45 protein-coding genes and 1 riboswitch (2 of these 46 cut by a window edge) are annotated in these 57,671 nt (G+C 44.6%); of the genes, 35 read left to right on the top strand and 10 right to left on the bottom strand.

What is annotated here, in order from left to right:
• The 15 genes from ACQRCC_RS04725 to lgt all read left to right on the top strand — a co-directional run.
• Positions 1-1,492, top strand: the 3' portion of a protein-coding gene (locus ACQRCC_RS04725) for a Mur ligase family protein (protein WP_427849656.1). 29 nt of this gene lie to the left of the window's left edge; 1,492 of the gene's 1,521 nt are visible here — the last part of the coding sequence; the start codon falls outside the window, past its left edge; it ends in the stop codon at positions 1,490-1,492.
• 220 nt (positions 1,493-1,712) lie between these two features.
• Positions 1,713-3,224, top strand: coding sequence for a UDP-N-acetylmuramoyl-L-alanyl-D-glutamate--2,6-diaminopimelate ligase (locus tag ACQRCC_RS04720; protein ID WP_427849655.1), 1,512 nt, complete (start codon positions 1,713-1,715; stop codon positions 3,222-3,224).
• Positions 3,202-5,430 carry a replication restart helicase PriA gene (gene priA / locus ACQRCC_RS04715; RefSeq protein WP_427849654.1) on the top strand — a complete coding sequence of 743 codons (2,229 nt, stop codon included), beginning with the start codon at positions 3,202-3,204 and terminating at the stop codon, positions 5,428-5,430. The genes ACQRCC_RS04720 and priA overlap by 23 nt, the downstream gene beginning before the upstream one ends.
• A gap of 14 nt (positions 5,431-5,444) precedes the next feature.
• Positions 5,445-5,918 carry a peptide deformylase gene (gene def, locus ACQRCC_RS04710; RefSeq protein WP_427849653.1) on the top strand — a complete coding sequence of 158 codons (474 nt, stop codon included), beginning with the start codon at positions 5,445-5,447 and terminating at the stop codon, positions 5,916-5,918.
• The gene (gene fmt, locus ACQRCC_RS04705; protein WP_427849652.1) at positions 5,919-6,848 is read left to right on the top strand and encodes a methionyl-tRNA formyltransferase; all 930 of its coding nucleotides are present in this window, start codon (positions 5,919-5,921) and stop codon (positions 6,846-6,848) included.
• A gap of 84 nt (positions 6,849-6,932) precedes the next feature.
• Positions 6,933-7,649 (top strand): zinc metallopeptidase, encoded by a 717-nt coding sequence (locus tag ACQRCC_RS04700; protein ID WP_427849651.1) that lies wholly within the window; start codon positions 6,933-6,935, stop codon positions 7,647-7,649.
• Positions 7,642-8,964: a 16S rRNA (cytosine(967)-C(5))-methyltransferase RsmB gene (rsmB, locus tag ACQRCC_RS04695; RefSeq protein WP_427849650.1), complete on the top strand. Its 1,323-nt coding sequence runs from the start codon at positions 7,642-7,644 to the stop codon at positions 8,962-8,964. Before ACQRCC_RS04700 ends, rsmB begins: the two co-directional genes overlap by 8 nt.
• 11 nt (positions 8,965-8,975) lie before the next feature.
• Positions 8,976-10,052: a 23S rRNA (adenine(2503)-C(2))-methyltransferase RlmN gene (gene rlmN, locus ACQRCC_RS04690; RefSeq protein WP_427849649.1), complete on the top strand. Its 1,077-nt coding sequence runs from the start codon at positions 8,976-8,978 to the stop codon at positions 10,050-10,052.
• On the top strand, positions 10,030-10,773 hold the full coding sequence (locus ACQRCC_RS04685) for a Stp1/IreP family PP2C-type Ser/Thr phosphatase (protein ID WP_427849648.1): 744 nt from the start codon (positions 10,030-10,032) through the stop codon (positions 10,771-10,773). The genes rlmN and ACQRCC_RS04685 overlap by 23 nt, the downstream gene beginning before the upstream one ends.
• Positions 10,767-12,815, top strand: a complete 2,049-nt coding sequence (pknB, locus tag ACQRCC_RS04680; protein ID WP_427849647.1) for a Stk1 family PASTA domain-containing Ser/Thr kinase — start codon at positions 10,767-10,769, stop codon at positions 12,813-12,815. The genes ACQRCC_RS04685 and pknB overlap by 7 nt, the downstream gene beginning before the upstream one ends.
• 6 nt (positions 12,816-12,821) lie before the next feature.
• Complete coding sequence (gene rsgA, locus ACQRCC_RS04675) at positions 12,822-13,700, top strand: ribosome small subunit-dependent GTPase A (protein ID WP_427849646.1); 879 nt, start codon at positions 12,822-12,824, stop codon at positions 13,698-13,700.
• Between the two features lie 3 nt (positions 13,701-13,703).
• Positions 13,704-14,366 carry a ribulose-phosphate 3-epimerase gene (gene rpe, locus ACQRCC_RS04670; protein WP_427849645.1) on the top strand — a complete coding sequence of 221 codons (663 nt, stop codon included), beginning with the start codon at positions 13,704-13,706 and terminating at the stop codon, positions 14,364-14,366.
• On the top strand, positions 14,359-15,030 hold the full coding sequence (locus ACQRCC_RS04665; RefSeq protein WP_427849644.1) for a thiamine diphosphokinase: 672 nt from the start codon (positions 14,359-14,361) through the stop codon (positions 15,028-15,030). The genes rpe and ACQRCC_RS04665 overlap by 8 nt, the downstream gene beginning before the upstream one ends.
• A 46-nt stretch (positions 15,031-15,076) precedes the next feature.
• Positions 15,077-16,177 carry a redox-regulated ATPase YchF gene (gene ychF, locus ACQRCC_RS04660; protein ID WP_427849643.1) on the top strand — a complete coding sequence of 367 codons (1,101 nt, stop codon included), beginning with the start codon at positions 15,077-15,079 and terminating at the stop codon, positions 16,175-16,177.
• A 40-nt stretch (positions 16,178-16,217) separates the two neighbouring features.
• A complete protein-coding gene (gene lgt / locus ACQRCC_RS04655) occupies positions 16,218-17,078 on the top strand; it encodes a prolipoprotein diacylglyceryl transferase (RefSeq protein WP_427849642.1) in 861 nt (286 codons plus the stop codon).
• A gap of 76 nt (positions 17,079-17,154) precedes the next feature.
• On the opposite strand, the gene ACQRCC_RS04650 is transcribed toward lgt, so the two are convergent.
• Positions 17,155-18,531: a sodium-dependent transporter gene (locus ACQRCC_RS04650; protein WP_427849641.1), complete on the bottom strand. Its 1,377-nt coding sequence runs from the start codon at positions 18,529-18,531 to the stop codon at positions 17,155-17,157.
• A 334-nt stretch (positions 18,532-18,865) separates the two neighbouring features.
• On the opposite strand from ACQRCC_RS04650, the gene nifJ reads away from it, so the two are divergent.
• The 4 genes from nifJ to ACQRCC_RS04630 all read left to right on the top strand — a co-directional run bounded on the left by nifJ (position 18,866) and on the right by ACQRCC_RS04630 (position 25,603).
• A complete protein-coding gene (gene nifJ, locus ACQRCC_RS04645; protein ID WP_427849640.1) occupies positions 18,866-22,405 on the top strand; it encodes a pyruvate:ferredoxin (flavodoxin) oxidoreductase in 3,540 nt (1,179 codons plus the stop codon).
• A 140-nt stretch (positions 22,406-22,545) separates the two neighbouring features.
• Complete coding sequence (locus tag ACQRCC_RS04640) at positions 22,546-23,805, top strand: hypothetical protein (RefSeq protein WP_427849639.1); 1,260 nt, start codon at positions 22,546-22,548, stop codon at positions 23,803-23,805.
• Between the two features lies 1 nt (position 23,806).
• Positions 23,807-24,754, top strand: a complete 948-nt coding sequence (locus tag ACQRCC_RS04635; protein WP_427849638.1) for an AEC family transporter — start codon at positions 23,807-23,809, stop codon at positions 24,752-24,754.
• Between the two features lie 18 nt (positions 24,755-24,772).
• Positions 24,773-25,603 (top strand): HAD family hydrolase, encoded by an 831-nt coding sequence (locus ACQRCC_RS04630; RefSeq protein WP_427849637.1) that lies wholly within the window; start codon positions 24,773-24,775, stop codon positions 25,601-25,603.
• Here the strand turns inward: ACQRCC_RS04630 and folK are convergent.
• Genes folK through ACQRCC_RS04605 form a run of 5 tightly spaced genes read right to left on the bottom strand, consistent with a single transcriptional unit; the run spans position 25,600 to position 29,622 of the window.
• Entirely contained in the window at positions 25,600-26,418 is an 819-nt protein-coding gene (gene folK / locus ACQRCC_RS04625; RefSeq protein WP_427849636.1) for a 2-amino-4-hydroxy-6-hydroxymethyldihydropteridine diphosphokinase, read from the bottom strand. The genes ACQRCC_RS04630 and folK overlap by 4 nt on opposite strands.
• A gap of 13 nt (positions 26,419-26,431) precedes the next feature.
• Positions 26,432-27,247, bottom strand: a complete 816-nt coding sequence (folP, locus tag ACQRCC_RS04620; protein ID WP_427849635.1) for a dihydropteroate synthase — start codon at positions 27,245-27,247, stop codon at positions 26,432-26,434.
• Complete coding sequence (locus ACQRCC_RS04615; protein ID WP_427849634.1) at positions 27,244-27,750, bottom strand: HD domain-containing protein; 507 nt, start codon at positions 27,748-27,750, stop codon at positions 27,244-27,246. Before ACQRCC_RS04615 ends, folP begins: the two co-directional genes overlap by 4 nt.
• Before the next feature lie 14 nt (positions 27,751-27,764).
• Positions 27,765-28,322 carry a GTP cyclohydrolase I FolE gene (gene folE, locus ACQRCC_RS04610; protein ID WP_427849633.1) on the bottom strand — a complete coding sequence of 186 codons (558 nt, stop codon included), beginning with the start codon at positions 28,320-28,322 and terminating at the stop codon, positions 27,765-27,767.
• Complete coding sequence (locus tag ACQRCC_RS04605; protein WP_427849632.1) at positions 28,315-29,622, bottom strand: bifunctional folylpolyglutamate synthase/dihydrofolate synthase; 1,308 nt, start codon at positions 29,620-29,622, stop codon at positions 28,315-28,317. Before ACQRCC_RS04605 ends, folE begins: the two co-directional genes overlap by 8 nt.
• 198 nt (positions 29,623-29,820) lie before the next feature.
• Between ACQRCC_RS04605 and ACQRCC_RS04600 the strand changes: the two genes are divergently transcribed.
• The 8 genes from ACQRCC_RS04600 to ACQRCC_RS04565 all read left to right on the top strand — a co-directional run bounded on the left by ACQRCC_RS04600 (position 29,821) and on the right by ACQRCC_RS04565 (position 39,688).
• Complete coding sequence (locus tag ACQRCC_RS04600) at positions 29,821-30,579, top strand: SseB family protein (protein WP_427849631.1); 759 nt, start codon at positions 29,821-29,823, stop codon at positions 30,577-30,579.
• Between the two features lie 54 nt (positions 30,580-30,633).
• Positions 30,634-30,803, top strand: a riboswitch (Lysine riboswitch).
• Between the two features lie 159 nt (positions 30,804-30,962).
• On the top strand, positions 30,963-32,525 hold the full coding sequence (locus ACQRCC_RS04595; RefSeq protein ID WP_427849759.1) for a Na+/H+ antiporter NhaC family protein: 1,563 nt from the start codon (positions 30,963-30,965) through the stop codon (positions 32,523-32,525).
• Between the two features lie 144 nt (positions 32,526-32,669).
• Complete coding sequence (locus ACQRCC_RS04590) at positions 32,670-35,597, top strand: insulinase family protein (RefSeq protein ID WP_427849630.1); 2,928 nt, start codon at positions 32,670-32,672, stop codon at positions 35,595-35,597.
• 48 nt (positions 35,598-35,645) lie between these two features.
• On the top strand, positions 35,646-36,539 hold the full coding sequence (era, locus tag ACQRCC_RS04585; RefSeq protein WP_427849629.1) for a GTPase Era: 894 nt from the start codon (positions 35,646-35,648) through the stop codon (positions 36,537-36,539).
• Positions 36,540-36,593: 54 nt separating this feature from the next.
• Complete coding sequence (locus tag ACQRCC_RS04580) at positions 36,594-36,770, top strand: hypothetical protein (protein ID WP_427849628.1); 177 nt, start codon at positions 36,594-36,596, stop codon at positions 36,768-36,770.
• A complete protein-coding gene (gene recO, locus ACQRCC_RS04575) occupies positions 36,767-37,519 on the top strand; it encodes a DNA repair protein RecO (RefSeq protein WP_427849627.1) in 753 nt (250 codons plus the stop codon). The genes ACQRCC_RS04580 and recO overlap by 4 nt, the downstream gene beginning before the upstream one ends.
• Positions 37,520-37,630: 111 nt before the next feature.
• Complete coding sequence (locus ACQRCC_RS04570; protein ID WP_427849626.1) at positions 37,631-39,022, top strand: glycine--tRNA ligase; 1,392 nt, start codon at positions 37,631-37,633, stop codon at positions 39,020-39,022.
• 6 nt (positions 39,023-39,028) lie between these two features.
• Positions 39,029-39,688: an HAD family hydrolase gene (locus ACQRCC_RS04565; protein WP_427849625.1), complete on the top strand. Its 660-nt coding sequence runs from the start codon at positions 39,029-39,031 to the stop codon at positions 39,686-39,688.
• A 66-nt stretch (positions 39,689-39,754) separates the two neighbouring features.
• On the opposite strand, the gene ACQRCC_RS04560 is transcribed toward ACQRCC_RS04565, so the two are convergent.
• Positions 39,755-40,630 carry a LysR family transcriptional regulator gene (locus tag ACQRCC_RS04560; RefSeq protein WP_427849624.1) on the bottom strand — a complete coding sequence of 292 codons (876 nt, stop codon included), beginning with the start codon at positions 40,628-40,630 and terminating at the stop codon, positions 39,755-39,757.
• A 230-nt stretch (positions 40,631-40,860) separates the two neighbouring features.
• Here ACQRCC_RS04560 and ilvD point away from each other — a divergent pair, with 230 nt between their 5' ends.
• The 3 genes from ilvD to ACQRCC_RS04545 all read left to right on the top strand — a co-directional run bounded on the left by ilvD (position 40,861) and on the right by ACQRCC_RS04545 (position 46,491).
• Entirely contained in the window at positions 40,861-42,534 is a 1,674-nt protein-coding gene (gene ilvD / locus ACQRCC_RS04555) for a dihydroxy-acid dehydratase (protein WP_427849623.1), read from the top strand.
• Between the two features lie 40 nt (positions 42,535-42,574).
• Positions 42,575-43,561, top strand: coding sequence for an ornithine cyclodeaminase family protein (locus ACQRCC_RS04550; RefSeq protein WP_427849622.1), 987 nt, complete (start codon positions 42,575-42,577; stop codon positions 43,559-43,561).
• Positions 43,562-43,776: 215 nt separating this feature from the next.
• Positions 43,777-46,491: an ATP-binding protein gene (locus ACQRCC_RS04545; RefSeq protein WP_427849621.1), complete on the top strand. Its 2,715-nt coding sequence runs from the start codon at positions 43,777-43,779 to the stop codon at positions 46,489-46,491.
• A gap of 150 nt (positions 46,492-46,641) precedes the next feature.
• Here the strand turns inward: ACQRCC_RS04545 and sstT are convergent, their stop codons facing one another.
• Positions 46,642-47,871 carry a serine/threonine transporter SstT gene (gene sstT, locus ACQRCC_RS04540; RefSeq protein ID WP_427849620.1) on the bottom strand — a complete coding sequence of 410 codons (1,230 nt, stop codon included), beginning with the start codon at positions 47,869-47,871 and terminating at the stop codon, positions 46,642-46,644.
• 345 nt (positions 47,872-48,216) lie between these two features.
• On the opposite strand from sstT, the gene tdh reads away from it, so the two are divergent.
• The 4 genes from tdh to ACQRCC_RS04520 all read left to right on the top strand — a co-directional run bounded on the left by tdh (position 48,217) and on the right by ACQRCC_RS04520 (position 53,530).
• Positions 48,217-49,281: an L-threonine 3-dehydrogenase gene (gene tdh, locus ACQRCC_RS04535; protein ID WP_427849619.1), complete on the top strand. Its 1,065-nt coding sequence runs from the start codon at positions 48,217-48,219 to the stop codon at positions 49,279-49,281.
• A gap of 42 nt (positions 49,282-49,323) precedes the next feature.
• Positions 49,324-50,517 carry a glycine C-acetyltransferase gene (locus ACQRCC_RS04530; protein ID WP_427849618.1) on the top strand — a complete coding sequence of 398 codons (1,194 nt, stop codon included), beginning with the start codon at positions 49,324-49,326 and terminating at the stop codon, positions 50,515-50,517.
• 126 nt (positions 50,518-50,643) lie between these two features.
• Positions 50,644-52,356, top strand: a complete 1,713-nt coding sequence (locus ACQRCC_RS04525; protein WP_427849617.1) for a [Fe-Fe] hydrogenase large subunit C-terminal domain-containing protein — start codon at positions 50,644-50,646, stop codon at positions 52,354-52,356.
• A 1-nt stretch (position 52,357) separates the two neighbouring features.
• The gene (locus tag ACQRCC_RS04520; protein WP_427849616.1) at positions 52,358-53,530 is read left to right on the top strand and encodes a SpoIIE family protein phosphatase; all 1,173 of its coding nucleotides are present in this window, start codon (positions 52,358-52,360) and stop codon (positions 53,528-53,530) included.
• On the opposite strand, the gene aroA is transcribed toward ACQRCC_RS04520, so the two are convergent.
• Positions 53,527-54,816, bottom strand: coding sequence for a 3-phosphoshikimate 1-carboxyvinyltransferase (gene aroA, locus ACQRCC_RS04515; RefSeq protein ID WP_427849615.1), 1,290 nt, complete (start codon positions 54,814-54,816; stop codon positions 53,527-53,529). The genes ACQRCC_RS04520 and aroA overlap by 4 nt on opposite strands.
• Positions 54,817-54,852: 36 nt before the next feature.
• Positions 54,853-55,947, bottom strand: coding sequence for a prephenate dehydrogenase/arogenate dehydrogenase family protein (locus ACQRCC_RS04510; RefSeq protein ID WP_427849614.1), 1,095 nt, complete (start codon positions 55,945-55,947; stop codon positions 54,853-54,855).
• A gap of 223 nt (positions 55,948-56,170) precedes the next feature.
• On the opposite strand from ACQRCC_RS04510, the gene ACQRCC_RS04505 reads away from it, so the two are divergent.
• Positions 56,171-57,671: the 5' portion of an elongation factor G gene (locus ACQRCC_RS04505; protein WP_427849613.1), read on the top strand. It continues 575 nt past the right edge of the window; the window shows 1,501 of its 2,076 coding nt (coding positions 1-1,501); the start codon lies at positions 56,171-56,173; its stop codon lies beyond the right edge, outside the window.

The raw sequence follows: 57,671 nt of genomic DNA, 5'->3' as shown, positions 1-57,671 counted from the left end.
GGAGTATGTGGACGTGCTTCAGAAACGAGGCATGCTGACTGCATGTGAATTATATGGAAAAGAGGATACACAGATTCAGAATCTGACCTATAATTCCAAAGAAGTGACAGAAAAGACTATGTTTATCTGTAAAGGTGCTGCCTTTAAGCCGGTTTACCTGCGGGAATCCGTGGCAGCAGGTGCAGTCTGCTATATCAGTGAGAAGACCTTTGAGCTGGAGGAAGAAGTGCCGTATATTCTGGTTGCAGATATCCGTAAAGCCATGTCTGTTCTGGCAAATATGTTTTACAACAATCCATGGGAGGATCTGCATCTGGTAGGTGTGGGAGGAACCAAGGGAAAATCTACTTCCGTTTATTATATGAAGGCTATTGTGGATGATTATATGGAGGCTCTCGATAAAAAAGACAGTGCTGTGATTTCTTCTATCGATATTTATGATGGAAAATCCAAAGTGGAATCCCACATTACTACACCGGAGGCAGTGGAATTGCAGCAGCATCTGCGTAATGCGCTGGATTGCGGTATGGAATATGCACAGATGGAGGTGTCCTCGCAGGCATTGAAATATCACCGTGTGGATGACATGATGTTCGACGTGGCAATCTTCTTAAATATATCTGAGGATCACATCAGTCCGATTGAACATGCGGATTTTGAAGACTATTTTTCTTCCAAAATGCTGATGTTTGCCAAGACCAAAACTGCAGTTGTGAATCTGGATGCAGATTACATAGAGCGGATTTTGAAAGAGGCACAGGCGGCACAGGAGGTTCTGACCTTCAGTACGAAGGATCCGTCAGCAGATTTTTATGCTTATAATATCCGAAAAGACGGAGGAGATACCAGATTCTCTGTAAAATGCGAAGCTTTTGATGAAGAATTTGTGCTGACCATGCCGGGACTTTTTAATGTGGAGAATGCGCTTGGCGTCATAGCTGCGGCCGTGAAATTCGGTATTCCGAAGGAGTATATCCACTCCGGACTGCTCCGTGCCCGTTCCAGCGGAAGAATGGAGCTGTATGCGAGTAAGGACAGGAAAATTCTGGCAATTGTGGATTATGCCCACAATAAGCTGAGTTTTGAGAAATTATTTTCATCTATGAAAGAAGAATATCCGGACTATGCAATTATATCTATTTTCGGATGTCCGGGTAAGAAGGCTCTGATCCGACGCCGGGATCTGGGAACCGTTGCCGGGCAGTATTCTAAGAAGGTATATCTGGTGGCAGAGGATCCGGGATATGAACCGGTGGAGGATATTTCCAGAGATATTGCCCAGTACGTAGAGGCTCAGAACTGTCCGTATGAGATGATCGAAGATCGCGGTGAGGCTATCCGGGATGCCATTCAGACGGCAGAGGGAAAGACCCTTCTTCTGGTTACCGGAAAGGGTGGAGAGACCAGACAGAAGTATGGATGTGAGTATCTGGACTGCCCGTCTGATGTGGAATACGTAAAAAAATATCTGGCAGAGTATGATTCTAAATAACTCATTTTGAATGACAGGCGTACGCCGTGCATGACCTTTGGTTGTTATGCACGGCGTTATTTTCACTCTATGGGAAACTGCGTCTCCATAGAGTGAAAACCCTCCGTGGGGATGCGCTTTTGCATCGGGTTCAGGATCGAATTTTGGCAAAGAGAAACAGTTGACGGTTCCGGTCATTTGTGCAAAAATTAAAGGTAAAGCAAAATAAATTGGAGCCTATATGAAGCTTTCCGTTCTTCTTACACGACTTACTTATGAAGTGCTTCAGGGAACCAAAGAGGCTGAAATCAGCAAGGTTACCAATGATACCAGAGAAGTGGAGAAGGGAACGGCTTTCGTCTGTATCAGAGGATATCGGACGGACGGGCATAAGTACGTGAAAGAAGCGGTGGAAAAAGGCGCTGCAGCATTGATTGTGAAAGAAAATAATATCTTTCCTGAAAATGTAACGGTTATCAGAGTGCAGGATACCAGATATGCACTGGCTGTGATGTCGGCAGCATTTTACGGATATCCGGCAGGAAAACTGACGATGATCGGTGTTACCGGCACTAAGGGTAAGACTACGACTGCGTGTATGATCCAGCAGATGCTGGGGCTTGCCGGACATAAGGCAGGACTGATCGGAACTATTCGGACAGATACGGGGAGAAGGATACTGAAGAATCAGAATACGACTCCGGAGTCCTGCAGGATCCAGGAATATCTCGCAGAGATGGCAGAGGCCGGATGCGACGTTGCAGTGATGGAGGTCTCTTCTCAGGGACTGAAACTTGGCCGTACATCAGGGATAATCTTTGATGTGGGTGTATTTACCAATCTGGGAAGAGATCATATCGGAGAGGGAGAGCATAAGGATTTTGCAGAATATCTGCAGTGTAAGCATTTGCTGTTTGTACAGAGCAAGGTGGGAATCGGCAATGCGGATGATCCTTTTTATGAGGAAATATTTGACAGAACCGGATGCAGGAGAATCACCTATGGGATAAAATCACGGCGGGCAATGGATTATCTGGCTGATAATATACGGAATAAACGTGATAAAGATTATTTCGGTATTTCGTATAACCTGCGTTTTATCAATGAGGATGGAAGAGCGGAGAATTGTGAAATCTGTCTTCCAATGCCGGGAATTTTTAATATATACAATTCTCTGGCAGCCATAGCGACGGTGAGGTATCTGGGGATGACGGTTAAAGAGGCAGCTATGGCCATCCGAAAAGTGCGTGTTCCGGGCCGGATGGAAACTGCTGCATTATGGGAGGACGGGGCAGTATTTGTCGATTATGCCCATAATGCCATGAGTTTGGAAAATATACTGCGAATGTTGAGAGCATATACCTCCGGAAGGGTGGTTGTCGTCTTCGGGTGCGGAGGCGGCAGATCGAGGGAGAGAAGATATGAGATGGGAGAGACGGCAGGAAAATATGCGGATTTTTCCATTATTACCACCGATAATCCGCGCTATGAAGAGCCGGAGAAGATTATAGAAGATATAATAATTGGAATGAATAAAACGGAAGGCTCTTATGTGGTCATACCGGACCGGAGAACAGCTGTCCGTTATGCAATAGAGAAAAGAATCCCGGGCGACATGATTGTCATTGCGGGAAAGGGACACGAGACCTATCAGGAGATCCGGGGAGTCCGCTATCAGATGGATGACCGTCTGCTGGTAAGTGAGGCTGTCCGGGAGATCGGGAGAGAAGATGTACGCGAATATCATTATTGACATTACACATGAAAAACTGGATAAAATCTTTCAGTATCGTATTCCGAAAGAAATGGAGGGGAAACTGGAGATCGGAATGGAGGTTACAGTGCCTTTCGGAAAGGGCAACCGGGAGACCAGAGGTTATGTGGTAGGCTTCTGTGAGCAGCCGGACTATGATGCAGAGAAGGTGAAAACGATCCTTGCAGTTCCCGAGGACCGGGAGGCTATTGAGTCGAAGCTTGTGACGCTGGCGGTATGGATGAAAGAGTATTATGGCGGAACCATGATTCAGGCACTGAAGACAGTTCTGCCTATTAAGCGTAAAGAAAAGGCGCAGCAGAAGAAGACTCTTCGCCTGCTGGTCTCCGAGGCAGAAGGTCAGAAAAAACTGGAGTATTATCTGGCGAAGAACCAGAAGGCCAGAGCCAGACTTCTGGCAGCCCTTCTCGATGGGAAGGAACTGGATTACGCTCTTGTCACAAAGAAGCTTGGAATTACCCGACCGGTCATTCAGGCTCTGGAAGAGCAGGGGATTCTGAAGATAGAATCGGAGCAGGTGTTTCGAAATCCACAGGTTGCCCGGATGAAAAGACCGGAGATTTCTACCTATACAGAAGAACAGGAACGTGCCATTCAGACATTTCGGGAGGATTACAGGGCAGGTATTCGGAAGACCTATCTTGTATTCGGAGTTACCGGTAGCGGCAAGACCGAAGTCTATATGGAAATGATTTCCCGGGTAATCGAAGATGGGAAACAGGCAATTGTTCTGATTCCGGAAATAGCCCTTACCTATCAGACGGTAATGCGGTTCTGCCGGAGATTCGGGGACCGTGTATCGGTTATGAATTCCAGGATGTCTGCCGGGGAGCGTTATGATCAGATGCAAAGAGCCAGAACGGGAGACGTTGATGTGATGATTGGCCCCCGGTCGGCTCTTTTTACGCCATTTCCAAATCTGGGGCTGATCGTAGTAGATGAAGAACATGAGAATTCTTATAAAAGTGAACAGGTGCCCCGCTATCATGCCAGAGAGACGGCAATCCGCAGGGCTGAGATGGAAGGAGCCAGTGTGGTACTGGGTTCTGCAACTCCTTCTATGGAGGCATATTATCGGAGCCTGCGGGGAGAATACACTCTGCTGGAGCTTAAGAAACGGGTAGGGAATCAGACCCTTCCGCAGGTTGAGATTGTAGATATGAGGGCAGAACTGAAAAACGGGAACCGTTCTGTTTTCAGTGATGCCCTGCGCGTTAAGATGGAAGAACGCCTTCGGAAACATCAGCAGATGATGCTCTTCATCAACAGAAGAGGATATGCAGGGTTTCTCTCCTGCCGAAGCTGCGGATATGTGGTGAAATGCCCCCATTGTGATGTTTCACTTTCCCTTCACAAAAATGGAAAGATGGTTTGCCATTACTGCGGGTATGAGATGCCGGAAGTAAAGAACTGTCCGTCCTGCGGTTCTCCTCATGTGGGAGGATTTCGTGCGGGTACCCAGCAGGTGGAAGAGCTGGTGAAACGGGAATTTCCGGAAGCCAGAGTACTTCGAATGGATATGGATACCACACGTGGGAAAGAGGGATATGAAAACATACTGGGAGCATTTGCAGATGGAGAGGCAGATATTCTCGTTGGAACCCAGATGATTGTGAAAGGGCATGATTTTCCGGGAGTAACTCTGGTAGGAATTCTTGCGGCGGATATGTCGCTTTATGCGAATGACTACCGGGCGGGGGAACGGACCTTCCAGCTTTTGACGCAGGCTGCGGGTAGAGCCGGAAGAGGCCGGGAACCGGGAGAGGTGGTCATTCAGACCTACAGTCCGGATCATTACAGTATTGAAACAGCGTCCAGGCAGGATTATAAAGCATTTTATCAGGAGGAGATAGGGTATCGTGAGCTGATGGGCTATCCGCCGTCTGAGAATCTCCTGGCAGTTCTGATGACGGGGGAAGATGAGACGCTTCTGAATACGGCTGCCAAATATCTGAAAGACTATGCGGTGCGGACAGACCGGGAGGGTATTTTGACCGTAATTGGTCCGGCCAGTCCATATGTGGGGAGGGTAAATGACATTTATCGGAAGATACTCTACCTAAAATGCCCGGAATATGATATGCTTATAAGAGCGAAAAACAGGCTGGAACAATATATCGAGATAAATCCGGGGTTCCGGACCTTGAGAATACAGTTTGATTTCAACCCGATGAATATATTTTAAAAGGAGAATATAAAATGGCGATTAGAAAAATCAGAGAGATGGGCGACGATGTGCTTGCCAAATCCTGTAAGGAAGTGACGAAGATGACACTTCGTACCCAGATTTTAATTAATGATATGCTGGATACCATGTATGAAGCTATGGGGGTAGGACTTGCCGCACCTCAGGTGGGCGTCCTCAAGAGAATTGTTGTAATCGATGTGGGGGATGGTCCGCTGATTCTGATCAATCCTGAGATTCTTGAGACCTCCGGCGAGCAGACCGGGGAAGAAGGATGCCTGAGTGTTCCGGGTAAATCCGGTACAGTTACGCGTCCGAATTACGTGAAGGTAAAAGCTCTTAATGAAGAGATGGAGGAAGTGGTGCTGGAAGGAGAAGGACTTCTGGCAAGAGCGTTCTGCCATGAGATCGATCATCTGGATGGTAAGATGTATGTGGAACTGGTAGAAGGTGAACTTCACGATGTGAATTACGGGGAGGATGACTAGATGAAGATTATTTTTATGGGCACACCGGATTTTTCTGTAGGTACACTGGAGGCTCTGATAGAAGCCGGACACGAGGTGGTTCTTGCGGTAACGCAGCCGGATAAGCCCAGAGGGAGAGGGAAGGAAGTTCAGTTCCCGCCGGTAAAGGAAGTAGCTCTTCGTCATGACATTCCGGTCTATCAGCCTAAGCGGGTTCGAGAGCCGGAGTGTATAGAGAAATTGAAGAAATACAATGCTGATGTGATGGTAGTAATTGCGTTCGGTCAGATTTTACCGAAAGAAATTCTGGAAATGACTCCTTACGGATGCATCAATGTACATGCATCCCTGCTTCCGAAATACCGCGGTGCTGCGCCGATTCAATGGGCAGTCATCAATGGTGAAAAAATAAGCGGAGTCACTACCATGCAGATGGATGAAGGTCTGGATACCGGTGATATGATCCAGAAGACAGAGATTGTTCTGGATGAAAAGGAAACGGGAGGAAGCCTTCATGATAAGCTGGCAGATGCAGGTGCGAAACTCTGTGTGGAGACGCTGAAAGCACTGGAGGATGGAACAGCAGTCTTTGAAAAGCAGGGAGAGAGTCCCACCGCCTATGCAAGGATGCTGGATAAAAAGCTGGGAGCCATCGACTGGACAAGACCGGCAGTGGAGATTGAGCGCCTGATACGCGGACTGAACCCGTGGCCCAGTGCCTATACTAACTGGGATGGCAAGGTTATGAAAATCTGGGAAGCGGATGTGGAAGACAGCGACTATGCAGCACAGCCAGGAACCGTATGCGCAGTAGGAAAGGATTTCTTTACTGTACAGACAGGGGACGGTTCTCTGTCCGTAAAAGAACTTCAGATTCCGGGGAAAAAGAGGATGGATGCGGGCGCATTTCTCAGAGGCTACCAGATAACGGAAGGTCTTATATTTAAATAAAAACTCTAAAAATTGTGTGAAAAACAGGTTTTTTGCCTGTTTTTCGTGTATAATGTAACTATATCATACAAGGAGGAATGACATATGTATTATCCGGGATATTATGGATTCATGCTGGATCCGACGTATATATTGATTATAATTGGAATGGTGATCTGTCTGGCGGCATCCGCGAAGATGAACTCTACTTTTTCCAAGTATTCCAGAGTGCGGAATCACAGTGGACTGACAGGGCGTGAGGCAGCACAGCGAGTATTGAATGGCGCAGGGATTTATGATGTGCGGATCGAACATGTATCCGGCAATCTGACAGATCATTATGATCCGAGAAATAAGGTGCTCCGTCTGTCGGATGCAACTTATAATTCTGCCTCTGTTGCAGCTGTGGGAGTTGCAGCTCATGAATGCGGACATGCGATTCAGCATGCGGCAGGATATGTGCCCCTGAAGATCCGGGGAAGTCTGGTTCCCCTTGCAAATCTGGGAAGTACGCTGGCATGGCCGCTGATCCTTCTGGGATTCCTGTTCAGGGGAAGTACCTCAGCAATGCTTTTGAATTTGGGTGTTCTTGCATTTTCACTGGCGGTACTGTTTCAGATCGTTACCCTTCCGGTAGAGTTCAATGCATCTAACCGGGCTATCCGTATTCTGGGAAGCAGCGGAATGCTATATGAGGATGAGGTTTCCGCTACAAAGAAGGTGTTAAGTGCGGCAGCCCTCACTTATGTGGCAGGTGCCGCAGCATCCATTCTGCAGCTTCTGAGACTTCTGATTCTGACAGGAGGACGGAGAAATGACTAAATCAGGAGTGAACGAGAGAGAACTGGTCATGGAAATATTACTTTCTGTGACCAGAGATGGGGAGTACAGTCATATCGCCCTTCGCAATGTGCTTTCCAATTATCAGTATCTCGATAAGAAGGCTCGTGCTTTCATTACGAGGGTGACGGAAGGAACACTGGAGAGGATGATAGAGATTGATTATATCATCAACCAGTATTCCAAAGTAAAGGTAAATAAAATGAAACCGGTGATCCGGACAATTATTAGGAGCGCTGTCTATCAGTTGAAATACATGGACGGCGTTCCTAATTCTGCTGTATGTAATGAAGCGGTTAAGCTGGCTGTGAAGAGAGGATTTGGCAATCTGAGGGGATTTGTCAATGGTGTTCTCCGTAATATTGAGCGGAATCTGGATGAAATTGTGTATCCGGATCCGGCAGATAAGGTTTCCCATCTGTCAGTGGTTTATTCCATGCCGGAATGGATCGTGAAGCAGTGGCTTGACGTGTATGATGAGCAGACGGTAGAGAAGATACTGAGTGATTTTATGGAAGAAAAGCCGACATCAATCAGGTGTAATCTCTCTCGCGTCAATCGGGAGGAGTTAAAGGCACGTTTGGAAGATGAGGGAGTGAAGGCGGAAATGCATCCACAGCTGCCATGTGCCTTGATGATATCCGGTTATGATTATCTGGGAGCTCTTGAAAGCTTTCAGGAAGGGTTATTCCAGGTGCAGGATGTGAGCTCCATGTTGGTCGCAGAGTGGGCAGATCCGAAAGAAGGAGATTATATTATTGATGTGTGTGCGGCTCCGGGCGGCAAGGCACTGCATCTGGCGGATAAGCTTGACCGGGCGGGAAGCGGTCATGTGGAGGCAAGGGATCTGACAGAATATAAGATTGGATTGATTGAGGAAAATATTGAGCGCTCCGGGCTTACAAACATCCATGCAGTACAGTGGAATGCCACAGAATTTGACAAGGATGCTGAGAACAAGGCGGATATTGTGATTGCGGATCTGCCCTGTTCGGGTCTGGGAGTATTGGGAAAAAAGACCGATTTAAAATATAAGATGACGGAAGAGACTCAGAAGGAACTGGTAGCACTTCAGAGGAAAATGCTGTCAACAGTACATAGGTATGTGAAGCCCGGCGGTAGGCTGATTTATAGTACATGTACGATTCACCGGGCGGAAAATGAAGAGAATGCGGCATGGTTTGTCGACAGCTATCCGGAATTTTCTCTGGTAAAAGAACGGCAGATGCTTCCGGGAAGAGATGGAACAGACGGTTTCTATATTGCGGAATTTAAGAAAGAAAATCAGAAAGGATAATCGGAAATAAGATGGCGGCTGAGAGGAAAGATATTCGTTCTTACAATTATGAAGAGCTGTTAAAAGAAATGCAGGATATTGGTGAAAAACCGTTCCGGGCAAAGCAGATATATGAGTGGCTTCATGTGAAGCTTGCAGACAGTTTTGATGAAATGACGAATCTGTCCAAAGCATTGAGGGAGAAATTATCTGTGAATTATGAAATCCGAAAGGTATCCATGCTGGAGAGACAGATATCTGCGGTAGACCCTACGGAAAAATTTCTGTTTGAGCTCAAGGACGGCAATGTAGTGGAAAGTGTGCTGATGAAATATAATTATGGCAATTCGGTGTGCATTTCTTCACAGGTGGGCTGTCGGATGGGTTGCCGCTTCTGTGCGTCTACCATTGGCGGGCTGGTCCGCAATCTGACCATTTCCGAAATGTTGGGACAGGTCTATCAGATACAGAAGATATGTGGGGAACGCGTTTCGAATATTGTAGTGATGGGAACCGGAGAACCTATGGATAATTATGAGAGTTTTCTTGGATTCATTCATATGATAAGCGATGAGCACGGACTTCATATCAGCCAGAGAAATATTACCGCCTCAACCTGTGGAATCGTTCCGAATATGCTGCGCCTGGCGGAAGAGGGACTTCAGATCACACTGGCTCTTTCACTTCATGGTTCCAGCCAGGAGAAAAGAAAGAAACTGATGCCGGTGGCAAATAAATACGATTTATCAGAAGTACTGGCAGCCTGTGATACATATTTTGAAAAGACAGGAAGAAGAATTACGTTTGAATACAGTCTGGTACAGGGGGTCAATGATACGCAGGAAGATGTTCAGGAACTGACGGCTATACTGAAGCATCGGAACTGTCATCTGAACCTGATACCGGTAAATCCGATCAAGGAGAGAGATTTTCAGAAACCAAGCCGCAAAAATGCGCTTGAATTCAAAAATAAACTTGAAAAAAACGGAATAAATGTTACTATTAGAAGGGAAAGAGGTTCCGATATTGACGGGGCCTGTGGACAATTACGACGACGTTATGTAACTGCCCGAAAAGGAGAGCCAGATGAAAGTTTATGCAATGACTGATGTAGGAAGAAGACGCGAAATGAATCAGGATTATGTATTTGCAACAGATAAGCCTGTGGGACCATTCCCCAACCTTCTCATAGTTGCTGATGGTATGGGAGGACACAAGGCAGGAGATTTTGCGTCTAAATATACGGTGGAAGTACTGCTTCGAGAGCTGTTATCCTCCAAAGGGGGTAAGCCGGAAGCAATTTTAAAGAAGGTAATTGAGGTCGCTAATCATAAACTTATTGAAGCGGCGAGTCAGGATGTAAAGCTGGAAGGAATGGGAACTACGCTTGTGGTTGCCACGGTAATCGGTAATACTCTGCATTTTGCGAATGTAGGAGACAGCCGTTTGTATCTGATTGGCGACCATATCCGCCAGTTATCCAAGGATCACTCTCTGGTTGAGGAGATGGTCCGGCTTGGAGGTATCCGTGCTGAGGATGCCAGAAATCACCCGGATAAGAATATTATCACACGTGCTATGGGAGTTAAAGCCGGTGTGGAGGCTGATTTCTATGAGTTTCGGCTGAAAAGGGGAGATATTATTCTGATGTGTACAGATGGACTCAGCAATATGGTTGAGGATGAAGACATGTTCGGACTGGTAAAAGGAGCCAGAGATATTGTAGAGGCAGTGCATTTATTGATAGACAGGGCAAATAGTAATGGGGGAAGAGATAACATAGGTGTTGTGCTGGCAGAACCCATTGCCAGTGAGGTGAGCAGATGGTAAAAGATGGTATTTTTTTAGGAAAGCGATATGAGGTATTATCCAAGATCGGTGCGGGCGGCATGGCAGATGTCTATAAGGGCAAAGATCATGTTCTGAACCGATATGTTGCGATTAAGGTTTTAAAGAGAGAGTTCCGTGAAGATGAGACCTTTGTAAAAAAGTTCCGTACGGAAGCACAGGCGGCAGCGGGACTTATGAATCCGAATATTGTGAATGTATATGATGTCGGTGAGGACAGAGGCCTCTATTACATGGTAATGGAGCTGGTTGAGGGTATTACATTAAAAGAATATATAGACAAGAAGAAAAGGTTATCTCCGAAAGAGGTAATCAGTATTGCAATTCAGATGTGTAATGGTATCCAGGCGGCACATAACCGACAGATCGTGCATCGGGATATTAAGCCACATAATGTCATCATTTCAAAAGACGGTAAGGTGAAGGTGACGGATTTCGGAATTGCAAAAGCGGCAACATCCACGACGGTCAGTACTTCGGCCATGGGATCTGTTCATTATACATCACCGGAACAGGCCAGAGGCGGATATGTAGACAACAGAAGTGATATTTATTCAGTGGGTATTACCCTTTATGAGATGGTTACCGGGCATGTACCCTTTGACGGTGAGTCTACAGTAGAGGTTGCGGTGAAACATCTTCAGGAAGAAATCACACCTCCGTCGGAGTATGTGAGGGATATTCCTTATAGTCTGGAACAGATTATCCTGAAATGTACACAGAAGAATTCAGAGAGAAGATATTCGGACATTGAAGAACTGATATTGGATCTGAAACATTCCCTGGTGGATCCTGACGGGGATTTTGTAAAGATTGCTCCTTTGCAGAATGCGGATACGGTGATTATTACGGAAGATGAGCTGGATGACATCAGAAATGCATATGACGATGATTCTTATGATGACGATGATTCCTATGATGATAATTACGATGACGGATATGATGATGATAATTACGATGATGAGGAAGAGTATGAGGATGACAGGCACCGGAACAGAGGCAGAGGCCGTGATGATGTGAATCCGGGTATGAATAAGATCATGAAGATTCTTACCATTGCTGTAGCAGTGATTATCCTGCTCGTACTTGGGCTTGTGGTCGGTAAAGCGACAGGTCTCTTTAAATTCGGCTCTAAGATTACGGCCGAAGAGACGGAAGAAAAAGTAAAAGTTCCAAATGTTGTTGGTATGACAGAAGCGGAAGCAATTAAAGAATTAAATAAAAAGGGACTGGGATATACAATTAAGGCACGTGAAGAGTCGAAAAAGTATGAAGCCGGCACGGTAATGAAGCAGAGTCCGGAAGATGGAACACGTGTAAAGAAAAATACACAGATTGAATTAACGATCAGTTCCAAACTGATAGGTGAAGAGATTGTGGTTCCGGATGTATCGGGAAAAGATGAGTCTGAAGCACAGAAGGCATTGGAAAAGGCAGGATTTGAAAAGATTACATCTGAGGCGGTATACAGTGATAAGGAACAGGGAACCGTCATCGGAACGACTCCGGCAGCAGGCTCAAAGGCAACAAAAGCAACAGAAATTAAAATGCAGGTCAGTAAGGGAACAGAAAAAATCAGTGTTCCTGATGTGACGGGCAAATCAGAAAATGATGCGAAAAGTGCGCTGACATCTGCAGGGCTGACAGTTGGATCTGTTACGACGGAGTACAGTGATACAAAGGAGGCTGGTCTGGTCATTTCACAGGATCCGGCGGGAGGAACCAAGGTAACGAAAGGGACATCGGTAACGCTGGTTGTCAGTCTTGGAAAGAAGCCTGAACAGAAGATCAGTGTTCCTGGCATTGTAGGCGTGGATGAAGGAACGGCAGGACAGATGTTAAGCAGTGCCGGACTCAGCGTGGGTTATACAACTTACGAGTGGAATGATTCCGTTCCGGCTGGTAAGGTGGTAAGCTGTGATCCTGGTGTGGGAAGCAGTGTATCGAAAGGTGCAGCCGTTAATATTGTGGTAAGTAAGGGCCCTAATAGTGGCGGCGGCGAAGAAGATCCAGCTGAGGAATAATAGAATATGCAGGGAAAGATTGTAAAAGGAATTGCCGGATTCTACTACGTTCACGTAGTAGAATTCGGTATTTACGAATGTAAGGCAAAAGGAATCTTCCGCAAGGAGAAGCAAAAACCGCTTGTGGGAGATGATGTGGAAATTGATATTATCAGTGAGGAAGAGAAGACCGGTAATATTGTGGAGATTCTTCCGAGAAAAAATGAGCTTATCCGTCCGGCGGTGGCGAATGTGGATCAGGCATTGGTGGTATTTGCCATTACAAAACCCAAACCGCATTTTAATCTTCTGGACCGCTTTCTGGTAATGATGGAGAGCAAGGAGCTTCCGGTGATTTTGTGTTTTAATAAGCAGGATATTGCTGAGGAATCTGAGATAGAAGAATTGAGAAGTATTTATGAGGGATGCGGCTATCCGGTTATATTTACCAGTGCCAGGGAGGAAGAGAATATTGATCAGGTGCTGGAGGCCTTAAAAGGAAAGACGACAGCGGTAGCAGGACCGTCCGGTGTGGGTAAATCCTCGCTCATAAATCGCCTGCAGTCGGGAATCCGTATGGAAACCGGTGCGATCAGCAGTAAAATTGACCGGGGAAAACATACGACAAGACATTCCGAGCTGATTGCAATAAATGAAGACTCTTATATTATGGATACACCCGGATTCAGCTCCTTGTATACCAATGATTTTGAAAAAGAAGAGTTGAAATACTATTTTCCGGAATTTACTCCTTATGAAGGAACATGCAGATATAACGGCTGTGATCATGTGCATGAGCCCGGATGTGCAGTAAAAGAAGCACTGGAGCAGGGGAAAATACATGAAGTGAGATACCAGAATTATCTGGAAATGTATAAAGAACTAAAGGAAAAGAGGAGGTATTGATTTATGAAGTATATGCTGGCACCGTCTATTCTGGCGGCGGATTTTACGGAACTTGGAAAACAGATGAAGATGACAGAGGACAATGGTGCAGAATATCTGCATTTTGATGTAATGGATGGAATGTTCGTGCCGAGTATTTCTTTTGGAATGCCTGTGCTTAAGTCTATTAAGAAAGCAACGAATCAGGTCATGGATGCACATCTGATGGTACAGGATCCGATCCGTTATATCGATAATTTTAAAGAAGCAGGAGCAGACTATGTAACCGTACATCTGGAGGCGTGTGAAGATTTGCATGCGGCTTTGGATAAAATTCGTGAGTGTGGAATGAAAGTGGGGCTTTCTATCTGTCCGGAGACACCGGCAGAGGCAGTGAGAGAATATCTTCCGAAGATTGATATGCTCCTGGTAATGTGTGTTCATCCGGGATTTGGCGGTCAGAAATTCATTCCGGAATCTCTGGATAAGATCCGGGCAATTCGTCGGATGATCACAGAGGCAGGACTGTCCGTGGATATCGAGGTGGATGGAGGAATCTATCTTACAAATGTGAGGGAAGTTCTGGATGCCGGTGCAAATATTATTGTTGCGGGTTCCGCAGTATTTAATGGAGATCCGGCAGAAAACACGAAGAAATTTATGGAGATACTGAAAGACTATGAGTAAATGTGCGATAATCATTACCGGGGGGAGTCTTGATGAGGAACTGGTGCTTTGCACCATCAGGGGAGAAATGAATCCGTGGATTATCGGAGTTGACAAAGGGGTAGAATTTTTATATAGGCATGCCATTATGCCCAGTTATATTGTAGGGGATTTTGACAGCCTGTCAGAAGAAATCGTAGATTATTATAAGAACAATACGAATGTTCCAATCCGGGAATTTAATCCGGTTAAGGATGCATCGGACACAGAGATTGCGGTGCGCCTTGGAATCACTCTTGGGTGCGAGCGTCTGCTGATCCTTGGAGCAACCGGAGGAAGGGTGGATCACCTGTGGGCAAATGTCCAGACTTTGATGATTCCGTTTAAGGCAGGAGTGGAAGCTGTGATTCTGGATCCCCTGAACCGGATACGTCTGATTGGAGGAGAGACACATCTTAAGAAGGAAGAGGCTTTTGGTCCGTATTTTTCTGTCTTTCCACTTGGTGAGATCGTGTATGGATTCAGTATCAAAGGTGCGAAGTATCCATTAAAAGAGCATACTCTGACTCCTTATGACAGCCTGTGCGTCAGCAATCAGATCGAGGAGGATGAAGTGGTAATAGATTTTACCACCGGAGTGGTTATTCTGATGGAAACACGTGACAGAGAAAAAGAAACGTGTTAGAATAGACACCGCACGAGAAAATGATAAGAGAGGAAATGAAATAAATATGAAATTGGGAATTGTTGGTTTGCCAAATGTAGGAAAAAGTACATTATTTAACTCCCTGACCAAGGCAGGGGCAGAGTCTGCCAATTATCCATTCTGTACAATTGATCCGAATGTAGGTGTTGTAACAGTGCCGGATGAGAGACTGAATGTGCTGGGAGAGATGTATCATACAAAAAAAATTATTCCTGCGGCTATTGAATTTGTAGATATTGCAGGTCTGGTAAAGGGCGCATCAAAGGGAGAGGGACTTGGAAACCAGTTTCTTGCCAATATTCGTGAGGTGGATGCAATCGTTCATGTGGTTCGCTGTTTTGAGGACAGTAATATCGTTCATGTGGATGGAAGCATTGACCCAATGCGTGATATTGAGACTATCAATCTGGAGTTGATTTTCTCTGATTTGGAGATCCTGGAGAGAAGAATTGCCAAGACTACCAAGGTTGCAAGAAACGATAAAACAGCGGCCAAGGAATTAAAGCTTCTGGAGAAAATCAAGGCTCATCTGGAAGATGGAAAGATGGCAAAGAGCTTTGACGGAGCTGAAGATGAGGAAGAACAGGAGTGGCTGGCAGGATATAATCTTCTGACCTATAAGCCGGTTATCTTTGCGGCTAACGTGACCGAGGATGATCTTCCGGACGATGGTGCATCCAATCCGGGGGTTCAGGAAGTGCGGGAGTATGCGAAAGAAGAGAACTGCGAGGTGTTCGTAGTATGTGCACAGATTGAGCAGGAGATTGCCGAACTGGATGACGATGAGAAGAAAATGTTCCTGGAGGATCTGGGACTTAAGGAATCCGGTCTTGAGAAGTTGATTAAGGCAAGCTATAGTCTTTTGGGGCTGATCAGTTACCTCACAGCAGGTGAACCGGAGGTTCGTGCGTGGACGATCACCAAAGGCACGAAGGCTCCTCAGGCAGCAGGAAAGATTCATACGGACTTTGAACGTGGATTTATCCGTGCGGAAGTGGTTGCATATGATGATCTGATGGCATGCGGTTCTCATGCGGCAGCAAAAGAAAAGGGACTGGTGCGTCTGGAAGGAAAAGAATACGTCGTTCAGGACGGAGATATTATGCTGTTCCGTTTTAATGTATAGCATACATATGGTATAGCATACATGAAAGGAAAGAACAGTTATGCATATGAATATTGATTTTCCCAATCTGGGAATTCATCTGGAACATGTGGGAAAGACCGTGACAGTTTTTAATTTTGATATTGCATATTATGGTATTGTGATTGGAATTGGTATTGTTGCGGGACTTGCGATTGCTATGTGGCAGGCCAGGAGAACCGGGCAGAATCCGGAAGATTATATTGATCTTGCAATGTATGCCGTCATTTTCGGAATTATCGGAGCGAGAATTTATTATGTGGCATTTTCGTGGGATATGTATAAGGATGATTTTCTGAGTATTCTGAATATCCGGGAAGGTGGTCTTGCTATCTATGGCGGTGTGATTGCAGCTGTCATTACCGTATTTATATTTGCAAAATGGAAAAAGCTTTCACCATTTCTTCTCCTGGATACAGCGGGACTAGGGCTTGTGACCGGACAGATGATCGGCAGATGGGGGAATTTCTTTAACAGAGAGGTGTTCGGTGAATATACGAACAGTCTGCTGGCTATGAGACTTCCGGTGGATGCAGTGAGAAGTTCTGATATATCGGAAACGATGTGGAATCATGTTGAGACAGTTAAAGGGGTGAATTATATACAGGTACATCCAACCTTTCTGTATGAATCGTTGTGGTGCCTGATGGTACTCCTTTTGATGATTATTTATGGAAGATATAAGAAGTTTGATGGAGAGGTATTCCTGTTTTATCTTGCGGGATACGGAGCAGGGCGATTCTGGATAGAAGGTATCCGCACGGATCAGCTTCTTCTCCCGGTAGTTGGTCTTCCGGTATCTCAGGTGTTATCAGGAGTTCTGATTGTGGTGTCCGTTGTATGGATTATTCTTGGAAGAAGGAAAGCAGGAAAGAAACAATAAAAGATAATAGAAGCGGGAAGCATCTCCGGTATTTCCGGAATGCTTCCCGCTTTATAGTATATAGTTGTGTATGTAATTATTTGATAAAGCCAAAACAGTTCAATATAACGATCAGAGTCAGTACCGGAACTGCAACCGTCATGATGACCTTATCATACAGGCTCAGCTTTCCATCACGTCCGTCTTTGGTCAGCTCTTTTTCATATCCCTTGTATCCCCATACCTTGCAGCAGTAGAAAGCAGTCAGGAGACATCCTAAAGGAAGAAGCACATATCCGGAGAAGCAGTCGATCCAATCATAAATATTATAATAAGAAACACCAGTTCCGAATGACCACCATGGAAGTTTTACGCCGCTTAAGAGACCGTAGCCCTGACTTAAGGAACAGAACACACCACCAATCATGATGAAAATCGCTGTTATCCATGTTGCTTTACTATGGCTGATGTGCATTTTCTCTTCTACACATTTTACCGGAATCTCCAGAATTGTAAAGAAGGTGGAGAGTACGGCAAAGATGATGGCTGTGAAGAAGAATAATCCCAAAATGTTACCGCCCGGCAGTTTGGAGAAAATTTCTGTCATTGCAAGGAAAATCAGGGATGGACCTGCAGCCATCTCAGAACCGGAACCAACAACAGTAGGGATAACTACGAAACCTGCGGTAAGAGCTACAGCGGTATCGCAGACAGTAACCATCATGGAATCTTTGCGAATATTAGCGCTGTCCTTAACGCTTGCACCAAGTGTAACGAAGATAGCCCAACCGATACCGACGGAGAACATAACCTGCATACATGCATCAGCAAAGGTTTTCCAGGTAAACTTTGAAAAGTCCGGAATCAGATAAAATTTTAATCCCTCAATAGCACCGTCAAATGCGAATAGTGCCCAGAAACCGCAGATGAGAAGCAGTACAAATAACAGTGGCATAATTACTTTTGTTACTTTTTCTACCAGTTCAGTGATACCTTTTGAAAGAAGAAGAACAATAATCAACATCAGGATGCCGGCATAAATCAGAGGCTGAATCGGATCTGAAATAAAATCCATATAATATTCAGCCTTATCGGCTCCAAAATTACCGCCCAGAAGATAGGCAACCGCATACTTTAAAACATAACCGCTGACGATGATATAATACATGTCAATCATGAAAGTACACGCAACATTGACGAATCCGGCAAATTTCCATTTTGGATTCACAATTCCGTAGGCATCGATGGCATTCGTTTTTGCATAACGGCCGATTGCCGTTTCCATCTCTACAACCGGATGTCCCAGAATCAGGCAGAGAATAATATAAACTACGATGAATGCACCGCCTCCGCCGCCATATGCCAGATATGGGAACTTCCAGATGTTACCGAGACCGATAGCTGCACCGGCAGCTACCATAATGTAGCCGAATCTTGACCCAAAGTTAGCCGCAGCTTTTTTCTCATTACTCATAAAAACACTCCAATCTCTCTTTTTTGGATATGGATGAGATAAAAAAAGATGCACTCACAGTCGTGTGAGAGCATCTTTGCCCAACCAAATCCTCTTCTTTAGTATATCCTAAATAATGCAGTGTGTCAAGAAATTGTGAAAAAATGTAGAAGAAGCGCTGGGAAAATACGGAATATTCAAAATATTTTTGTATAACTTCTGTGAGCAGATCTTAAAGATGTACGGAAAATAAAACAGGCGAAACACTGGACTTTTAGACAGGCAGAGGATATAATAATTGTACACGTCGAAAATTAAATTTATTTATTTTCATTATTAAGGAGGAACAACAGAAATGGCAAGAAAAATGAAAACCATGGATGGTAATCATGCAGCAGCTCATGCATCATATGCTTATACAGACGTTGCAGCAATTTACCCGATCACACCATCATCCGTTATGGCAGAAGCTACAGATGAATGGGCAACTCAAGGTAGAAAGAACATCTTTGGACAGGAAGTACAGGTAACAGAGATGCAGTCAGAAGCAGGTGCAGCAGGTACTGTACATGGCTCACTGGCAGCAGGTGCCCTGACTACAACTTACACAGCATCCCAGGGCTTGCTTCTTATGATTCCAAACCTTTATAAAATCGCTGGTGAGCAGCTGCCGGGTGTATTTAACGTATCTGCCCGTGCTATTGCAAGCCACGCATTATCAATTTTCGGTGATCACTCAGACGTATATGCATGCCGTCAGACCGGATGTGCTATGCTCTGTGAGTCCAGTGTACAGGAAGTTATGGACTTGACACCGGTTGCACACTGTGCAGCAATCAAAGGACGTATTCCGTTTATTAACTTCTTCGATGGATTCCGTACATCTCATGAGATTCAGAAGATTGAGACATGGGATTATGAAGATCTGAAAGATTTAGTAGATATGGATGCAATCGATGCATTCAGAAAACATGCATTGAATCCAAATCATCCTTGCCAGAGAGGTTCCGCTCAGAACCCGGATATCTTCTTCCAGGCAAGAGAAGCATGTAACCCGTACTATGATGCAATGCCGGCAATCGTTCAGGAATATATGGACAAGGTTAATGCTAAGATCGGTACAGATTACAAGCTCTTCAATTACTATGGAGCAGCAGATGCAGAGAGAGTTATCGTTGCTATGGGATCTGTATGTGATACCATCGACGAGACTGTAGATTACTTAACAGCAGCAGGACAGAAGGTTGGTGTTATCAAAGTTCGTCTGTACAGACCATTCTGTGCACAGGCTCTGATTGATGCAATTCCTGAGACAGTTAAGACTATCACAGTATTAGACAGAACAAAAGAGCCAGGTGCTCTTGGCGAGCCTCTGTACCTGGATGTTGTAGCAGCCCTTAAGGGATCCAAATTCGATGCAGTTCCGATCCTTTCCGGACGTTACGGCTTAGGTTCCAAGGATACAACACCTGCACAGATCGTTGCAGTATTTGAAAATACAGAAAAAGAGAAATTCACAATCGGTATCGTGGATGATGTTACAGGTCTTTCCCTTGAAGTAGGTGCTCCTCTGGTTACAACACCGGCAGGAACAATCAACTGTAAATTCTGGGGACTTGGAGCAGACGGTACTGTTGGTGCTAACAAGAACTCTATCAAGATCATTGGTGACAATACAGACATGTACGCTCAGGCTTACTTTGATTATGATTCCAAGAAGTCCGGTGGTGTAACAATGTCCCACTTACGTTTTGGTAAGAGCCCGATTAAATCTACCTACCTGATTCACAAAGCAAACTTTGTTGCATGCCACAATCCTTCTTATGTGAATAAATATAATATGGTTCAGGAACTGGTAGATGGCGGAACATTCCTTCTGAACTGTCCATGGGATATGGAAGGTCTGGAGAAGCACTTACCGGGACAGGTGAAAGCATTCATCGCAAACCACAACATTAAGTTCTACACAATCGACGGTATCAAGATTGGTAAAGAGATCGGACTTGGCGGACGTATCAACACCGTTCTTCAGTCTGCATTCTTCAAACTGGCTGCTATTATTCCGGAAGAAGAAGCAATCGATCTGATGAAGGCTGCTGCAAAAGCAACATACGGCAAGAAGGGTGACAAGATCGTTCAGATGAACTACGATGCTATTGATGCCGGAGCAAAACAGGTACATGAAGTAGCAGTTCCGGAAAGCTGGAAAGACTGCGAAGATGAAGGATTATTCACACCGGAAGTTAAGGGTGGAAGAGCAGATGTTGTTGATTTCGTTAAGAACATCCAGTCTAAAGTTAATGCTCAGGAAGGTAACTCCCTGCCGGTATCTGCATTCAAGGATTATGTAGATGGTTCTACACCGTCCGGTTCAGCAGCATACGAGAAACGTGGTATCGCAGTAGATATCCCGGTATGGCAGCCGGAAAACTGTATCCAGTGTAACCGCTGTGCATACGTATGTCCGCACGCTGTTATCCGTCCGGTAGCTCTGACAGAGGAAGAGGCTGCTAAGGCTCCGGAAGGACTGAAGACACTCGACATGATCGGTATGCCAGGTATGAAGTTTACTATGACTGTATCAGCTTATGACTGTACAGGATGTGGTTCCTGTGCTAACGTATGTCCTGGTAAGAAGGGTGAGAAAGCACTCGTTATGGGCAATATGGAAGCAAATGCCGGAGCACAGGTATACTTTGATTTCGGTACAAAGATTCCTGTAAAGGCAGAAGTTGTTGCTAAATTTAAAGAAAATACTGTTAAGGGAAGTCAGTTCAAACAGCCACTCTTAGAGTTCTCTGGAGCTTGTGCAGGTTGTGGAGAGACACCTTACGCTAAATTAATCACACAGTTATTCGGTGACAGAATGTACATTGCTAATGCAACAGGATGTTCTTCTATCTGGGGTAACTCCTCACCGTCTACACCATACACAGTAACACCGGAAGGAAAAGGACCGGCATGGTCTAATTCCCTGTTCGAGGACAACGCTGAGTTTGGTTACGGTATGTTATTAGCTCAGAAAGCTTTAAGAGAAGGACTGAAAGCAAAAGTTGAGACCGTAATGGCAGCAGAGGCAGCTTCTGAAGAAGTAAAAGCAGCTTGCAAAGAGTGGCTGGATACTTACAGCTGTGGAGCAACAAACGGAACAGCTACTGATAAACTTGTTGCAGCATTAGAAGGATGCGATTGCGAAGTTTGCCAGGATATCGTTAAGAATAAAGATTTCCTTGCTAAGAAATCCCAGTGGATCTTCGGTGGTGACGGATGGGCTTACGATATCGGATTCGGTGGTGTAGACCACGTTCTGGCAAGTGGAAAAGATATCAACATCATGGTATTTGATACAGAGGTTTACTCCAACACAGGTGGACAGTCCTCCAAAGCTACCAAGACTGGTGCTATCGCTCAGTTTGCAGCAGGCGGTAAAGAGACCAAGAAGAAAGACCTTGCAGGTATTGCAATGAGCTACGGATACGTATATGTAGCACAGATTGCTATGGGTGCTGACTTCAATCAGACTGTAAAAGCAATTTCTGAAGCTGAGGCATATCCGGGACCATCACTTATCATTGCATACGCTCCATGTATCAACCATGGTATTAAGAAGGGTATGAGCAAAGCTCAGACAGAGGAACAGCTGGCAGTTGAGTGCGGATACTGGAACAACTTCAGATTCAATCCTGCAGCAGAGGGTGCTAAGTTCACTCTTGACAGCAAAGAGCCTAAGCTTGAAGGATACAAAGACTTCCTGAATGGCGAGGTTCGTTACAACGCTCTTGCAAGATTCAATCCGGAGAAGGCAGAAGTAATGTTTGCTAAGAATGAAGCTGAAGCTAAAGACAGATACGAGTATCTGAAGAAACTGGTTACACTTTACGGATCAGAAGAGTAAAAAATAAACGCGGATCATATCGGCGTTAAAGATGAATAATGCCGGCAGAATCTGACGGCAGAAACAGGACAGATATGCGTCATGGCATATCTGTCTTTTCGTAAAAAAAGACAAATAATCGCAGTACAAGGAGGCACAAGATGAGAAAGAAATGGATGGGACTTCTTCTGGCAGGACTTCTTTTCTGTACAATGGGACTATCTTCAAGAGCGGCTGAGGGATATTTCGATGAGCTTCAGACACCGGATTATGAGGAGCTTGGCCTGAAACAGGACACAGATGAGGAGAAGAACTACAGTATGGATGCCTGCGACGGTAAAATCTATATTGCAGGCGGCAATCTGAAAGTAGAAAAAGAGGGGAAAGAATATCCGGTTGTTCTTGTGTACAACGAGGAAGAAGAAACATGGGGAACAATCTGGGCTACATTTTTGGGAACGGAAGGAGAACTGCAGTTAGTAGCAGGAGATGATAAGCTGTACCTTCTGGAAAATAAATATACCCAGTTAAATGTATTTGCCTATGATTTAAGCACTAAGGAGGTTAAAGAGCTGGCATCTTTCAACCATGAACGAAGAGAGAGAGGTAACAGTCTTCTGTATGACGGAAACTATATATGGATGATCGGTGGTGCGTATCAGGATGAAGAGGGAAAAATATGGGAGCCTCATGGCGAGATCAAGCGTCTGGATGTGAAGAATGGTAAAATGGAGGTGTCAGAGCTTCAGTTGTCCTGTCCCTGCTATGATGCACAGTCAGAGCTTTTTGAAAACAGAATCATTGTAGCAGGCGGTATCAATGCGGAGGGAAAATGGGAGAAAAGTACAGAAATCATTGATATGCAGAATCAGGAGATTGTAAAAGGTGCTGATTATCCGGAATGTTATGACGGTCAGATTGTAGATGCGGCTTCAGGCAGCTTTGATGGCAAAATGGTTGTGTCCGGAATGATCCTGGATGAAGCTCATACGACAGATACTTTTCTTTATGATTCCGCTGAAGATACATGGTCCGCACTTCCGGACAGGCTGACGGATGGTGAGTTATCCTATTCGGATGGAGTTGTAAGCGGCTGTTATTTCTACGTATATGGGGTAGAGGAAAAAAATCAGAGTAAAGAGCACGTGTTCCGGCGTCTGAAAGTGAGAGAAAAGGAAGAACTGTCAACAGGCGGGGATGAAGACGAAAAGGATGTACCTCAGATTACGGAAGAAAAGACAGACGAAAATGCGGACCTTGAAGATACCAAAGAAAAAGAAAGTAAAAGCGAAGATGGTGCAACAAAAATCATCTTCCTGGTCTGTGGTGCGGTGGCCGTTCTTGGAATTGGTATGAAGATAAAACAGATTATCGTTTCAAAAAAGAAAAAAACAGAAGAGGAAGACAGGAGAGAGGAATAAAATGCTGCTTTTACAACAGATGGTCGTACTTTTTATATACATGATGATGGGATATTTCTGCTGTAAAAAAGGGGTTCTGGATGAGCGAACCAGTAAGAAAATATCGTGGATCGTAGTCAATCTTGCAAATCCGGGACTGATCATTTCTTCAGCTGTAAATGGTGATGGAGAGATTGGCGGGAAAGAACTGGCAATAACATTTATTGCAGCAATCATCATGTTTGCAGTGCTTCTTGTGCTGGCGCAGGTGCTTCCGCGCCTGTTCAGAATAGAGGAACAGGACAGAGGAGTCTATAACATCATGACGGTATTTAACAATATCGGTTTTATGGGATTTCCGGTCATTTCGGCTGCATTCGGCAATGAAGCGCTTTTGTATGCTGCGATTTTTACTCTCCCCTTTAATGTGCTGATCTATACCTATGGAATTTACGTTATCAGCGGAAAAGATCAGGGGAAAAATGATACGGATCAGATATCCTCTGGTGGAAACAGCGGAATACAACTGGGGCGTATACTGAATGTAGGTGTCATCACCTGCCTGATAGCAACTGTTCTGTATCTGCTTCGAGTACCGGTGCCGCAGTTTGTGAAAACGACAGCCAGTGGGCTTAGCAGTCTAACTGCACCTCTCAGTATGATGGTGATCGGAGTTTCCATGACCAGCATCCGTATGAAGGAGTTGTTCATGGATGTTAAGATGCTTTTGTATTCTGCGGTAAAGCTTCTCGTTATACCGATAGTTGGAACTATGATTGCACAACATTTCCTGAATAATGAACTGCTGTGTGCGGTGATCATGATTATGTTGGCAACTCCGGCGGCAAGTATGACGGTAATGCTTGCTCAGCAGTATGGGGGGAATGTGGAAACAGCCTCCAGGAGCGTGGCGCTGACTACTCTGCTTTCAGTTGTGACCATTCCTGTAGTGTCAGCGATAGTATTCTAAATGAAAGGAAAAAATGTCGTGGATATCAAATGTATTGCTTTGGATCTGGATGGAACAGTCTTAAACTCCGAAGGAAAATTGTCAGAAAAAAACCGTACAGCTATCGAGACCACGATTGCAAATGGAATTCATATCGTGATTGCCAGTGGGCGGTCTTACTGGTCACTTCCGAAGGAAATCTTATCCATTTCGGGAATTGAGTATGCGATTACATCCAACGGTGCAGCAGTGTATCATGTTCCTACGGAAACAAGACTACGGGGATATACACTTACCCGACAGTCTGTGCAGGAGATTTTGAAGAAAACATCTGACAGAACTGTTACATATGAGGCTTTTGTGGATGGAAAAGCATACGCAGACATCTCTTACGTGAAGGATCCGGTGCGTTACGGTGCCAGTGAAAGAGCTGCCGCCTATGTGCAGCGGACGCGGCAGATGGAAGAGGATATTGTGAAATTTATAAATACTCATATTGATGAGCTGGACAGTATCGATATTATTGTGAAGAGTGAGGAGATGAAAAAAGATATCCAGAAGCTCCTTTCAGAGGTTCCGGATATATACATTACGTCATCAGTCAGGCAGCTGGTGGAAATTTCCCACAGAAATGCAGGGAAAAAGACCGGACTCTCTTATGTGGCAGACCGCCTTGGAATCAGGCGGGAGGAGACAGCGGCCTTTGGAAATGCAGATAATGATATTGATATGTTGTGTTTTGCGGGCATCGGTGTGGCGGTTGCCGATGCGTCTGAGGGCTGCAGGAAGGCAGCGGATGTGATCGTAGCCGGGCATGATGAGGATGGAGTGGGAGATTGGATTATAGATAATATGTTCAATACATTTTAAATTACCGCCAGGTCTTCCAGCATCTCATGCACGGTTTTACCAAGCACAGGATGATGCCAGTATGGTGCAATCTCGTGAAGAGGACGAAGAACAAAGTCACGCTTATGCATCTCTACGTGAGGAATACACAGATCATCATCTCCGTAAATCAGGTCGTCATAGAAAATGATATCCAGGTCCAGAGTTCTAGGTCCCCAGTGGATGATGCGCTCCCGTCCGGCTTCCTGTTCGATTCGATGAAGCTCATCCAGAAGTTCTTCCGGTGTGAGAAGGGTGCGCAGAAGAAGTGCGCCATTCAGGAAATCATCCTGCTCTGTGACGCCATATGGTGCAGTGGTGAGAAAAGATGATACCTTTGTGACATGGCAGCCGCGAATCTGATCCAGGGCTGATATAGCACCCTTCAAATACTGTTCCTTGTCACCCATGTTAGAGCCGAGAGCGATGCAGGCAGTGTGCCATCCGCGTTCGATTTCTACAGAAACAGTGTCCAATGGGAGTCCCACAGGAGCCCAGGGCTTTTTAATCTCAAGCTGGATTTTTTCTAGTGCGGGCGTCTGGAGCAGGAGCGCCTCTGCCAGCGTTTCTGCGACACGTTCAATTAATTGAAAGGTATGGTTTTTCATAAAATGATCAATGAACTGACTGACCTCTCCGTAATGGATGGAGGAGGTCAGTTCATCTGTTTTTCCGGCTTTCCGGGTATCCGTAAACAGGGTGGCGCTTACCAGAAATTTCTGTCCCAGTACATTCTCTTCCGGAAAAACTCCATGATTTGCAAATATTTCCAGATTCTGGATTTTAATCTTATCCATGATAAATATCCTCTTATAAACTATGTTCTCTCAGTATGGCCTCTGTCATGGCGATGGCCCGTTTATTTGCTTTTACATCGTGGACCCGGACAAAGGAGCAGCCATTCAGCATTCCGTATACGGTGGTGGCAAGGGTTCCCTCTTCGCGCTGGTCGGAGGGCAGATCCAGTGTCAGGCCGATTACGGACTTCCTGGAAGTGCCAAGAAGGACAGGATAGCCCAGCTCCTGCATTTTGCCTACCTTCTGTATGATCTCCAGATTCATCTCATAATTCTTGCCAAACCCTACGCCCGGGTCCAGAATGATTTTGTCATCCGGGATACCGGCTTCTTTAGCAATGCGGATACATTCCCGCATATCATTCATAAAATCCTCAAGAAAATTCTGATACTCTGCGGCATTGCGGTTATGCATCAGACAGCAGGTCGCCTGATAGTCTGCGGTCAGCTTTGCCATGTGCGGGTCGTATTTGAAGCCCCAGATGTCGTTGACCAGATCGGCTCCGGCTTCCAATGCGGCTCTGGCAACAGTACTTTTGTAGGTGTCGATGGAGACAGGAATGTCAAAATGAGATTTCAGGCTCCGGATAACGGGCACCACTCTTTCGATTTCTTCTGCATCTGTGATTTGTGTATGACCCGGTCTTGTGGATTCTCCGCCTACATCCAGGATGTCGGCACCATCGGCGACCATCTCTTCGGCGTGGCGAAGAGCAGTATCCAGAGTGTTGAATCTGCCGCCGTCGGAAAAGGAATCCGGGGTTACATTTAAAATTCCCATAATATAGGTATGGTGTTCTGTGTCAAAATTTTTATTTCCAATAATCATATATGAATCTCCCAGTTTTTCTTATTATTGCTCCAGTTGCATTCTGTTTCCGCAGGGCAGGCGAAGCAGGCACGGGAGGTTTTGTCGCTCTCATATAAAAGAGCCTCCAGCGCTTCGGGATTCTCCCGCAGTTTTCGATGACCTGCAATCGCAGTCAGAATCGTCTGCTGTTCATTTTTAGTAAAACAGATATCCGCAGGCATATCAGCCAGGATTTTTCCTGCGATTTCGGTGGATGCGACTTCGTGAGGAACACCTTCTTCATACTGGCGATATTTGCCAATGTCATGAAGAAGAGCTGCTGAATAAATCATATCTTTTTCTAAGCCAAGATTCCGTTCCAGATTGAGAATGTAGGCAATTCTTGCTACATCTAACAGATGGTTCATCTGATGACAACAGAAAATTCTGTCTTTTTCCAGTTCTGTAAGCCGCGCAAAAGAGGAAAGATAAAGAGGATGTTTTCGTATGAAATGCATCCTCGCGGAAAATTGCTTTGTCATGATGCAGCTGCCTCCTAGCGTCCAAGCATCCGGAAGAAACGTTCTTCCAGAGCAGGATTCGATTCGAAATCTCCGCGTCTGGCTATGGTTACAGTCTGAGTTCCCGGTTTTTGAATCCCTCGCATGGTCATGCACATATGCTCTGCTTCAATCATGACCATAACGCCTTTGGGCTGCATGTGGGTCATCAATGCATCGGCAATCTGTCCGGTGAGCTGTTCCTGGAGCTGCAGCCTTCTGGCATATACTTCTACCGTGCGGGCAAGTTTACTTAAGCCTACGACCTTGCCATCAGGAATGTAGGCAATATGAACCTTTCCATAGAACGGCAGCATATGGTGTTCGCAGGTGGAATAGAAGGTGATATCCTTTTCCATTACCATTTCATTTGTGTCAACATGGAAAACTTTGCTGAGATGTGTAGCTGCGTCTTCCTCCATTCCGCCACAGATCTCCTCGTACATGCGGGCAATACGATCCGGGGTTTCTATCAGACCCTCCCGGTTCACATCCTCGCCGATGCCCTCAAGCAACAGTCGGATGGCGTCTTTGATTTTTTTCTGATCAATCATTGTTGTTACTTCCTTTTATAATCTGAATCAATTGTCCAAGGTAAGAGAGCGAACCGAAAGCAAGAATCATACTCTCTGTTTCGGAGGCCTCTTCCAGGGAATGTTGTACTGCATCTGTTATGCTAAGTTCAGCCCGAACCGGAACATCTGCGGCGCAGGTGTTTTGCATGACTTCTGCCAGAGTTTCGGCAGGAAGGGTACGACTTTCATCGGGCAGGCTGATGGTATGAACGGATTTTGCAGATGGTCCCATTATGGAGGCTATTTTTTCATATTCCTTATCTTTAAAAACCCCCATAATATAAATGAATTTTTTCTCCGGAAAATACCGGTCCAGTGTTTCCCGAAGCCGTTTTGCCGCATCTTCATTGTGGGCACCGTCGATAAAAAACAGCGGATTTTTGCAGATACAGGTGAAACGTCCGGGCCAGAAAGTTTTCTGAAGACCCCTGCGAATATCCTCTTCTTCAACAGAATATCCCAAAGCGTTCAGCGCCTGTATGACTTCCAATGCCGTGATGACATTTTCTGCCTGATGCGGTCCGGCAAGAGGACAGTCAAGTGCTGAAAGCTCACGATAGTCTATCTGCTGGCCGGTATAATCTTCTTTATGAATGATGAGACCGGATAAATCTGCCTGATGAAAAGGGCAGCTCTGTCGTGCAGCCATTTCTTTCAAAATTGCAGTTACTTCCGGTTTTTGCGGGGCACTTACTACGGTACACCCCGGTTTTATTATCCCGGATTTGGTGAGAGCTATCTCTTCTAGTGTATCGCCAAGAATACCCAGATGATCCGGGCTGATGGAGACAAAGGCAGCACATAGAGTAGTGGTGATGATGTTTGTGGCATCCAGTTCGCCGCCCATCCCACATTCCAATACGACAAGATCACAGTTCTGCTCTTTAAAATATAAAAAAGCTATTGCCGTTTCTATTTCAAATACAGTCGGACTTGTTTTGCCGTCTGCTTCCATACGCGCAATAGCATTCTGAACCTTTTCGGTTAATCTGGCAAACGCTTCCTCAGAGATGTAAACACCGTTTACCTGTATGCGTTCCAGATAGGAAATCACTGTTGGCGATATATATCTTCCGGTTCTGTATCCCGCCTCACATAATATTGTAGAAGTGTATGCAAGTACGGAGCCCTTTCCGTTGGTACCGGCAATATGAATGAATTTCAGATCATCCTGAGGATTCCCCAGTTCGCGCAACAGTTCCCGAATCGTATCCAAGCCAAGTACACTTCCGTATTTCGACACCCTGTCCAAATATACCCTTGCTTCTTTATAGGTCACGTTCTTCGTTTCCTTTCTTATTATTCTGTTATGATTTATGTGTTCCTGTATGTTTGTTGAGTATAGCACTATTTTAGGATTACCACAAGGGAATTTGTTGATTTTAGAGGAAAATTCGAGTATATTTATATCAGATGAGCAATAGCTCCGGATGAAGATAATAACGGGAATAATACCCGAATATAGGAGACGAATACGATGAACAATATTGAAATCAGAAAAAAAGAAACGCTTGCCATTCTGAGGAGCGCAGAATCAATCTATGCACTGATGGCAGCTTCCACCCGAATGCCTTATGTAGTCTGCGATCCGGAGACATACGATGATGAGGTTCTGTTGTTTCAAAATGAAGAACCGGCAAAGAATGAGGCGCAGAGGCTTCAGAAGGAAGGATATCCGGTACAGGTACTGAAGCTGCAGAATAAAGCTCTGCTAGGCTTTTATATCAGCCTGTTCCCGATGGGAGTGAATTGCATGCTGGTTGATAAAGGACTGGAGACGGAGATTGCGATTCAGGTGGAAGAGCTGGTGAAGAAACCGAAGTTTGCCGGAGAAGAGAAGAATCAGCCGCCGGAGAATCCGGCACTTCATCTGACGGCAATTTATTTTATGCAGGAGCTTCGAAAAAAGGGAAATTCCGGAATGACGGATGAGCTTCAGGAACTGCATGAGGAAATGCTTGCCCATTTTCAGAGGGGAAAATATCTGATCGCAATGGCAGAAAATCAGGAGATTCCGCTTTTAAAGCAGGCGGATGGGGGATTGTTTCAGCCGATTTTTACCGATATTCATGAATTTCAGAAATTTCAGAATGCAAATAAAGCGAAAACCTTAAAGCCGTTGGCTGTGGAGGTGGATAAACTTCCGGAGGTGATAGCAAAGAACACCTCCGGTGTGGCTTTGAATCCATTTGGAGTGAATGTTCCTCTTCAGGTAAAAAGAAAAGAGAAGCAGTAAAGGTCAGTATTGACAATTTGGGGGAAAGATGTTACAACATATATTATGAATAACAGAACTGATAGAGGCGCGGTATTCAATAGTACTCTGCAGCCAAAGCCGGGCGGCTGCTGCAGAAGGGAAAGGGGAGACCGCCGAAGGGAAAATGTCTGACCCGGGCGTTTTTCCTGGGACGCAGCAGAAGATGCTGCGGACTGTCACGGATGTGGAGCGCTATCATAGGATAAAGAAGAGACCGGAATGAGAGACAGTATGCCATGAACGCGCTTTGCAAAAAGTGTTGTTCATGGCATCATTTGTGTAAAAATATAAAATAAGGAAAAGAGAGGAAACATAAGATGAGAAAAGCAAAACACAAATTATTGTGGGTACTTTCCAGTGTTATGCTGATGGTTATGTGCTGTCCTGTAATTGCGTTTGCAGCGGAGGAGGCAGAAGAATATGTCCCTGCGATGTACGCATCCTTCTGGGCACTGGTACCGCCGATCGTAGCTATCGTACTGGCATTGATTACCAAAGAAGTTTACAGTTCACTGTTCATCGGGATCCTGATGGGAGGATTATTCTATTCAGGTTTTTCTTTTGAAACGACGATTACACATGTATTCCAGGATGGAATCATCAGTGTACTTTCCGACAGCTATAATGTGGGAATTCTGGTATTCCTGGTTATTCTTGGAATCATGGTCTGCATGATGAACAAGGCGGGTGGTTCCGCCGCATTCGGACGGTGGGCAAGTGAGCACATTAAGAGCCGTGCAGGTGCACAGCTTGCTACGGTTGCACTGGGTGTTCTGATTTTTATTGATGACTATTTTAACTGTCTGACGGTAGGAAGCGTTATGCGTCCTGTAACAGATAAACACAATGTATCCCGTGCAAAATTAGCTTACCTGATCGATGCGACAGCAGCTCCGGTCTGCATCATTGCTCCGATTTCATCCTGGGCGGCAGCAGTTACCGGTTTCGTTGAGGGAGAGGATGGACTTTCTATCTTCATTCGTGCCATTCCATACAATTTCTATGCACTTCTTACGATCGTTATGATGATCGGTCTGGTTGTGATGAACGTGGATTACGGTCCGATGAAGCAGCATGAAACCAATGCTCTGAAGGGTGATTTATATACCACTCCTGACAGACCGTATGCAAATGCAGAGAATGATGTGGTAGAAGGAAAAGGTAAAGTAATCGACCTGGTATTCCCAATTGTTGTGCTGATTGTGGGATGCGTAATCGGAATGATCTACACAGGTGGATTTTTCTCAGGCGCAGGTTTTGTAGAAGCGTTTTCTAACAGTGATGCTTCTGTAGGTCTGGTGCTTGGAAGCTTTGCAGCATTTGTAATTACAATTATTTTCTATGCATTAAGAAAAGTACTGAAGTTCAAAGAGTCAATGGAATGTATCCCGGATGGTTTCAAGGCAATGGTACCGGCTATCCTGATCCTGACTCTGGCATGGTCACTGAAGGCTATGACAGATAGTCTCGGAGCAAAAGAATTCGTTGCAGGTGTGATGGAATCCTCTGCAAGTGGACTGGTGAACCTGCTTCCGGCTATTATCTTCCTGGTAGGATGTTTCCTGGCATTTGCTACCGGAACCTCATGGGGAACCTTCGGTATCCTGATTCCTATCGTAGTTGCTGTATTTGCAGGAACCAATGAGAACATGATGATCATGTCCATCTCCGCATGTATGGCAGGAGCTGTATGCGGAGACCACTGCTCACCGATTTCAGATACAACCATCATGGCATCTGCCGGTGCACAGTGTAATCACGTGAACCATGTATCTACACAGCTTCCGTATGCGATTACCGTTGCAGCGGTATCCTTTGTGACATACGTTATCTCCGGTTTCGTACAGACTCCGGTTATTGCGCTTCCGATCGGTATTATTCTGATGGTGGCAGTTCTGTTTGTTATCAAGAAGAAAAATGCTTAAATACCGGATGGTAACAGAGCTTTAAGGGCACTTTGCAGAAATTTCTGCAGAGTGTCTTTTTTATTCCGATAATAACTGGTATAATAACAAGTTAGATGTGGTTAAACTTAACCGTAACAAATAATAATGGAGCGAAAGAATACTATGAGTGTAAGAGATGTTGAACAGTATGAGATTCTGCAGGAAGCAGATTTAAAAGATTTAAAAAGTAAGGGATATTTGTTAAAGCATAAAAAAAGCGGAGCAAGAGTGGTTCTGATGGAAAATGATGATGACAATAAAGTGTTTTACATTGGTTTTCGTACTCCGCCGGAGGACAGCACCGGACTGCCCCACATTCTGGAACATTCGGTACTGTGCGGTTCAAAGAATTTCCCGGTGAAGGATCCTTTCGTGGAGCTGGTAAAGGGGTCACTCAACACATTTTTAAATGCAATGACCTACCCGGATAAGACGGTTTATCCTGTGGCAAGCTGCAATGATAAGGATTTCCAGAATCTGATGCATGTATATATGGATGCGGTGTTTTATCCGGATATCTACCGGCACGATGAGATTTTCCGTCAGGAGGGCTGGAGCTATAAGCTGGATGACAAGGATGGAAAGCTGGAATATAACGGTGTCGTTTATAATGAGATGAAGGGAGCATTTTCTTCTCCCGAGGGTGTGCTGGACAGAGTGGTTCTTAATACCCTGTTTCCGGATACTTCCTATGCAAATGAGTCCGGTGGTGATCCGGAAGTAATTCCGGAGCTTACTTATGAGCAGTTCCTTGATTTTCACAGGAAATACTATCATCCGTCCAATAGTTATATTTACATCTATGGAGATATGGATATGGAAGAGAAGCTTCGCTGGCTGGACCGGGAATATCTGAAAGATTTTGATTTTATGGAGATTGATTCTGAAATTCGTCTGCAGGAACCATTTTCCCAGATGAAAGAAGCAGAGATCCCGTATTCTATTGCCAGTGACGAATCGGAGGAGGACAATACCTATCTTTCCTATAATAAAGTAATTGCAACGTCTCTTGACCGTGAGCTTTACGTGGCATTTGAAGTCCTGGATTATGCGCTTTTGCAGGCACCGGGCGCTCCGCTTAAGAAGGCACTGGTGGATGCGGGAATCGGAAAGGATGTGCTTGGTTCCTATGATAATGGGATTTATCAGCCGATTTTCTCTGTTATTGCAAAAAATGCCAACCTGTCTCAGAAGGATGAGTTCATTCGCGTGATCGAGGATGTTCTTAGGGATATGGCAGAGAATGGCATCAATCGGAAAGCTCTGGAGGCAGGTCTGAATTATATGGAATTCCAGTATCGGGAGGCAGATTTCGGCAGATATCCGAAGGGACTGATGTATGGTCTTCAGATTATGGACAGTTGGCTGTATGACGAGGAGAAGCCATTTATCCATATTGAGGCACTGAATACATTTGCATTCTTGAGGAAGGAGATTGGAACCGGATACTTCGAGGACCTGATTCGAAAATATTTCCTTGAAAATACCCATGGTGCTATCGTGGTTGTAAAGCCGGAAAAAGGAAGAACTGCGCGTATGGATAAGGAGCTGGAGGAACGGCTGCAAGTATATAAGAACAGTCTGAGCGAAGAAGAGAAGGAAATGCTTGTGAGTAGAACGCATGAGCTTGAGGAATATCAGTCAGAGCCTTCTTCCGAGGAAGACCTTGCTACCATTCCGGTACTGAAACGCGAAGACATTTCCAGAGAGATTGCTCCGATTTACAATGAGGAAATGGAAATTGCAGGGGTAAAGACGATTTTCCATGAGATTGATACTAATGGAATCGGATATGTGGATCTGCTCTTTGACCTTTCAGGAGTGCCGGAAGAGATGCTTCCATATGTGGGAATCCTGCAGGCAGTTCTGGGCGAGATTGATACAGAAAATTATGAATACGGGGAACTTTTCAATGAGATCAATGTGCATACCGGAGGAATCGGCACTTCTCTGGAGATGTATCCGGATGTTACAAAGGTACGGGAGAAGGAATTCCGTGCGACATTTGAGATAAAGGCAAAGGCACTTTACAGCAAGCTTCCGGTGGCATTTGCCATGATGAAGGAGATTCTTACCCGGTCGAAGCTTGGGGATGACAAGCGTCTGAGAGAGATCCTTGCCATGACAAGCTCAAGGCTTCTGATGAAATTCCAGTCCTCCGGTCATACGACAGCGGCGCTTCGGGCAATGTCTTATGCATCCCCGTCTGCGAAGCTGAAAGATATGACCAGCGGCATCGATTTTTATCAGAAGGTGGCATCCATTGAGAAAAACTTCGATGAAGAGAAGGAAAATCTGATTGCAAACCTCACCTGGCTTACAGAAAACCTTTTCCGCCGGGATAACATGATGATCAGTTATACTGCGGAGAAGGAAGGTCTGAAAGAAATGGAAGAGCTTGTAAGGGATATGAAAGCAGGACTTTTCATTCCGGCAAAGGGTGAACAGAAGACACGCTGCATCATCCACTGTGAGAAAAAGAATGAGGGATTTAAAACAGCTTCCAAGGTTCAGTATGTGGCGAGAGTAGGAAATTTCCTGGATCATGGCGCATCCTATACAGGGGCACTTCAGATTTTGAAGGTCATCATGGGTTATGAATATCTGTGGCAGAATATCCGTGTTAAGGGAGGCGCGTACGGATGTATGAGCAATTTCAACCGGATCGGAGAAGGCTATTTCGTATCATACCGTGACCCGAATCTGAAGCGTACAATGGAAGTTTACGAAGGTGTGGCAGATTATCTGCGCAGCTTTACGGTCAGCGACCATGATATGAATAAATATATCATCGGAACCATCAGTAATCTGGATCAGCCGATGACACCGTCTGCAAAAGGCGACCGCTCCATGAATCTGTACATGAACCATGTGAGTGCAGACATGATCCGTGAGGAGAGAAGTCAGGTTCTGGATGCCACTCAGGACGATATCCGGAGTCTGGCGAGAGTCGTGGAGGCCATGATGAAGGCAGAACAGATCTGTGTAATCGGAAGCGAAGATAAGATAGAAGAAAGCAAAGACATGTTTGAAAGTGTGACAAAATTTTAACGGGGGACGTAGCAAAATGCATTTTGCTACGTCCCCAAAGGAGAACTTATGAAGAATTTTAAATCAGGATTTGCAACTTTGATCGGAAGGCCTAACGTAGGGAAATCAACTTTAATGAACTATCTGATCGGCCAGAAAATTGCGATTACGTCTAACAAACCGCAGACCACCAGGAACCGAATCCAGACCGTTCTGACCACGGAAGAAGGACAAATTGTATTCGTGGATACGCCTGGTATTCACAAGGCGAAGAACAAGCTTGGCGAATACATGGTAAATGTGGCGGAACGAACACTGAATGAAGTGGATGTGGTTCTCTGGCTGGTTGAGCCAACCACATTTATCGGTGCGGGAGAGAAGCACATTGCAGATCAGCTTAAAAAGGTGAATACGCCGGTTATTCTTGTGATTAATAAGGTGGATATGGTGAAGAAGGAAGAGGTGCTGCCGGCGATTCTGGCATACAAAGATCTCTATGATTTTGCGGAAATTGTCCCGGTATCAGCGAGAAGCGGTGAGAATACCGATGAACTGGTGAAAGTAATATTGAAATATCTTCCTTATGGACCGCAGTTTTATGATGAGGATACGGTGACCGACCAGCCGGAGCGTCAGATTGTGGCAGAATTGATCCGTGAAAAGGCTCTGCACAGCTTAAATGAAGAGATTCCTCACGGAATCGCGGTGGCGATTGACAGCATGAAGATGAGAAATAAGGTGATGCATATTGATGCCACCATTATCTGTGAGCGGGACTCCCACAAGGGGATAATTATTGGAAAACAGGGAAATATGTTGAAAAAGATCGGAAGCACTGCCCGGTATGAGATTGAAAAAATGCTGGACTGCAAGGTAAATCTCAAGCTTTGGGTCAAGGTGAAGAAAGACTGGAGAGACAGTGAATTTCTGATGAAAAATTTTGGATATCGGGAAGACGAATAAAAAGAACCTTCCATGGGAGATGCTAACCCTATCAACAGAGGATGAGGTGATTCTATGGAAGAAAAGTACTGGAAACGTTTTATGACATCGGGCCGGATAGAGGATTATCTGTATTACAGAGGAATGAAAGTCTGTATGGGGATAATGCGAAAATATCGTGACATGGAAACGGTTTTGGCTGTCGATGGACGGGAAAAGAAAACTTCGGTATCGGAGGGATTCTTGAATTGAATCAGGTGACAGTTACGGGGATGGTCTTATCTGCCACCCCCATTGGAGAATATGATAAGAGGGTAGTGATACTGACCAGAGAAAAAGGGAAGATCAGTGCATTTGCCAGAGGAGCACGCAAACCGAACAGTCCGCTGGCAGGAGCGGTCATGCCATTTTCTTTTGGTGAATTTACAGTTTATGAGGGGCGGACATCGCATACGCTGATGTCGGCCTCTATTTCCAATTATTTCGCAGAGCTACGGACGGATATGGAAGGAGCCTGTTATGGATTTTATTTTGTGGACATTGCATCCTATTATGCCAGAGAAGCCAATGATGAGACGGCTCTGCTTAAGCTGCTCTATCAGACCTTCCGGGCACTTCTGAAACCATCTATCCCAAACCGCCTTATACGGTACATATTTGAGTTGAAAGCAATCACCATTAATGGAGAAGGACCGCAGGTATTTCAGTGCGTGTGCTGTGGCAGTAGGGAAAGAGCGTCGGTGTTCAGTGCGAAGCGGGGCGGTCTGGTCTGTGACCGGTGTAGAAGAGACCTATACGATGCCATGGTCCTGAATACTTCTACCCTTCATGCGCTCCAGTATATTGTTGGAACTCCGGTGGAAAAGCTATATACTTTCACGGTTTCTGATGAAGTGCTGAGAGAGCTTGGCATGGTATCGGAAAGATATATGGATGTGTACGTGGATAAAAAATTCAAGTCACTGGAAATATTAGAGCAAATGCAGGATGTTTTGACTTGAAAAGTCTCTCAGTAGACGGTATAATAATCTACATATTATGTCAGCGCGACGAAACAGACAGAGGAATGACAGAGGAGCTGAACAGATATAAGGAAGGGAAGGTAGAGGAATATGGTAGAAAAAACAATGGAAAAAATTGTGGCATTAGCGAAATCAAGAGGATTCGTCTATCCGGGGTCTGAGATTTACGGCGGTCTTGCAAATACATGGGACTATGGTAACCTTGGTGTAGAACTGAAGAACAATGTCAAAAAAGCATGGTGGCAGAAGTTTGTACAGGAATCTCCTTATAATGTAGGTGTGGACTGTGCGATCCTGATGAACCCGCAGACATGGGTGGCAAGCGGACACCTTGGCGGATTCAGTGATCCTCTGATGGACTGTAAAGAATGTCATGAGCGTTTCCGTGCGGACAAGCTTATTGAGGACTTTGCAAAACAGAATGGAATCGATATTGGTGAAAGTATTGACGGCTGGAGCCATGAGCAGATGGAAGCATTTATCACAGAGCATGAGGTACCGTGTCCGACCTGTGGTAAACACAATTTTACAGAGATCCGTGAGTTTAACCTGATGTTCAAGACATTCCAGGGTGTAACAGAGGATGCGAAAAATACCGTATATTTAAGACCTGAGACTGCACAGGGTATTTTTGTTAACTTTAAGAATGTACAGCGTACATCCAGAAAGAAAATTCCGTTTGGTATCTGCCAGATCGGAAAATCTTTCCGTAACGAGATCACACCTGGTAACTTTACTTTCCGTACCAGAGAGTTCGAGCAGATGGAGCTGGAATTCTTCTGTGAGCCGGATACTGACCTTGAGTGGTTTGCATACTGGAAGAAATTCTGTCTCGACTGGCTGTTTGCTCTTGGCCTGAAGGATGATGAAGTACGCTATCGTGATCACGATAAGGAAGAATTATCTTTCTACAGTAAAGCAACCACAGATGTAGAGTTCCTCTTCCCATTCGGATGGGGCGAGCTGTGGGGAATTGCAGACAGAACAGACTACGACTTGACTCAGCATCAGAATGTATCCAAACAGGATCTTACTTACTTTGACGATGAGAAGAAGATTAAATATGTACCTTATGTTATTGAGCCGTCACTTGGTGCTGACCGTATGGTACTTGCATTCCTTTGCAGTGCATATGATGAGGAAGAGTTAGAGGGCGGAGATGTAAGAACTGTTCTTCATTTCCATCCGGCACTGGCACCGGTTAAGATCGGTGTACTTCCGCTTTCCAAGAAGCTGAATGAGGGTGCAGAGAAGGTATATGCACAGCTCTCTAAGAAATACAACTGTGAGTATGATGAGCGTGGTAACATCGGTAAGCGTTACCGCCGTCAGGACGAGATTGGTACACCTTTCTGTGTAACATACGATTTTGAGTCTGAAGAAGACGGAGCAGTTACCGTACGTGACAGAGATACCATGGAGCAGGAAAGAGTAAAAATTGAAGATCTGGACGCATACTTTGAGAAGAAATTCATGTGGTAATCAGAGATGGTAAAGGGCGTTATATTTGATATGGATGGCCTGATGTTCGATACGGAGCGGCTGTCAACTATGGCGTGGAAGGAAATAGGTAAGACAATGGACTTCCCTATTTCAGAAAAATTTATTCTGAATCTTCAGGGAAGAACCTCTTCTGCTATTCATGAAATATTTATGGAGACATACGGACAGGACTTTCCATATGAGAAAGCCAGAGGTCTGAGATTAAAATTCATGGATGATTATATGGAAGAGTATGGAGTTCCTGAGAAAGACGGGTTGAAGGAATTGCTTTCCTTTCTGAAAGCGAATGGCATAAAAGCGGCTGTGGCAACTTCTGCCGGAAGAGAACGGGCGGAGAAGACCCTCGTAATGGCCGGAGTCCGTGAATATTTTCGGGATATGGTAACCGGGGATGAGGTGGTCAACAGTAAGCCGAATCCGGAGATTTTTCAGACGGCGGCAAGAAAACTGGGACTTGAACCGTCAGAATGTCTTGTGCTGGAAGACAGCAGGCAGGGAGTTATGGCGGGCAAAGCTGCCGGAGGATATATCATCCACATTCCGGATATGGTTGTAATTCCGGAGGAAGTAAAAGAGGGGATTACAGCTCAGATGGAATCTCTGAGGGAAGTCATTCCATGGATTGAAAAACAGAATAAGAATTAGATATTTTAAATGGGGAGACTGTGACAGGGTAAGCCGCAGCCTCCCCTGTTTTCTAATGCAGTTCGTTTATGGAGTCATGTTTTGTGCACTCCATTTCTGCACGTAGTCCATCAACTTCAGAGTGGCAAGGGTGGGCGGAGTATCTTTTGTATAGGCTACTCCGAGTACTCTGGAATAATGTTCGGTAAAGGAACGGATGCACACGTCAAAGGGGGCGTTATATAGAAGGAGCTTTGGAAGAATCGTAATGCCAAAACCCTGTTCTACCATCTTTAACGTTGCAAAATCTTCATTTAACTGATACCGGATCTTTGGTTTTATGTTGTTGAGTTCAAAGATCTTTCCGGTTTCATAATCCAGTCCGTCGGAGGAAAGAACATAGTTCTCTCCGTTAACATCTGACAGAGAGACAGCAAGCTTTTCAGAAAGAGGGTGACCTTTGGGGGTGACCAGCATCAGTTCATCCTTGCCGATTGGGATAAATGGATATTCCGGGAGAGAATATCTGGAAGTAAAGACACAGTCCAGTTTCCCGGCCTTCATCAAATTTTTTAAAGGGTTAAATCCGTCTACGTTAAGTTCAAAACGGATATTGGGATACTCCAGAGAAAAATGCTTCAGAATATCCGGAAGCCAGTGATAGGAGATACTTTGAATGGTACCGATCCTTACATAACCGCTATCCAGACTGGTCAGATTGGCGGCAATCTGGGCAATGCGATTCTTTTCCTGACAAATGATCCGCAAAGATTCTACAATTTCTTCGGTGTTTGCCATTAATTCCATTCCTGATTTGGAACGTTTAAACAGAGGCATGCCAAGTTCTTTTTCAAAGGATTTGATAGACTGACTGATTGCTGACTGAGTGTAGTTGAGTTTTGCAGCAGTTTTCGAAATACTGCGCGTTTCACAAACGTCCAGAATTATTTCATATTTATTCATGAAAATCCCCTTTCTCCCTGTATTAAAAAAACTAATGACATCCATTAAAAATTCTTAACTCTGCAGTATTAATTAATGATTATAGGCATCCATTAGAAAAACTTAATACTCGAATAAAAATACTTTGCTTTTGTAATTTGTCTATATAATTTATTATATACACAAATGATATTTTTTTGTCAAGAGTGATGGAAAGTTGAACGATTAAATGAATAAAGGAGGAAAAATCTATGGGAACAGAGTATTGGAATGGAGCAGAAGCTGCACATAGGAGAGTTATGATGAAAGCAGCCGGATATTCGGATTCAGATATCCGTAAGAAGCCACATATCGGTGTACCAAACTCTTATATGGCAGGTTCCCCGGGATCAGCACACTTAAGACAGATTGCAGAAGCGGTTAAGGAAGGTATCTGGGCAGCAGGTGGAATCCCGGTAGAATTCGGAATCCCTGCAACATGCGGAAATATTGCGAACGGAGCAGAAGAACTGAAATTTGAGCAGGTAGGACGCGATATTGTGGCAATGTCTGTAGAATTCGTTACACGGGTACATAATTTCGATGGTCTTGCAATGATCGCATCCTGCGACAATATTATTGCAGGCTGTTACCTTGCAGCAATGCGTCTGGATCTTCCGTCAATGATTATAACCGGAGGTTCTATGCAGCCGGGACAATATTGCGGAAAGACAGTGGTTGAGGCTGATCTGGATGCAGCAAGATTCTCAGGAAGCAGCGAAGAAGAGTTGATGGAAATGGAAGACAATGTGTGTCCGTCATTTGGTGCATGTCCATCTATGGGAACAGCAAATACCATGCAGATGCTGGGAGAAGTGCTGAACCTTGTACTTCCCGGAACATCCACTATTCCTGCTTCTGATAATGCAAAGCTTCGTAAGGCGAGAGAAGCAGGAAAATACGCTGTAGAAATGGCGAAGGCAGGAAGAAAACCATCTGATTTAATTACGAAGGAAGTTCTGATGAATTCCATTATGTTCGATATGGCAGTGGCAGGTTCTACCAATGCAGTGCTTCATATTCTTTCTTATGCGTATGAGCTCGGCATAAAGCTCACGCTGGAAGATTTTGAAAAGTACGCAAAAGAAATTCCGTGTATCAATGCAGTCGTACCGAGTGGTCCGTATACTGTCGTAGATTTCCATTATGCAGGCGGCGTTATGAATGTTATGAAGATGCTGGAGAGCAAACTTTTTACAAATGTTCCGAGTATGTATGGAAATACATGGGCAGACATGCTTTCCAAAGTAACTCCACAGGAAAATAAAGTCATTCATTCACTGGAGCGTCCGCTGTTTAATGAGCCTGGTCTTAAGATATTAAGGGGAAATCTGTCTCCGAACGGAGCTATCGTGAGACCGACGGCTGTTTATGAAGAAGTAAAATACATGAAGGGTAAAGCAAAAGTATTCGAAGGTGACCGCGCTGCATTTGAGGCAATCTCATCCGGACAGATCGTACCTGGTGATATCATCGTAATCCGTTACGAAGGCTGCAAGGGAGCACCGGGAATGAAAGAACTGATGCTTAGTATTGATGCACTTATCGGTCTGGGACTCCATAAGAGTGTAGGATTGATCTCTGATGCAAGATTCTCCGGATTCAACTACGGTGCAATTATTGGACACGTATCACCGGAAGCTTACGATGGCGGTAATATTGCCCTTGTAGAAAATGGGGATGAGATTGTCATTGATATTCCAAACGGCGAGGTATCCATGCTGGTATCTGATGAAGAATTGGAAAGAAGAAGAGCAAACTGGGTATGTCCGCCACTTAAAGAGGAAAAAGGTTGCCTGAATATTTTTGCAAAGATGTGCCGTCCTGCAGAAGAGGGCGGAGCAATGCAGCCGTGGGATCTGGATGCAAAGTATTACCATAAATAATAAGCAAAGGATATAATGTGAGAAGAATAGGAGGAAAACTATGTTATTATTATCTCGAGAGGACATTAAGAAAGTATTTTCTATCAAAGACGCTATTGAGGCAGACAAGAAGGCTTTTCAGCTGGTTGTAGACGGAAAATGTGATTCACCTTTAAGAACCAATATCCAGGCACCAAAATATGATGGATGTTTCCTGTTTATGCCGGCATATGTGGAAGAAATGGACACCGCCTCTGTTAAAATCGTCAACATCTTTCCACACAACATTGACAATGGAATTCCGTCTTCACCGGCACAGGTGCTTCTGATTGATGGAAAGACCGGAGTGGTTATTTCAGTTTTGGATGGTACATACGTAACTCAGCTTCGTACCGGAGCGGCATCCGGAGCAGCATTCGACGTTCTGGCAAAGAAAGAATGCAGAATCGGTGCTCTGATTGGTACAGGCGGACAGGCTGCAACACAGCTTGAAGCTATGATTGCTGCAAGAAAGCTGGAAGAAGTACGTGTATTTGATCTGAATTATGACCGTACAGCAGCATTTGCAGAGCGTATGCAGGAAGAACTGAAAGATTACGGAACCAGAATCGTTGCTGTGAAGTCTTCAGATGAGGCTATTGATGATGCAGACCTTCTGATTACTGTAACACCGTCATCCAAACCGGTATTTGACGGAACAAAGATTAAGAAAGGATGCACCATCAGCTGTGTAGGAGCATATCAGCACCATATGCAGGAGATGGATCCGGCAATCCTTCCGCGCGCTTCTAAGATTTATTTTGATTCTGAGGAAGCGGTATTATCTGAGTCCGGAGATATCCTGATTCCATTAGAGGAAGGAATCATTACAAAGGATGATTTCACAGGTGATCTTGGAAATGTAATCAAGGGCGAGTTGGTTGGTCGTGAGAATGATGATGAAATCATTGTATTTGAGACTGTTGGTGTTGCTACACAGGATCTGGTTGCTGCAAGAGAGATTTACGACAAGGCAGTGGCAGCAGGTGTAGGAATCAACTGGGCCTAATTTCTAAAAGGATTCATAAAAATATGATACAGGCACGGAGCGGAAGCTTCGTGCCTGTTGTAGTTATAAATGCTTTCTATAGCCGGGGGGATATTTGAATTTACCGGTGAAAAATCAGAACTTGTATTGGCATTTTTTTGCATCTGTAATATAATTTTTTTATCAGGATAAATTGTGTGTTGTCGGTTGAGAAAAGTAGGAGCGGAGGAGTATAGATGTATATAGATTTTATGCTGTTTACAGTAATTGCTTTGGCAACAGGCGTTATCGTTCTGTCACGTATTCTGAGTTCCAACATGAAGTATCAGGAAAAAGGATTCGTACAGCTTATTATGCTTGCTATTTGTCATAATATTATAGATATTTTCTGGGGGCTCACTTATTTTGATAAGCTCGGAATGGGAACTTTGGGGCTGCAGATATCTACGTCATTGTATTTCTGCTCGAATGCCATTCTGGCATGTTCCTGGTTCTGTTTTTTATATCGTATGCTGCACAGGGATAAGCCTCAAAAATGGGTATATTTTCTGGCAGGAATTCCGGTGGTTTTGGTTGTAATAATGGTTATTGCAAATATCCGTACAGGTGCACTGTTTACAATTGGTGAGACGCTGGATTCTTATGCAAGAGGAAAATGGTATGTAATTGAACGAATTGGTACTACCGGATATCTGGTAGTGGTTTTTATCTGGTCAGCGTTCAAACTGTTTTTGTCAAAGGAAGGAAGTGAGCGTAAGAGGTACGCTATCATCACTGCATTTGCTTTTGTTCCGATGGTATTCGATTATTTGCAAATATATTTCGTTACAGTTCCGTGTACCTCGGTTGCATTCCAGATTGCGATTTTTATCGTATATGTATTTATTTCTGTAGAGCGCAGCGAAAATGTCCTTCTCAGTGATTCCGAGAGACAGAAAAATAATATGAAAACAGCCCTCGCTCAGGCAGCAATGTCATATTGCGAGTTTAATATTGACAGAAACTGTATCTACGATTGCAAGATTTACTTGGAAAAGGACAAATACAAGAAGCTCTCCGATTACAGGGATGGAAGCTATACAGAGTGTTTTGAGTTCCTGGCAGGCAGAGTTTTTCCGGAATATGAAGGAAGATACAGATCTGTTTTTTCACTGGAAAAAATAAAGGAAAGTTTTCGACTGGGAATACCGGAGGTATCCCTTCGTTATTGGATTCAGGATTCTGCAGGAGAAGAAAAATACATTCAGCAGAACCTTATTCTGACACAGGATGAGGTGACAAAGGAGATTGTAGGATTTGCTTATTCCAGAGATCTGACCGCGGAGACCAGGCAGAAACAGGCCGTTGAGGATGCCAGATTCCTGGAAAAAGCCATGCAGTCTACCCTGTCAGAGTGTGATGTACTGATGTACATCGATTTTAAAACGGGACTTTCAAGGAAACTTTTGCCGGTTCTGGAGCCGACCTGGGGACAGAAAAGTTTTAAAGATATGGTGAAATATAATATTGAATCTGGTTTTGTGTATAAGGAGGATCAGGATGACCTCCTGAGACTGATGGAGACGGGCTCGCTGCAGAATGCTCTGAAAACGCAGGGAATTGTTACAAGACGACACCGCCAGAGAGAGAAAGAAACCGGAGGATATGCCTGGTATCAGGTGATTTTTACACCCTTTGCATATGAAGGTGATAATCCGGTATCAGCCATAATGCGTGTACAGAATATTGAGAAAGTGATTCGGGAAGAAACTCAGAGGAGGGAAATCTTAAATGATGCCCTGGAAAGGGCGGAAGAAGCTAATAAGGCTAAATCCTCTTTCCTTTTCAGTATTTCCCATGATATCAGAACTCCCATGAATGCGATTCTTGGCTTTTCCAGGCTTGCTCAGAAGAGAATAGATGATAAGGAAGAAACTCTTAACTGTCTTGAGAAACTTGACAGTGCCGGTGAACATCTCCAGAGATTGATTAATAACGTTCTGGATATGGCAAGGATTGAAAGTGGAAAGGTGAAAATCGAGAAACAGGCGTATTATGTCCCGGATATTCTGAAATCATTGCAGACAATATTTAAGCTTGAAATGGAACAAAAACATCTGGATTTTATTGTAGACTGTGAACTTCAGGATGAAATTCTGTTTCTTGACAGGCTGCATATTGAACAGGTGGAAATGAACCTAATTGGAAATGCTCTGAAATATACTCCTGAGGGAGGAAAAATTACATACAGCGTTACTCAGATCGGTTCAGAGGAGGGCATGGCGGTTGTAAAAGTAGTTGTTTCTGATACAGGAATTGGTATGAGTAAAGAGTTTCAGAAATCCGTATTCGAAATATTTACCAGAGAAAACAATGATGTAGTTCGTGGAGTCCAGGGTTCGGGTCTGGGCCTGTCCATTACCAAAAGCCTTGTAGAAATGATGGGTGGAAGCATTTCGTGTGAAAGTCAGCCTGGCAAAGGGACAACCTTTACAATGATTTATAAAATGCCGATAGGTACAGAGGCAGATTTACCTGATATGCATAAGGAGGTTTGCGATGCAGGGAAAAATATTGATTATTCAAATGTCAGAGTTCTTCTGGTTGAAGATAATGAGCTTAACAGGGAAATAGCCTGTGATATTCTGCAGGAATTTGGAGTGACTGTGGAAATTGCAGGGGATGGTATTGAAGCTGTTGAAAAAGTAACTCACTCCAGAGCAGGATATTATGATTTGATTTTTATGGATATTCAGATGCCGAATATGGACGGTTATGCCGCTACCGCTGAGATACGCAAACTTTCGGACAGAGCGCTTGCACAGATTCCGGTGATTGCCATGACTGCTAACGCATTTAAAGAGGATGTGGAAAAAGCATTTGAATCTGGAATGAATGAACATGTGGCAAAGCCAATCAATATACAGAAGCTGGCGGAGACTATGGAGAAAGTGTTGAGACAGGAAAGATAAAGAAGAAATAAAACTATTCCCACCGGAAAGATTCGGATTGATAATCCCGAATTCCGGTGGGAATGTTCTTTTATCATACAATATTTAATTTTTTGATTATGGCAAATTATGTATTTGTTGGGATTTAAGCTTTTGCTTATGTCTCAGCTTTTACTTGTTTGCATAATACTCAGGATGTAATCTTCTGTCTCTGAATTCAGCTGCTGCTGTGAAGAGAACGTCTGTAGAAGAGTTAAGTCCTGTCTCACAGGAATCCTGGATAACACCGATGATGAAGCCTACACCTACAACCTGCATAGCGATTTCGGATGGGATTCCGAATAAGCTACATGCCATAGGAATCAGTAACAGGGAACCACCGGCAACACCAGATGCACCGGCTGCACTGAGTGCTGCAAGTACACAAAGGATGAGAGCTGTTCCAAAGTCTACAGAGATTCCTACTGTATGAGCAGCGGATAATGCCATAACGGAAATGGTAATAGCAGCACCGGCCATGTTGATGGTTGCTCCAAGTGGAATGGAGATGGAATACTGCTCTTCATCCAATCCAAGATCTTTACAGAGTTCCATATTTACAGGAATGTTAGCAGCAGAGCTTCGTGTGAAGAATGCTGTGATGAAACTTCTGCTCAGACATTTGAATACGAGCGGATATGGGTTCTTTCTGATACACAGGAATACGATGATCGGGTTCATAACCAGTGCCACAAAAGCCATGCTTCCAACAAGTACAAGGATCAGTCTACCGTAGGACAACAGAGCGCCGAGTCCTGATGTGGAAATAACATTGAAGATTAAGCCCATGATACCGAACGGTGCACAGCTGATTACCCATTTAACACCTGTAGAGATTGCATCTGAAAAGTCATCAAGCATCTTTTTGGTGGAATCAGATGCACATTTCAGGGCAATACCGAAAATACAAGCCCATGCAAGAATACCGATGTAGTTGGCATTTACAATAGAACCTACAGGGTTGGATACAACGTTCAGTAACAGGTTCTTTAACACTTCGCCCACACCGCTCGGAGGAGCCATATCTTCTCCTGCTGCCTCTGCCAGTGTCAGTGTTACAGGGAACATCTTACATGCAAATACAGATACCAGAGCTGACATTACGTTGCCCAGCATGTAAAGCATAACGATGAATCCCATGTTAGTCTTCTGTCCCTGTCCCATGTGTGCGAGGGCACTCATAACAAGGAAGAATACCAGAAGTGGAGCGATAGCCTTCAGTGCACCAACGAACAGGTCACCAAGAAGGGAAATCACGGTTACCTGTGGAATTACCAGTCCGAGAATAATACCGATGATAAGGCCACAGATAATTCTCAGAACAAGACTGATACTGTTCCATTTTTTGATTAAGTTTTTCATACCTCTTTTCGCAGATATACTGCCATGTATATACCTGCTTCTCCTCTCTTTCTCTTTTTGTTTGTTTCCCCAACGTATTTTCATTATCTCACACTCTTGTGAATAATGCTATATAAATTATAAATAAAGAAACAATATTTGTAAACATTAACCCAATTATAAAGCTGAAAATGCAAAAAAATAAGTGTATTGTACAAATAAAATCCTTTTTATGGCATTGTGGGGCGTTTCTGGTGGTGTTATAATAAAGCTAACGGGGACAGATTGAGAGAGGGAAATGTCTGTTATTCCGAAATTCATCTAACTATAAGGATGGGCAACAAAAACATGGGAGGTTCTAACGAAATGGAAGGAAAGAAGAACGATGGTATGATGTGGGCACTCGTAAAAGAGAAACCGGAGGAAGGATTATGGATGAAGCGTGTTCCGATTCCGGAGGTTGGCCCGAATGACGTGAAGATTAAGATTCACAAAACTGCAATCTGTGGAACAGATGTACATATTTATCAGTGGAATGACTGGGCACAGCATACCATTCCGATCGGTCTGACAGCAGGACATGAGTATGTTGGAGAAGTGTGTGAAGTGGGCGAAGGCGTTCAGGGATTTAAGATTGGGGATCTGGTATCCGGTGAAGGTCACATTACCTGTGGAAAATGCAGAAACTGTCTGGAAGGCCACAAGGAGAACTGTAAGGATGCAAAAGGTGTCGGCGTTAACAGAAACGGAGCATTTGCTGAATATCTGGTAATTCCATCATCTAATGTATGGCCATGCAATCCGAATATTCCGGAAGAAATGTATGCAATTTTTGATCCGTTTGGAAATGCAACACACACAGCTCTTTCCTATGATATGCTGGGAGAGGATGTCCTGATTGCAGGAGCAGGCCCGATCGGATGTATGGCAGCAGCAATTGCCAAATTCTCCGGTGCAAGACACGTTGTGGTTACTGATCTGAATCCATACCGCCTGGAGCTGGCAGAGAAGCTTGGAGCAACAAGAACTGTTAATCTGAAAGAAGAAAAACTGGCAGATGTAATGAAAGAAATCGGTATGACCGAAGGATTTGACGTGGGTCTTGAGATGTCAGGTTCTCAGGCAGGACTTCATGACATGATCCATAATATGAAACACGGCGGAAATATTGCACTTCTCGGCTTACAGAGAACAGATGCCAAGGTTGACCTTGAGACGGTTATCTTTAACGGATTGAATCTGCGTGGTATTTACGGAAGAAAGGTATGGGATACCTGGTACAAGATGTCTACAATGATTCAGGCTGGGCTGGATATTTCACCGATTATCACACATCATTTTGATATCAAAGACTATGAGAAGGGCTTTGAGGCAATGATTTCCGGTATGTCAGGAAAAGTTATCCTTGACTGGGCACACATTAATGATTAGTATTTCGGACTTGAATAATATTGGAAGAAGGGATTGATTAACATGGCACGTAAAGATGACATTTTGAGCATTTATACAAAAGAAGTAGAAGGAATTAAGGAAGCGGGATTATTTAAAGGAGAGGCACCATTCGTATCTCCACAGGGCTCCAGAGTAAAAATGGAAGACGGAAGAGAGCTTCTTTGCATGTGTGCAAATAACTACCTTGGACTGGGCGACAATCCGCGTCTGATCGAGGCTGCTAAGAGAACTTATGATGAAAAAGGATACGGAGTTGCATCTGTTCGTTTTATCTGCGGTACTCAGGATATTCATAAAAAACTTGAGAAGAAAATCTCTGATTTCCTCGGAACAGATGATACCATTCTCTATTCCTCATGTTTTGATGCCAACGGTGGACTTTTTGAAACAATCCTGACAGCTGAGGATGCAGTTATCAGTGACGAACTGAATCATGCTTCTATTATCGATGGAGTTCGTCTGTGTAAAGCAAAACGTTTCCGCTATAAAAACAATAATATGGAGGATCTGGAGGCTAAGCTTAAAGAGGCAGATGAAGCCGGAGCAAGAATCAAACTGATCGCTACTGACGGTGTATTCTCCATGGATGGAATCATCTGTAACCTGAAAGGTGTATGCGATCTGGCAGATAAATACAACGCACTGGTAATGGTAGATGACAGTCATGCAGTAGGATTTGTTGGAAAGACAGGACGTGGAACTGCAGAGCACTGTGGCGTTCAGGGACGTGTGGACATTATAACCGGTACATTGGGAAAAGCTCTTGGAGGAGCATCCGGCGGATATACATCCGGACGTAAAGAAATCATCGATCTTCTTCGTCAGAGAAGCCGTCCGTACCTGTTCTCCAATTCACTGGCTCCGGCAATTGCAGGTGCAAGTATTGAGCTGTTTGATATGCTGGATGAGAGCACAGAGCTTCGTGATCACCTGGAAGAAGTAACTGCTTACTACCGTAAAGAGCTGGTAGATAATGGATTTGACATTATTCCGGGAACCCATCCATGTGTACCTGTTATGCTGTATGATGAGAAGACAGCTGCAGAATTTGCAAAACGTATGATGGACAAGGGTGTGTATGTGGTTGCATTCTCCTATCCGGTAGTACCGAAGGGAAAAGCAAGAATCCGTACACAGGTATGTGCAAGCCATACAAAAGAGGATATTGATTTCATCGTTAAATGCTTCAAGGAAGTAAGAGAAGAAATGAAATAAGAGTATCTGAAATAAAATCAGGTCATTTAAAATGTGAATGGAATCCGTTTTAGCGGATTCCATTTTTTGTTCAGGAATGTTAAAATGAGGATATAGTAAAGTACGAGTGAAAAAGGGGGATAAGTTGTGCGGGTAATTGATTTTAAGGATGCGAGCTGCAGGCACTGTTATAAATGTGTTCGTCACTGCGATGTGAAGGCAATACTGGTTCAGAATGAACAGGCTCATATTATGAAGGATCACTGTATTCACTGTGGACACTGTCTGGAGGTCTGTCCACAGAATGCAAAAACATTTGCCAGTGATATGGACAGGGTCAGGGGTTATCTGCGTCAGGGAATGAAGACGATTATTTCAATTGCTCCTTCCTATCTGGGAGTACTGGATTATGATAAACCGGGTCAGATTGTAGGAGCACTCAAAAAACTGGGCTTTTATGAGGTGAGGGAGACGGCGGAAGGTGCGGCTCTGGTCACTGCAGAATACTGGAAGCTTCTGAAGGAAGGGAAGATGACGAATATCATCACTACCTGCTGCCCGAGTGTAAATGACCTGATTGAGAAATATTATCCTTCCCTTGTGCCATATATGGCGCCGGTAGTTTCCCCGATGATTGCCCATGGGAGACTGATCAGGAGCATCTATGGGGATGATGTGAAGGTTGTCTTTCTTGGACCGTGTATTGCAAAGAAGGAAGAAGCTGTAGGTGACGAGAGAGTGCGCGGTTCTATTGATGCGATTCTGACCTTCCAGGAGGTTGTGAAATGGTGGAAGGAAGCGGGAATCGATGTGCGGCAGTGTGAAGATGAACCTATGGGCAATCCGGATCCCCGGGTAAATCAGCTGTATCCCATCAGTGGAGGAATTATTACGTCGATACAGGCAAGCTCTGTTGAAGATAATTATTATAAAATACATATTGACGGTCTGAAGTCCTGTATGGAACTTTTTGAGGAGCTGGAAAAAGGGGAGATTGAGCACAGTTTCTTCGAGGTAAATGTGTGCGAGGGAGGATGTATTAAGGGACCGGCATCTGATAAATGGCAGCAGTCTCTGATCCGTGCGAAGATGAATGTGGAGGATCAGGTGAGCCACCGGGAGGAAGCACAGGGTATTGATGGAAGCCGGATTGAACTCCACAAAGAGTTTCGGGATCGCAGGGTTCAGGATGCGGTTCCGAATGAAAAGCAGATGCAGGAGATTCTGCACGCGATGGGAAAATATACGGAGAAAGATGAACTGAACTGCGGTGCCTGTGGATATCCGACATGTAGGGCAAAAGCAACTGCAGTGTTTCAAAAGAAAGCTGAGATTGGCATGTGTATGCCTTATGCAGTGGCACAGGCAGAGTCTATGTCTAACATCGTGATGGATGTAACCCCAAGTATGATCCTCATCGTGGATAAGGACATGAGGATAAGAGAATGTAATAAAAAGGCTCAGGAGATATTGGGTGTGTCAAGAGAAGAAGCACTGGAGAGATATATTTTTGAATTTATGGATGAGAAAGATATTGAGGAAGTACTTCTTACCGGTGAGCCGATTATCCATAAAAAGATGAATGTAGAATCCATGAAGCTGACGGTGCTGGAGAGCATTATTTACATAGACAGTCTGGAATCTGTCCTGGTTACTTATCAGGATATAACGAAAGAGGAAAAGGCGAAAGAACAGCATTATAATTTGAAGATGGAGACGGTGGAGATGGCACAGAAGGTTATTGATAAGCAGATGATGGTAGCTCAGGAGATTGCGGGACTTCTCGGCGAGACCACTGCAGAGACAAAGGTGACTCTGTCAAAACTGCGTGACTCCATCCTGTTTGAAGAGGAAGAATAGTATGAGTGTAAGTGTAGATATATCCTGGAAAAGTCTGAATAAACATCATGAGGAGTTGTGCGGTGATAAGGTTGAAGTGCTGAAAACTGCCGATTCGGATATTGTGATTCTGGCAGATGGCATGGGAAGTGGAGTGAAGGCCAATATTCTCGCCACACTTACATCAAAGATTCTCGGAACCATGTTTCTGGAAGGCGCTTCCATAGAAGCCTGTGTGGAGACGGTAGCCAAAACTCTTCCGGTGTGTAAGGTGCGGGAAGTAGCCTATGCGACTTTCAGCATTTTACAGATCTTTCATAATGGGGAAGCATACCTGGTAGAGTTCGATAATCCGGACTGCGTCTTTGTGAGAGATAAAGCGCTGGTGCGTTATCCTTATAAAGAGCGTATTATTGAGGGAAAAAAGATTCGGGAATACCGGTTTCAGGTGCAGTTGAATGACTGTTTTGTTTTGATGAGTGATGGCGTGATCTATGCAGGTGTGGGTGAACTTCTGAATTTCGGATGGACATGGGAAGATATGGCAAACTATACGCTGCGGTGTACAAAGGAGACTTTGTCGGCATCCCGTCTTGCCGCTATGCTGAGTCAGGCCTGTTATGAACTGTACGGGGAAAAGCCGGGAGATGATACTACGGTTGCAGTTGTCCGTGTTATTTCACGAAGAACGGTTAATATTTTCACCGGACCTCCGACGAATAAAGAGGATGATGAACGTGTTATCCGCGACTTCATGAAGCAGGAAGGAAAGAAGGTTGTCTGCGGTGGAACCAGTGCGAATATTGTGTCCCGTGTTCTGAAAAAAGAGATTGTGACTTCAGTTAATTATGCGGATCCAAGTGTTCCGCCTACGGCAACCATTGATGGAATGGATCTGGTAACAGAAGGTGTTCTGACAATCGGTAAGGCGCTGAGTCTTCTGAAACGCTATGAAAATGATGATTTTGACGAGGCATTTTTTGATGAACTGGATGCTGACAATGGTGCCGCAAAACTTGCAAGGCTGATTATAGAGGAGTGTACAGATCTGAATCTTTTTGTTGGAAAGGCAATGAATACGGCCCACCAGAATTCTAATCTTCCTTTTGACTTGAGTGTCAGGATGAATCTGGTGGACCAGTTAAAAGACTGTGCGGAGCACATGGGGAAAAAAGTGCGTGTAAAATACTATTAGTGCAAAACATCGAAGAAACCGGGATAGGACACATCCACGCACTGACTGTCCAGAATGGTGGTTTCTCCTCTGGCGGCAAGCCCTGCAATCGCAAAAGCCATAGCGATCCGGTGGTCCAGATGGCTGTTGACCGGGGCACCGGTCAGGCTTTCTGTTCCTTCGATGATCATACCGTCATCTGTCGGTGTGATGTGGCCGCCCATAGCCAGAAGATTCTCTGTTACAGTGTCAATCCGGTTGGTTTCCTTGACCTTTAATTCAGCAGCATCTTTGATGATGGTGGTTCCCTCGGCATATGCAGCGAGAACAGCAATGATTGGAATCTCATCTATGAGAGTAGGGATGATCGCTCCTTCTACTGTGGTCCCGTGAAGATGACTGTATTTAACCAGAAGATCTGCCGTAGGTTCGCCTCCGGCAGTTTTTTCATTAATAAAAGTGATATCGGCGCCCATATTTTTGCAGATGGTCAGAATTCCGGCACGGGTAGGGTTGGTGCCGACATTTTTAATTAACAGCTCCGAGCCCGGTACGATTAGGGCTGCTGCGATAAAATAAGCGGCAGAAGAGATGTCTCCCGGTACAGGGATTTTCTGCCCGTATAATTCCTGGCAGGGTTTTATGGATGCGGTTGCCCCGTTATTGTCTGCACCTGATGAGATGTCAGCCCCAAAGCCCTTAAGCATCAGTTCTGTGTGATTTCTGGACAGTGTTGGTTCCGTAACCTTCGTCTCACCCTCTGCGTATAGTCCGGCAAGCAGGATGGCGGATTTTACCTGAGCGGAGGCTACTTTGGAATGGTAATGAATTCCATGGAGCTTTCCGGGTTCAATCTTAAGTGGTGCACAGTCGTTGTCATTTATACTTGCAATAGAAGCTCCCATTTCCCTGAGTGGGGTAATGATTCGCCCCATGGGACGTGAATTCAGGGAAGCGTCACCGGACAGTACGGAAGAGAAATTCTGTCCTGCCAGTATTCCGGAGATCAGCCGGGTAGTGGTTCCGCTGTTTCCGGTATCCAGAATCTGGGAAGGGGCGCAAAGTCCCGAAAGGCCTCTGCCGTGAACCAGAATTCTGTCCTGAGTTTCTTCAATATCTATTCCAAGTTTTCGGAAACAGGAGATGGTGGAAAGGCAGTCGGCGCCTTTCAGAAAGTTCGTGATTTCCGTTGTACCATGGGCAATGGACCCAAACATGACGGAGCGGTGAGAGATGGATTTGTCTCCCGGAACCGTAACTTCACCGCGAAGAGGCTGGATTCTTCTGTTGATTGTAGTTGTTTTCAAGTTCGTTCTCCTTTTTATTCAAGAATTCCACCGATATTATCTTTCATATACAATGTAGCGGTATTTCTGCAGAAGTTCTGCAGCTTTTGTGGAGGAAGCTTCTTCATAGAATTCAATTCTCAGAACACCCTCTTCAAATTCCCGGTTATGAATAATACCGATATTTTTAATATTAATATTGTTGGATGCCAGGATGGTAGCAATAGTAGCGATTCCTCCGGCTTCATCAATGATATCACAGTAGACGGCAAAGACCTTTTTGATCGGTCCGGCGGAGCTGTCCGGGATGGAGTTCCGGTAATTCCGTGAGCTGTCAAAAAGATTGTAGATGCCTTGCTCATCCCCGTTATCGATAATCTCTTTTGCATGATTCAATGCGCCAATATACTGGGAGAGAATATCAGAAATATTCTCCCGGTTTTTCAGGCAAATATGCTGCCACATGGTCGGAGAGGAGGAGGCAATTCTTGTAATATCCTTGAATCCTCCGGCGGCGAGCTGCTTCATCAGTTCATCTCGGGTGTCACTGTCCTTGACATAATTGACAAGTGTGGAAGCGATGATGTGGGGGAGATGGCTGATGGTTCCGGTAATCCGGTCATGTTCTTCGTAATCCAGAATAACGGGAAGTGCCTTCAGGCTCTCGATAAAGGAAGAAAATGCCTGTATTTCCTGTTCCGATACCCTGGGCGTAGGAGTGAGAATATAGTATGCATTTTCAATGATCATCGCTCTGGAATTGGGATATCCGCTTTTCTCAGAACCTGCCATGGGGTGTCCGCCAATAAAAAATTCCTCCATATCCAGCTTTTTGACTTCCTGATGAATGTTGGTCTTGACGCTTCCTACATCTGTCAGTATACATCCTTCCTGCAGATATTCTTTCAGTTGTTTTAAATAAGCAGTATTGCAGGATACCGGTGCGCACAGGAAGATGTAGCGGCAGTTCCGGAAATTCTCGTCTATGGAGGCAACGGCTACATCAACGCAGGATTCCAGTGTTGCAAGTGCAAGTGTTTCTTTATTCTTGTCAAAAGCGACAAGCTGACAGTCCGGATAGTACTGGCGGATGGCTTTTGCGATAGATCCGCCGATGAGTCCCAGACCGATAAATCCGATCTTCAGTTTCATAATGTGTAGTCCTTTCATAAATAAGTAGAGCATTTAAGAACGCTATTTGAGTTATTGTACTACTATAAATATAGATTTGTCAACGCTATAGCGCTTTAAAGTGAAAAAGTAAAACAAATATCTTTTTGGAAAATTGTAAAATATGCATAAAAGAGTTGTAAATAGTTATTTTATTTAGTACAATGTACACATGAGATTTTACGAAAACAAGGAGGCAGCAGCTATGAAGGTTTACAGAACGGACGAAATCAGGAACGTTGTCCTGTTAGGACATGGAGGATGCGGAAAAACCAGTCTTGCGGAAGCCATGGCTTATGTTTCAGGCGCTACAAATCGTATGGGTAAGGTTGCAGACGGCAACACAATCAGTGATTTTGATAAAGAGGAACAGAAACGCGGATTTTCAACCAGTACAACATTAGTGCCGATTGAATGGGAAAAAGCGAAGATCAATATTCTGGATACTCCAGGATACTTTGATTTCGTCGGAGAAGTGGAAGAGGCAGTCAGCGCAGCAGATGCAGCGGTTATCGTTGTATCCGGTAAAGCAGGTGTAGAAGTAGGAACGGAAAAAGCATGGGAACTGTGCGATAAATATAACCTGCCGCGTATGGTCTATGTAACAGAGATGGATGTGGATGATGCAAGCTTCCGTGAGGTTGTTCAGCAGTTGACAGACCGCTACGGAAAACTGATCGCACCGCATTTCCAGCCGATTCGTGAGAATGAGAAACTGGTAGGATACGTAAACGTAATTAAGAATGCAGGAAGAAGATATACCGGTATCGGACAGAGAGAAGAGTGTGAGATTCCGGATTATTGTAAGCCGAATCTTGAGATTTACCGTGAGAAACTGTTAGAGGCAGTTGCGGAGATCAGTGATGAATATATGGAGCGTTATTTTGCAGGTGAAGAATTCTCTGTAGAAGAGATCCGTGCAGCAATGCGTACAGAGGTTATGGAAGGAAGTATCGTACCGGTTGCTATGGGTTCCAATATTCAGGCACAGGGTGTTGCAAACCTTCTTTCTGATATTGTAAGATTTTTCCCAAGTCCGGATTGGAGAGAATGCGCAGGTATCAACCGTACAACCAACGAGATTTTTGAGGCAAATTATAACTTTGCATCTGCGAAGAGTGCATATGTATTTAAGACCATGGTTGACCCGTTCATCGGAAAATATTCCTTTATTAAAGTTTGCTCCGGTGTATTGAAGGGTGATGATGTGTTATATAATGCAGGTACTGAGACAGAAGAGAAACTTGGAAAGATTTACACCATGATGGGTAATAAACCGGTAGAGGTAAGCGAGATGTTTGCCGGAGATATCGGTGCCATTGCAAAGCTTTCCAATACGAAGACCGGAGATACTCTTTCTACTAAGAGTACACAGGTTCTTTACGGAAAGACCGAATACTCCAAACCGTATACATATATGAAGTATACCTGCAAGAATAAAGGGGATGAAGATAAAGTATCCCAGGCTCTGCAGAAAATGATGGCTGAGGACGTGACCATTAAGGTAGTGAATGACAGTGAGAACCGTCAGACACTGATTTATGGAATGGGTGACCAGCATCTGGAAATTATTGCAAGCAAACTGTCTGCAAGATATAAATGTGAGATCAATCTGGAGACTCCGAAGGTTGCTTTCCGTGAGACCATCAAGAAGAATTCAGATGTGGATACCAAGTATAAGAAACAGTCCGGCGGACATGGACAGT

Source organism: Sporofaciens sp. SGI.106 (genome assembly GCF_050314255.1).
Lineage (GTDB): Bacteria > Bacillota > Clostridia > Lachnospirales > Lachnospiraceae > Claveliimonas.
This window is presented reverse-complemented; position numbering and strand designations above follow the sequence as displayed.

Excerpts from the sequence above, each read along its gene's own strand:
- lgt (WP_427849642.1), top strand. The coding sequence starts at position 16,218 with ATGCATATGAATATTGATTTTCCCAATCTGGGAATTCATCTGGAACAT.
- ACQRCC_RS04550 (WP_427849622.1), top strand. The coding sequence starts at position 42,575 with ATGTTATTATTATCTCGAGAGGACATTAAGAAAGTATTTTCTATCAAA.
- folK (WP_427849636.1), bottom strand. The coding sequence starts at position 26,418 with ATGGATAAGATTAAAATCCAGAATCTGGAAATATTTGCAAATCATGGA.
- priA (WP_427849654.1), top strand. The coding sequence starts at position 3,202 with ATGTACGCGAATATCATTATTGACATTACACATGAAAAACTGGATAAA.
- ilvD (WP_427849623.1), top strand. The coding sequence starts at position 40,861 with ATGGGAACAGAGTATTGGAATGGAGCAGAAGCTGCACATAGGAGAGTT.
- fmt (WP_427849652.1), top strand. The coding sequence starts at position 5,919 with ATGAAGATTATTTTTATGGGCACACCGGATTTTTCTGTAGGTACACTG.
- ACQRCC_RS04570 (WP_427849626.1), top strand. The coding sequence starts at position 37,631 with ATGGTAGAAAAAACAATGGAAAAAATTGTGGCATTAGCGAAATCAAGA.
- ACQRCC_RS04510 (WP_427849614.1), bottom strand. The coding sequence starts at position 55,947 with ATGAAACTGAAGATCGGATTTATCGGTCTGGGACTCATCGGCGGATCT.
- ACQRCC_RS04685 (WP_427849648.1), top strand. The coding sequence starts at position 10,030 with ATGAAAGTTTATGCAATGACTGATGTAGGAAGAAGACGCGAAATGAAT.
- folP (WP_427849635.1), bottom strand. The coding sequence starts at position 27,247 with ATGATTATTGGAAATAAAAATTTTGACACAGAACACCATACCTATATT.
- sstT (WP_427849620.1), bottom strand. The coding sequence starts at position 47,871 with ATGAAAAACTTAATCAAAAAATGGAACAGTATCAGTCTTGTTCTGAGA.
- ACQRCC_RS04530 (WP_427849618.1), top strand. The coding sequence starts at position 49,324 with ATGGCACGTAAAGATGACATTTTGAGCATTTATACAAAAGAAGTAGAA.
- era (WP_427849629.1), top strand. The coding sequence starts at position 35,646 with ATGAAGAATTTTAAATCAGGATTTGCAACTTTGATCGGAAGGCCTAAC.
- ACQRCC_RS04635 (WP_427849638.1), top strand. The coding sequence starts at position 23,807 with ATGCTGCTTTTACAACAGATGGTCGTACTTTTTATATACATGATGATG.
- ychF (WP_427849643.1), top strand. The coding sequence starts at position 15,077 with ATGAAATTGGGAATTGTTGGTTTGCCAAATGTAGGAAAAAGTACATTA.
- rsmB (WP_427849650.1), top strand. The coding sequence starts at position 7,642 with ATGACTAAATCAGGAGTGAACGAGAGAGAACTGGTCATGGAAATATTA.
- rsgA (WP_427849646.1), top strand. The coding sequence starts at position 12,822 with ATGCAGGGAAAGATTGTAAAAGGAATTGCCGGATTCTACTACGTTCAC.
- ACQRCC_RS04590 (WP_427849630.1), top strand. The coding sequence starts at position 32,670 with ATGAGTGTAAGAGATGTTGAACAGTATGAGATTCTGCAGGAAGCAGAT.
- ACQRCC_RS04720 (WP_427849655.1), top strand. The coding sequence starts at position 1,713 with ATGAAGCTTTCCGTTCTTCTTACACGACTTACTTATGAAGTGCTTCAG.
- ACQRCC_RS04615 (WP_427849634.1), bottom strand. The coding sequence starts at position 27,750 with ATGACAAAGCAATTTTCCGCGAGGATGCATTTCATACGAAAACATCCT.
- ACQRCC_RS04565 (WP_427849625.1), top strand. The coding sequence starts at position 39,029 with ATGGTAAAGGGCGTTATATTTGATATGGATGGCCTGATGTTCGATACG.
- ACQRCC_RS04600 (WP_427849631.1), top strand. The coding sequence starts at position 29,821 with ATGAACAATATTGAAATCAGAAAAAAAGAAACGCTTGCCATTCTGAGG.
- ACQRCC_RS04520 (WP_427849616.1), top strand. The coding sequence starts at position 52,358 with ATGAGTGTAAGTGTAGATATATCCTGGAAAAGTCTGAATAAACATCAT.
- nifJ (WP_427849640.1), top strand. The coding sequence starts at position 18,866 with ATGGCAAGAAAAATGAAAACCATGGATGGTAATCATGCAGCAGCTCAT.
- ACQRCC_RS04650 (WP_427849641.1), bottom strand. The coding sequence starts at position 18,531 with ATGAGTAATGAGAAAAAAGCTGCGGCTAACTTTGGGTCAAGATTCGGC.
- tdh (WP_427849619.1), top strand. The coding sequence starts at position 48,217 with ATGGAAGGAAAGAAGAACGATGGTATGATGTGGGCACTCGTAAAAGAG.
- ACQRCC_RS04595 (WP_427849759.1), top strand. The coding sequence starts at position 30,963 with ATGCTGATGGTTATGTGCTGTCCTGTAATTGCGTTTGCAGCGGAGGAG.
- rpe (WP_427849645.1), top strand. The coding sequence starts at position 13,704 with ATGAAGTATATGCTGGCACCGTCTATTCTGGCGGCGGATTTTACGGAA.
- ACQRCC_RS04665 (WP_427849644.1), top strand. The coding sequence starts at position 14,359 with ATGAGTAAATGTGCGATAATCATTACCGGGGGGAGTCTTGATGAGGAA.
- folE (WP_427849633.1), bottom strand. The coding sequence starts at position 28,322 with ATGATTGATCAGAAAAAAATCAAAGACGCCATCCGACTGTTGCTTGAG.
- ACQRCC_RS04560 (WP_427849624.1), bottom strand. The coding sequence starts at position 40,630 with ATGAATAAATATGAAATAATTCTGGACGTTTGTGAAACGCGCAGTATT.
- rlmN (WP_427849649.1), top strand. The coding sequence starts at position 8,976 with ATGGCGGCTGAGAGGAAAGATATTCGTTCTTACAATTATGAAGAGCTG.
- ACQRCC_RS04640 (WP_427849639.1), top strand. The coding sequence starts at position 22,546 with ATGAGAAAGAAATGGATGGGACTTCTTCTGGCAGGACTTCTTTTCTGT.
- pknB (WP_427849647.1), top strand. The coding sequence starts at position 10,767 with ATGGTAAAAGATGGTATTTTTTTAGGAAAGCGATATGAGGTATTATCC.
- ACQRCC_RS04580 (WP_427849628.1), top strand. The coding sequence starts at position 36,594 with ATGGAAGAAAAGTACTGGAAACGTTTTATGACATCGGGCCGGATAGAG.
- ACQRCC_RS04700 (WP_427849651.1), top strand. The coding sequence starts at position 6,933 with ATGTATTATCCGGGATATTATGGATTCATGCTGGATCCGACGTATATA.
- def (WP_427849653.1), top strand. The coding sequence starts at position 5,445 with ATGGCGATTAGAAAAATCAGAGAGATGGGCGACGATGTGCTTGCCAAA.
- ACQRCC_RS04545 (WP_427849621.1), top strand. The coding sequence starts at position 43,777 with ATGTATATAGATTTTATGCTGTTTACAGTAATTGCTTTGGCAACAGGC.